Source organism: Bifidobacterium merycicum DSM 6492 (assembly GCF_900129045.1).
Classification (GTDB): domain Bacteria; phylum Actinomycetota; class Actinomycetes; order Actinomycetales; family Bifidobacteriaceae; genus Bifidobacterium; species Bifidobacterium merycicum.
In genome coordinates, this window is the sequence record NZ_FQTX01000008.1 from 1 (window position 1) to 41,105 (window position 41,105).

Genomic DNA, 41,105 nt, shown 5'->3' on the forward strand with positions numbered 1-41,105 from the left:
GGAAGATCAGCACGCCGGTGGTGGCCACGTTGGCGATGGCGTACAGCAGGTAGGACAGCGCCACCCAGAGCAGCTGGTCGTTCTGGAACAGGGCCTTGAACGCCTGCAGCGGGCCACCGTTCTTCTGGGCCTTGGAGCGCAGGGCGCTTTCGCTTTCCTTGGTGCCGAACGCGACGGACCATGCGGTCAGGATGCCGAGCAGCGCCACGATGATGCCGAAGGAGGTCCAGCCGCTCTGGCTTTCGGTGTGGGAGCCGGTGAACACCCAGCTGAAGTAGGTGACGATCGGGATCACGACGACGGTGATGCCGTTGTAACCGATGGAGCCGGTGAAGGAGCCGAGGGCGGTGTAGGTGGAACGCTCATGCGAGTCGGAGGATAGCGCCGGAATCATGCCCCAGTAGGAGATGTCGCGCAGGGAGTAGAACACGTCGAGCACGATGAAGCAGATGACGAACAGCACGATGAAGCAGGTGGTGTTCACGTTGACCAGACCGAACATGCCGGTGTAGATCAGGATGAGCAGCAGGGACGAGACCAGGCCGCCGAGGAACTGCCATGGGCGGAAGCGGCCCCACTTGGTGCTGGTGTTGTCGACGATGTTGCCCAGCAGCGGGTCGATGAAGATCTCCGCGATGCGGATGATCACGACGAGGCTGGTGATGATGCCGATCAGCTTGGCCGCGACGCCTTTTTCGACGCCGGAGAACAGGCAGCTGGTCACATACACGATGAAGTAGGTGCTCAACGCATTGTAGAAGGCGGATTGGCCGAGGTTGCCGAACGCGTAGGCCACGCGCTGGCCGATTTTGCCGCGCTTGCCGCCGTTGGCGATGGAGGTTTCGTTACCCATTGCTTCTTCTCCTTAGAAGATCTCCAAGATCATCCGTTGATCTTGCACCTCAGCTTACATCTTTTATTCCCTAAAGTAAATTTGTTTACTAAATTAAGGGCGCGATGCAATCCCACATAACGTTCAAGAAATGCCCACATTCAGGTAATGCCTATCATCTACGACCAAACGTCAGACGGCCATCAGCATCGTTCCACAGCCTAACCGAACCGCCTCGGTCAGGCCCCTCAGTCTCAGCGCCCCCTGCGCCGACAACCCTCAGCGCTGCGGCGTGAAACTATCCCGCACCACCAAAGGCGAGGAGATGAACGTGTGCTGCCTGACGGCACGCTTGCTGACCAGCGACTCGGCGAGCATCAGCACGGCCGCGCAGGTCAGTTCCTCCTTGTCGATGTCGTACGACGACAGCGCGGGCGACGTGTATTTCGCGACTTCCTGATTATTGATGCTGATCACCTTGATATCGCGCGGCACCAGCACGCCCTTGGCAGCGAACGCCTGCAACATGCCCACGGCGAGCGTATCCGCCGCCACGATCACCGCATCCGGCAGGTCGTCCGCATGGTCGGCGACCATCCGTTCGCCCTGTTCACGCCCGTTGTCGACGGTGAATGGGCCGTCCGCATACACCAAACCCTCGGTATCCAAACCAAGCCTCGCGCTCCAATTGCCGAACGCGAAACGACGGATATCCTCGGGGTACGAGTGCTCCCCCATCATGGTTCCCGCACCGCCGATGAATCCGATCCTCCGGCATCCGCTGGCCTTGAGCGCGTCAAGCGCATCAAGCACGATCTGCTCGAGATCGGGCTGTACGGAGTCGAACAGGTTCGGCGCGGGATTGATGTCGATGAACACGCCGTAGGGCAGAGCCTCGTGGAGTTCACGCAGCTTGTCAGGCGGGAGCACCACCGGTCCCATCGAAATGAAGCCGGCATAGTCGCGGCCGTGCGCGATGAGGTCGTCGATGTCGTCGTGGATCGTCGCGTTCATGCGCTGCTTCTTGGCCTGGGCGGTCAGCACGTCGCGCAATTCGTCGAAATACGCATCCTGCAGGCCCTTGTCGGGGATGACGTTGTTCAGGATCGCGATGTCGCGCGGAATGATGATGCGCTGGTACTGCGAGGCGTTCTCGTACCCGAGTTCGAGGCTGGCGTTCAACACCTTCTGCCGGGTGGATTCCTTGACGGAGAACGAGGGATCGTCGTTGAGGATCCTCGACACGGTGGCCTGCGAGAACCCCGTGTGCTTCGCGATCTCCTTAATCGTGGCCATCGGCGCCTCGCCTCCCAAACCGTCACGCCCAATCGCGTTTACTACGCTAAATGAATTTACCTGCAACCATAGCATGTCATGAACGGCAGGCCACTCCCCCGCCCACCGCAGCGCACCACCACACCACAACACAACACAACACCACAACACAAAACAGCAAAAGGCCGGAACCCCGAGAAGGGATTCCGGCCAACGCGGCAGGTCGTGTACGGGAAAAGGGAGACCGTCCACGGACACCGCGCCATCATCACCGGGCGAGTTCTAGGCAATGGGACCGTTGCCCGGTGGGGTTGGAACCCGGTCCACAAGGCTATTGCGCCGGGTTCCGTGATCGATATCAGCGCGTCGATGCATCACCTGCAACCGCGCCGGCGTCACCAGCAGCGGCCGGAGCATCCGAGGCGGCGCCATTGGCGGACAGCGCATCCTTGTCCCAGGTCTTCTCCAGTTCGGCGACGATCTGCGCGTGCTTCTCTTCAGTCAGCTTCACACGGGTGAAGAAGATGATCAGGCCGATGATGATGAGCACGAACGGTGCCACGAACACAATGAGCTTGAAGTTCATTTCACCCTGTGCACTGACGTGGTTCTCGGAACCGGCGGTCATGCCTGCGGCGACGGCGGCGAAGCCGATGACCCAGTTGGACACGGCGCCACCGAACTTGTCGAGCAGCGGGCGGACGGACAGGGTCAGGGCCTCATCGCGGTGGCCGAGCTTGAGCTGGCCGTATTCGACGCAATCGGTGATGGTCATGAGGACCACGAGGAACACCAGCGGCTGCGGGATGAAGAAGAGTTCGGCGGCGACCAGCACGAGGGCCAGGGACTTGCCTGCGAAGAAGAACAGGACGATGCCGACGAGCATGATGGCGACGCAGCCGAAGAACACGTTGCGGCGGTTGAACTGCTGAGCGAGCTTCGGGAACAGCGAGACGGACACCAGACCGACGAGGGTGTTGATGGTGGCCAAGATGGAGAACTTGCTGGCGTCGCCGAGGATGTACTGGAAGTAGTACAGTTCGGAGGCGTTCAGGATGTTCACGCCGGTGGTGTAGGCGAGGTAGGACAGGGCGATGGCCATGAGCTGATCGTTCTTGAGCAGCATGCGGAACACGTCCTTGAAGCCCGTCTTGGTCTTGTTCTGGCGCAGCGTGGAGTCGACCTCGTGGGTGCCGAGGGCGACGCAGATCACGGAGATGATGCCGATGAGGGCCACGATGAAGGCGAACCAGAACCAGCCGTTCTTATCGCCGGAGCCGGACTTGGTGACGGAGAAGAAGAGGACGATCGGCATGATCACGACGCCGACGATGTTACCGCCGATGGTGGAGCCGACACGGGCGAAGGTTGCGGTCTTCTCACGCTCTTCGGAGCTGAAGGTCAGGGCCGGGACCATGGACCAGAAGCTGATGTCCTTGAAGGAGTAGAAGATGTCCATCACGATGTACAGCACGGCGAAGATGAACAGGTAGAGCATGGGGTTGGACTCGTTCATTCCGCCCATGTCGGTGAACAGCACCATCAGGGTAACGGAGCTGACGACACCACCGCCGACGACCCACGGCTTGAACTTACCCCACTTGGTGGTGGTGTTGTCGACCATGTTGCCGATGAACGGATCGATGAACAGCTCGACGATGCGCAGCACGGCGATGATCGTGGTGACATACAGGATCATGCGGTTGTTGTGCGCGGTGTCCGACGAGTTGAACAGGTGCGAGGTGAGGAACATGATCAGGTACGTCGACAGCGTGGCGTAGAAGATGTCGTGTCCGAACGCGCCGGTCGCATACGCGATGCGCGAGGTCATCACCTTGCTTCTGGATTGGGTTGACGAGCTCTCAGTGCTCATGGGAAGCCTCCTTGCTCCTTCATGTTGTTCCGTGTAGCACTATAGCTCGGTTTCACTTAAGCGAAATCTTTTTACTAAATTTCTTTCACGCGCGGCAATCCGTACCGCATCGCTTACATTCCGCCATTTTCATAAGAAAAATCGGGGTTTGCGCCACCACAAGCACAAACCCCGACTTTTATTTTTACTAAAATTCACGGTTTGATGACGAACGTGAATTCGTGATCCTGTTGGGCATCGATATGGAAGTCGGGCCTCACGTCGGAACCCCAACTGTCGATGCCACCCACGCCGCGCACCGCGCCGCACACCGTCAGCACGGTACGGCGGACCGGAGGCAGCTCGTTGTGATGAGTGGCGTTCTCGATCTCCTCCGGCGTGTACGGCAGGCAGGAGAACGCGAACGGCTCGGCACCCTCCGCCTGGGCGAACGTCAGCGAGAATTCGTCGCGCTCGTCGCGCCGCGAATTGTCAAGCACGGCATCGCGCGTCACCATGACCCGCTTGGTGCGCATATGCATACCGCAATCCTGCGGCACCAGATACGGCGTGACCGGCATGCCCTCGACCGTGTATTCGCCCGGCTCGCCGCCGGCCATGCGGTCGGGATAGGTTTCGCCGGAAAGACCCTCATAGGTGAAGCCCTTGGCCGGGGTCGGCATGATGAAACGCAGACCGAACGCCGGCAGTTCAGGCAGGCCTTCCTTACCTTCGTAATGCACCGTGACACCGATCGCACCGTCCGGAGTGACGGTGTAAGCCACGGTCACGGTCGTCGCGGGCACGACGGGCAGCGTGTACGTGTAGGTCATGGTCATGGTTTCGGCCTGCACCGGGCCACCGTACGCATTGTTGTCCGGGGAGAGCGGCTTGGCGACCGTCTCGCCGTCGACGCTCAACTCGGTCTTGCTGCAGGCGGCGAACATGTCCGCGCCGAGCCACATCGCCGACTTGATCGGGAAGCCATTGCCACGATCGTTGTCGGTGGTGGCGCGCCACACCGCCGGCCGGGGCGCGCGGTACAGCCATTCGCGACCGTCCACCTTGAACGAGACGGGGCCGCCCGCCTGCCACGAGAACAGATATTCGAAGTCGTCGCCGTGGACGCCCGTCACCACGTCACCGAATATGATTTCCATCTGCGTACCTTCCGTAGTAATACTTGACTTCCTGCATGGCAGGCTTCTCCGTGCGGTCGGCGAACAGCAGGCCGTCGCCGGAGAATTCATAATCGGAGCAGCGATCGTCGAAATCGCCGCCGTAGCACAGCGTCTTCTCGCCCGTCAGCGGGTCGGGCGCGTATAGCTGCTGGTCGATGTAATCCCAGATGAAACCGCCGAGGAATCCCTCGAAATCGTCGAACAGGTCCATGTAGTCGCCGAACCCGCCCAGCGAATTGCCCATATCGTGCATGAACTCGCACAGGATGTACGGCTTCTTCGGATTACTGGACATGTATGCACGTGCACCCTCCGGCGGATCGTACATCCTGCTTTCCAGGTCGGAGATGACGTCCTCGAACGCGCGGTTGTGGACCACGCCCTCGTAGTGCGTCAGGCGCCCGTCGTCCTTGCTCTTGTAGTAGGCGTCCATGGCCGCGATGGCGGTGCCCGCATACGATTCGTTGCCCATGGACCAGAACAGGATGGAGGGGTGGTTCTTCAGCGTCTCGTACTGCGTGACGGCACGGTCGACCACGACCTTCTCCCACACGCTGCTGTTGCCGGGAACATTGTACGAGGGCTCCACCGCGCCCATCTTCTGCCAGGTGCCGTGGGATTCGAGATTGGTTTCGGCCATCACGTAGATGCCGTTCCTGTCGCACAGGCGGTACCATTCCAGGCGATCCGGATAGTGGCAGGTGCGCACGGCGTTGATGTTGTTGCGCAACATCACGTCGATGTCGTGCTTCATGTCGTCCACGGTGATGGAACGGCCGGAGTCGGCGTTCCACTCGTGACGGTTGACGCCGAGGATGTACAGCCTGTGACCGTTGAGCGAGACCTTCACGCCGTCGCGCACGAGCTTCCTGAAGCCGGTATCCACCTGGGCCACTTCGCATACGTCGCCGGAGGCGTCGATCAGACGCACGTCGACGCGGTACAGGTTCGGGCTGCCGTTGTCCCACAGCTGCGGATCGGCGATGCCGGTGAACGCGAGGGTGGCGTCGCCGTCCTGTTCCGGCGAACTGGTCTGCGAGGCGATGCGGTTGCCTTGCGGGTCAATCACGCTCACTTCGGCGGTGGCGCCGGCAAGGCAGGACGCTTCCTTGGCGCTCAGACGCATGTCCACGGTGATCGCGCCGGTGCGCAGATCGTCGTCGAGCAGGGAGCGTACCGAAATGTCCTCGACATGGAGCTTGGGCAGCGCCACGAGCTTCACCGGGCGGAAGATACCGAAGAAGCGGAAGAAGTCCTGGTCCTCGATCCACGCCGCGGTGGAGCGCTTGAACACCTCGCATGCGATGGTGTTGGTTCCGGTCTCGTTGATGTACGGCGTCAGATCGAATTCCGAGGGGGTGAAGCTGTCTTCCGCATAACCCACGAAGTGGCCGTTGAGCCACAGGTAGAACGCCTGCTCCACGCCTTCGAACACCACATGGATACGCTCGCCCTGCATGTGTTCGGGCAGGGTGAACGTGCGCATGTAGGAGCCGACCGGGTTGTCGGCGGCGTCGGAGAACGCGCCGACGCCCGGATCTCCTTCGGTCAGGCCGGCGGGACGACGGTACACATGGCCCTCCCACGGGTACATGGTGTTGATGTACTGGTTCGCGTCGTATCCCGCGATCTCGATATGCCCGGGCACTTCGATGTCGTCGAAGTCGGCGGGGGCTTCGGCCTGTCGGTAGAAGCCGGCGGGCCTTGCCTGCGGGTTCGGTGAATACTTGAATTTCCAAGTGCCGTCGAGCGGCATGATCAGACCGCTGCTGTCGCGTTCCGCCTCACCCTGCGTGGCATAGCACCGGTGATCGCTGTGCGCGTCCAAGCGGTTCACGCGGAACACGTCTGGCCTGTCAAGCCAGCTCAGGTCCGCGCTCTGCATCGAGCTTGCGCCATCCATGGGAGCCTCCTTGCTCTGGGAACTATCTTCGTAAATTAGTTTACCTTGAATTTAGCAATCATTACTTTGTTTACTAAACAAACGGGGCCTCCCCGAAGGAAGGCCCCGTGCGGCGGTTGCGCCGCAATCACTTACGATCGTCGTACCCGTTCGGGTGGGTGGAATGCCATGCCCAAGCGGTTTCGATGATCTTCTCGATGTTGTCGAACTGCGGCTTCCAGCCGAGCACGGTGCGCGCCTTGTCGGAGGCGGCGATCAGGGTATCCGGGTCGCCGGGGCGACGCGGGGCCATCTCGGCGGGGATCTCCTTGCCGGTCACCTTGCGTGCGGCCTCAAGAATCTGCAGGTTCGAGAAGCCGGTGGAGGAGCCGAGGTTGAAGGCGTTGGACTCGTTGCCCTGACGCAGGTAGTCGACGGCAAGGATGTGCGCGTCGGCCAGGTCGAAGGGGTGCACGTAGTCGCGCACGTTGGTGCCGTCGGGGGTGTTGTAGTCGTCGCCGAAGATCATCAGCTTGTCACGCTTGCCCTGGGCGACCTGCAGCACGATCGGCAGCAGGTGGGTTTCGGGGCCGTGATCCTCACCGATGGATCCGTCCGGCTTGGCGCCGGCGACGTTGAAGTAGCGCAGGGCCACGAACTTGATGCCGTAGGCCTGATCGCACCAGCGCATGATCTTCTCCATCATGAGCTTGCTCTCGCCGTACGGGTTGATCGGCTTCTGCGGATCATCCTCACGGATCGGCATCTTCTCCGGAATGCCGTAGGTGGCGGCGGTGGAGGAGAAGACGATCTTCTTGACGCCGAATTCCTTCATCACCTCAAGCAGCTTGACCATGCCGGCGGTGTTGTTGTCGAAGTACTTCAGCGGTTCCTTCATGGATTCCGCGACCAGCGAGAACGCTGCGAAGTGGATCACGGCGTCGATGTCCGGGTTCTCACGGAACACGCCGCGCATGAAGTCCTGATCCGCCAGATCGCCCTGGTAGAACTTCGCGGCCGGGTTCACCGCGGCGCGGTGGCCGGTCACCAGGCTGTCCACGACGACGACCTTCTCCTTGCCGGCTGCGACCAGTCGGTCAACCATATGGGAACCGATGTAGCCGGCTCCGCCGAGGACCATAACTGTCATTGTTTACTTCTCCTTTGTTCCAAGGGTTTGAACAAACTTCATGAACGCGGCCTTGCCTTCGGGGGTGCGCTTGTACACACCCGCATCCTCCAGCACGCGGCTGAAGACCTTGCCCACGGCATCCTGGACGATGCCGGTGACGTTGCCCTCCGTCGCTTCGGGATGGGACCGCTTGATTTCATCCGCCCATGCACGATGATACTCGGCGATGTCGTTGTCGCGTCCGAGCACGTACTTCTCGACTTCCGCAAGCTCCTTCTGCAGGCGCGGGGGAAGGATGGCCAGACCCATGACCTCGATCAGGCCGATGTTCTCCTTCTTGATGTGCTGCACGTCCGGATGCGGATGGTAGATGCCGTCGGGGTATTCCTCGGAGGTCTGATTGTCGCGCAGCACCAGGTCGAGCTCGTACTCGTCGCCCTTCCTGCGTGCGATCGGCGTGATGGTGTGGTGCGGTTCGCCATCGGATTCGGCGAGCACGTTCGCGTCCGGATCGGAGTAGGAGCGCCATGCGTCGAGGATCTTGAAGGCGAGACGGACCATTTTGTCACGGTCCTTGCCGGCCAGGCGGATCACGGACATCGGCCACTTGACAATGCCGGCTCTCACGCCTTCGAAGCCGTCGAAGGCGAATTCGGTTTCGACCGGGGCCTTTTCCATGGCGAAGGTGTGACGGCCGCCCTGGTAATGCTCATGGGCGAGGATGGAGCCGCCGACGATCGGCAGGTCGGCATTCGATCCGGCGAAGTAGCCGGGGAACTGTTCGACGATGCCGAGCAGGCGGTGGAAGGTCTGTTCGCTGATCTTCATCGGCTCATGCTTGCCATAGAAGAAGATGCAGTGCTCGTTGAAGTAAGCGTACGGGGAGTACTGGAACCCCCAGCCTTCGCCGTCCATGTCGAAGCGCACCACGCGGTGGTTCGCACGCGCCGGGTGGTTGATGCGGCCCTGATAGCCCTCGTTTTCGATGCACAGCTGGCACTTTGGGTAGCTGGAGGTCTTCGCGTTCTTCGCGGCGGCGATGGCCTTCGGGTCCTTCTCAGGCTTGGACAGGTTGATGGTGATTTCGATGTCGCCGTATTCGGTGGGCACCGGGAAGTAGATGTTCTTGGCGATGGCCTTCGTCTTGACGTAGTCGTTGCGCTTGCTCATCGCGTAGAAGTCGGCGATGGCCTTGGCCGGGTCCTCGTCGTAGGTGTTCCAGAAGCGGCGGTTCACCACGCTGGGCGCGGGGGTGATGAAGTCCATCAGCTGGGCGCCGACGGTGTCCTTCTCGGCCGCGGTGTCACCGACCTTGCCGTTGCGTGCGGCGAGGTCCGCGAGTTCTTCCTTCAGTTCGACGATGTCGTTGGCATCGGCGGTGGCGGGCGCATCGGCTCCGTCCTCGCCGACGATCGCCATGACGCGATTCGTGAGGTATACACGATCGACTTCTTCGTAATCGCTGTTCGCGATCACCTGGCTGACGAATTCGTCCACCAAACCTTGTGCCATGTCAGGCCTTCCTTCTGTATTCCTTTGGTACGTTTTCCGTCGTCCGCCGTAACCGTGCGGATGTGCCGCGCGACGGGCGGGACCGCTTGCGATTCGCGAGTCGCGACTCGCGTTTCACGATCCCGCCCCACCGTGCGGATGCCGTGTCAGTTGTTGCGGGAGAGCACGCGGGAGCCGCTGGCGATTTCCGCGATGTAGAAGGCCGGGGCGTAGTCGACGACCTCTTCGTACTTGGCGCCGACGGCCTTGGTGAAGGCGCCGACCTTGTCCTTGTTCACGATGGCGATGGCGCAGCCGCCGAAGCCGGCACCGGTCATACGTGCACCGATCACGCCGTCCTGCTCCCAAGCGGTGTGCACCAGGGTGTCGAGCTCAAGGCCGGTGACCTCGTAATCATGCTCCAACGAAACGTGCGAGGCGTTCATCAGACGGCCGAAGCGGTCGAGATCGCCGGATTCCAGCGCCTTGCGGGCCTGCAGCGTGCGCTGGTTCTCCAGCACGGCGTGGCGGGCGCGACGGACGCGGGCGTCATCCTTGATGAGGTAGGCGTACTCGTCGAAGCTTGCCGCATCCAGCTCGCCCAGCGTCTTGATATCAAGCTTGGCGTTGAGCTCCTCGACGGCCTTCTCGCATTCGGCGCGACGCTCGTTGTACTTGGAATCGGCCAGTTCGCGGCGCTTGTTGGTGTTCATGATGACAATGACGTTATCGCCCAGATCCAGCGGCACGAGATCGTAGACCAGGGTGTTGGTGTCCAGATAGATGGCCTTGTTCTCGGCACCCATGCCGATGGCGAACTGATCCATGATGCCGGAGTTGACGCCGATGAACTCGTTTTCGGTGCGCTTGCCGATCTTGACCAGGTCGATGCGTTCCAGCTTCAGGTCGAACAGTTCCTGGGCGATGATGCCGATGAGCAGTTCCAGCGATGCGGAGGAGCTCAGGCCGGAACCGTTCGGGATGTTGCCGTAGACGAAGACGTCCATGCCACTGGTGATGGCGTGGCCTTCCTCGCCGAGGAACTTCAGCACACCCTTGGCGTAGTTGGTCCAGTTGTCTTCCTTCTTGTAGACCAGCTCGTCGAGGCGGGTTTCGATGATGCCCACCTCCTCGAAGTTGGCGGAGTAGAAGCGCAGCTTGTTGTCATCACGCTTCCTGGCCGCACCGTAGGTGCCCAGGGTGATCGCCGCGGGGAACACGTGGCCGCCATTGTAGTCGGTGTGCTCGCCGATCAGGTTGATGCGACCGGGGGAGAAGAACGTGGCGTCGGGCTGGGCGCCGAAGACTTCCTGGAACTTGACGGTCAGTTCGGCAGTATCCATGAGAAACTCCTTCGTTTGTAACTGCTGCTGTTGCTTGTAATTTTACCCAGTTTTACGTTTTCTCAAAATTTTTTACTTAACAAACTCGTTTGGCTTATTTCCAGTCGTTTTCAGGCAGAAGACACGCCACGCGTTCATGGATTCACCATTTCTACACAATAGGATTTTAGTAAATAAATACGGTTGTTAACCAACGCATGGCGATAGGGGACGGATTCGCTTGAGGCCGCGGAAAGCATACCGCGCACCGATGGGGGGAAGAGGAAAAATCGATACGCGGATCTGTGGTTGTGTGGGACGGCCTCTTTGACGTCCTATGTCGATAGGATACCCGATGGGGACGGGGAACCCGTATGTTTACTAAAATTCTGTGCCATAATGGGCACAGTCTCCCCGATCTCGCGCAACACGGAAGGAGTCACGATGACGGCCGACAAGCAGAAAGCCAAAGCCCCCACGATCAAAGACATCGCAGCCATCGTCGGGGTTTCCATCGCCACCGTCTCACGCGTGCTCAATCAGGACGAGACCATGTCGGTGAACGACAACACCCGACGTAAGATCTTCGCCACCGCCGAACAGCTCGGCTACAAGAAGCATCGCAGAGCCAACGGCAAATCCAAGAAGCAGCGCCGCGTCGTCATCGTGCAGTGGTACACCGAGCGCCAGGAACTGCAGGACCTGTATTACTACTCCATCCGCACCGGCATCGAACGCCGCCTCGAGGAACTCGGCTACGCCATCACACGCGTGTTCAACGATTCATCCAACGCCGACATCGAAGGCGCCGACGGCATCATCGCAGTAGGCAAGTTCAGTTCCGAACAGGTGCGCACCCTGGGCAAGTTCAACAAACACACCGTGTTCGTCGACAGCGATACCCTGAGCGCCGGATTCACCTGCGTCATGCCCGATTTCATCAATTCCGTCACCGGCGTCATCGACCATTTCCTGCACCACAAGCAGACCAATATCGGCATGATCGCCGGCGAGGAGTACAACGCCGACAAATCCGCCAAACTCGCGGACCGCCGCTACTACACGTTCCGCAACTATCTGACCGAGTGGAAACTGTACAACCCGAAGAACATGTACATCGGCAGCTTCACCACCAGCGACGGCTACCGGCTGATGAAGCAGGCCATCAAGGACCACCCGCGCGACCTTCCGCAGGCGTTCTTCGCCGCCAACGATTCACTGGCCATCGGCGCGCTCAGGGCATTGCAGGAGGCCGGCATCAAGGTGCCCGAACAGGTGAGCCTGATCTCGTTCAACGACACCGCCATCGCCAAGCAGGTGTTCCCGCAACTCAGCGCGGTCACGGTGTTCACCGAACAGATGGGCAGCACCGCCGCCGAAATCATGGACAGGGAGCTCAACGGCCGGCAGGTATCCCCCGTCCCGTTCATGATGAAATTCGCCACCAAGCTCACGCTGCGCGGCACCAGCATCAACTGACGCTCCGGTTCGTCGACTGGCCGCCGACCGACCGCCGATTCGGCGATTCGGCAGACCGGTAGAAACGTGTAGCAGCACCGCGTTTCCCGCACGAATCACAGGCGGATTGCATGCGGATCACGCAGCCTCAACGTTTTCTCAGGGATCTCTCAGGCTTCATCGAGTCTCATACCAGCATCGGGCGAGATAACCTTCAACAAATCCGGCTTAGTGTCTTATGTTGGAACTACCCGTAGTACAGCTTCGAGAGAACTGGAGAAAGTATCACATGTTCGTTCTCACCAACGCCTGGCACGCCCTCGGCAGGCACCGGGCGTATTCGATTCTGACCGTCATACTGGCGCTCGTCATGTCATTCGACGCCATCGTATCCTCCGCGGTATCGGCCAAGAGCACCGCAGCCCACGGCACCGAATACCAATCGCAGCAGCCCACCGCGGTGATCAGGCCGGGCGCGAAACTGCAGTCGCAGCTCAAAGGCGATGACGCCAAGGCCACGACCGAGCACTATCTGACCTTCACCGACTACTCCCCCATCGCAGTGAACGCGCAGAGCAAGTCCATCTCCTTCACCTACTCCTTCGCCGAAACCGTGCCCGTGCGCCAAAGCGATTCGCTCAAGGCCATCCCCGGCAGCGCCGACGAATCCGCCGACAAAACCGGCGGCGAGCTGCTCATGCGCAGCTTCTACGATGCCAAGGCCGTGAAAACCAATGACTTCGGCGCATTCAAACTGGTCAAGGGCAAGAACCTGAAGTACACCGACACCAAGTTCACCGGCGCGCTGATCTCCAAGGAACTGGCGGAGAAGAACAATCTGTCGGTCGGCTCCAAGTTCACCGTGGCCAATCCGACCGACGCCTCGAAGAAATACACCTACACCGTGCAGGGCATCTACGAATACACCGATCCCGCAACCGGCACGACCTACAAGCTCGCCAAGCAGAACCCCAACAACGTGATCTACACGGCCTACGCCACCGCGTACACCAACGGCCTCGACCCGGAGAAGTCGCCGAAGGGCACGTGGGCCATGCCGAACCTCGACATCACGTTCATGTTCGACAGCCCGGACGCGTACGACTCCTTCGCCAAGATCGCCAAGAAGAACATGCCCAAGGGCTGTGAGCTTTCCTCGCCGTCGCTCGAAGCCTACAACAAGAAGCTCGAACCGCTCGACGGCACCGCATCGTGGATGCGCATCGCCCTGATCGTGATGCTGGCGGTCGGCGGCGTACTGCTGGTGATCATCACGATCATGCGCACTTGGGTCACCCGCCGTGATGAGATCGGCATGGCGCTGGTCACCGGTGTCACCAAGCCGCGTCTCGCCTGGCAGTTCATTCTGGAAACGCTGATGCTGACCGTGGTGCCGGTGGCACTCGGACTGCTGATCGGAGGCTTCACGGCGAAGCCGATCGGCAATGCGCTGTGCGGATTCGAAACGCCGATGAGCGGATCGATCGTGGGTTCCATGATCTGGGATTCGCTGGGAGCCATCGTGGTGCTCGCCATCGTCGCCATGTTCGGCCCGGTGGTGTTCCGTAACCGCAACCTGTTCAAGCCCGCTACCGTCGGATCGGAGGAAAAGGCATGAGTGACAATATCGATAAGATCGACAGCAAGGACGAAGCGGTGACCGCCGCCACGGATGAGTCGAACGGCGCCGGCGAACCGGCCACCGGATCGAACGAGACCGCCACCGAATCGAACGGCGGTGCCGACGTGGAATCCATCGAATTCAGCGTCGAATACGACGATGCCGACGATACGGATGCCGAAGCGACCATTGCCGAGGCCGCAGCCGAAGCCGTCGCCGGCGCCGAAGCGAGCGCCACCGCGGAACCCGCGAGCGCCACCGGTGAGACCGGAAAGGCGAACGAAGCGGATGAGACGGATGCCAACACCGCGGCGACCGCGGCCAATGCGGATCATGTCGAGCAGACCCTGAAACTCTCGAAGGTCGACAGCGAATCCGGCAAGACGAAAACCGCCGCCGACCGCGCCTACGCCAAGACGAACCATCGTCTCGACAAGCAGGTGCGCGACCGCGTGCTGCTCAAGTCCTACCCCACGTTCTCGCTGAACCATGTCACCACGACCGCGCGCAAAACCGGCAGGCATGTGCTCGACAACCTGTCCCTGGCCTTCTACGCGGGCACCTTGTATGCGGTCAAGGTGCTGAGCGATGAGGATGATCCCGAGCAGCGTGCGACGCTGATGGCGGTGATGGGCGCATTCGAACCGCCGACTTCCGGCGAAGTGATGTCGAAGAGCTCGAATTTCACCGAATTGGAGCTTGGCGAGCTGCGTGGGCATCGTCTTGGCCTGGTTCCGCAGCGCTACGCGGTGCGCGGCGATCTTGACGCCGAAGGCAATCTGCTGTATGCCATGAACGGTTCCGGGCGAGGATTCCTCAAACCCAAGCCGGCGATCGCCCGCGATGTGCTGAACAGTGTCGGATTCAGTGAAGCCACCAGGGGTAAGAAGGTGCGCGAGCTGTCTCTGCTGGATCAGCGCCGCGTGTCCATCGCACGCGCCTTGTGCTGCGATGCGGAGACCGTGATTCTCGACGAGCCGACCAAGGGACTGGATGAGGCGGAGAGCGCCGAACTGCTCGAACTGCTGCAGCGCATTGCACGCGGCCGCGATCCCAAGCGTGCGGTGATCATCATCACCAGCGATGATGCCGTGGCCGAAGCCGCGCAGAAGGTTTACGATCTTACCGACTGAAGTCGTCCGATCTGATCCCCAAAACAACATATGGCTGTGTCCCTCCCCCTATCGGGAGGGGCACAGCCATATGCGCATTCAGGCTTATGCCAAGTTTATGCGGCGACCGTCAACGCTTGAGCACCATGCCATATTCGGCGGCCATCGGTTCCACGTCCACAACGCCGTACTGGTCCAGCAGATCCAGCCAACGGCGCTTGTTCTCCTCGCCGAACCGCGCGGCTCGCACGGTGTATGCGTCGGCAGTGAGGAATTTCGGCGGTAACGATTTGCTGTTGTACTTGTCCGCCACCATCACGAGTTCCTGTTCGAGATTCACCGGCTTGTAATCGTCCGGCGGCAGCGGCAATCCTTGACGGATCACGTCTTCCTTGGTGAGTCCGACACCGGTGTGGTTCCGCGCGAACTGCGCGATCTCCTCGGCGACTCCCTGTTCGATCAGGTACTCGTAGCCGAGCAAACCGTGCTTGATGTATTCGGGGCCGTTGAACTGCAACGGTTCACCGTCGGTGCCGTCGTGCTTCAGCACACGGTACGTGCCGATATCGTGCAGCAGACCGCCGATCACCACCAGATGCTCGTCGATGAGCCGTGGCGGCACCTTGCCGCCGATTACGCCATCCGAAGGTGGCAGGGCGTCTTCCATCTGCATAGTGTCGGTAGGCAACGAGCAACGACGGGTGAACAGCGCGTTCTGCCGGCGGGCGAGCGCTCGGGCGATGCGTGCCACGATGACGCAATGTCGGTGGATGAGGTCGTATGCCGCGTCGCTTGGCGCGATACGATGATGCAGTTCGTCGACCTGTTCGAGGGTCGGAATATAGCCAGTCATACGCACCATCTTAGGCCTGTATACGTTGGCATACGGCCAATGCCTTGAACCCGCGGGCAGCGGTCAGATGCTGCGGATGCTCCACTGGCCGGTACGGTTCGATGCGACGATCATCTGATCGTTGCCGAGATCCTTCCAGCCGTCCGCTTCGAACTGGTCGAAACCGGACGAGGCCACCACGATGCCAGCCGCGTTGTTCTGGTCGTCGGCGAGCGGGCGGTACCGCATGACACGGTAATCCAGCGCCTTCTCCCCTTCGCCGTATTCCTCGTAGATTTCAACAATGCGCGATGACGTGCGTTCACGTCCGGCAGCGTTGAGGGCGATAAGTGTGTCCTGCGATTGGATCATGCAGTTGTAGCTCGACTTCGGGTAGGTCTGGCGCAGCTGGCGCACGGTCTGCGCCACGGCTTCGGCCAGCTCGTATCCGGATGCCACGTATTCGAGGATGATCGAGAAGAAAATCGCGGAATCGGAACGTCCGCCGGTGCCGAGGAACGTGCTGTGGTTCACCGGGTACTGCTTGTTCTCCACGATGTTGCGACCGTGGGAGTCGGAAATGTCGCCGTTGTGGACGAAACTCAGCCCGTTGCTGAAGAACGGCTGCTGGTTTTCCAGGATCAGCGGAATGCCGGAGGATGCGAGACGTAGATGGAACAGGCCACCGCGGGCACCCTCACGCGCAAGTTCGGGGAACAGCGGATCGTATTTCGCTGCAACGGTGGACTTGTACAGTTTGGTGCCGGTTTCAGGCGATGGCGCGCCGCCGTCCAACGTTCCCGGCACTTCGGGCGGGTCGTACAGCGACGCGCAGCCCCAACCGTCGTTGTGGATGCGGCTCAGTTCGCGGAACTCCTCAACCGTGGGGATGCCTAGGATATCGTTGAGGCTCAGATTGGCGCCAGCCGTTGCGTATCCCAGTAATCTGCACATAGTAGGGCTACTGTACCGCGCGTGCGTTTCGACGCGCGGGCAGCGCTATAACCATTGCCTATATCCGACTCCGTTCCCCGGTTCCGCCATCACGTTCCGCTGTCGCGTTCCATCACCGATTCCCGGAGCCGTGCGACTCATTCGGAGGTGCGCTTGAGCTTCGGCGGCCTGTTCGTAGGCACGAACAGCGGCTGCACTTCGATGAGCGGATTGTAGGGCGCGAGGCCGAACCATTTCACCGCGGAACCGGCCATATGCCTGATCGCATATTTGACGGACAGCGACAACGCGCCCCTTCTCGACACCTTGGATTCGGGCATGAGCGCCTTGTGGATCAGCACGTATTTGATGGTGCCGATGCCCGGATCGGCGTCGACCTTCGGGTAGATGGACTTCTGCTGCGGCAGTTCGCCGGTGTGCTCCAGGTCATGCATGATCTGATGCAGATACGCGGGAATCGACTGCGACACCTTGAATCCCAGCCGCATTTTAATGCGGAACAGGTAGTCGGTGCCGAAGCTTTCCACACTGTATTCACGCGTGAACGGCTGGTCGGTGGTTTCCACGCTCAACGCCCACCAGGCGCGTGCGCGCTTGGGGTGATCGGCGAAGATGGAGAAGAAGATGTCGGTATCAAGGCGCTTCATCTCACTATCGGAAGTGAGGTAGACGATGTTGTCGGCAAAGAACGGGATGTGGTTGTCGCCGTGCAGCTTGTCGAGCGTGGGCAGGAAGTCCTTCGGCCTCATGTGGCGGCGTTGTGCGCGTTCGATCTTGGTGCCGTCGTTCCACGTGACCATGATGAACAGGATCGCCAGCGTCAGCAGCATGGTGAACCAGCCGCCGTGCAGGAACTTCGCCATCGACGCCACGAAGAACATGGTCTGTATCGCGAGGAACACCACCAGGAACACCATCGACCAGACTTTGCTCACCTTATGCCAGATGTAAACGGCCAACAGCACGGTCGTGGTAATCATGGTGACCGTCAATGCCAGTCCGTATGCGGCGGATATGTGTTCCGAATCCCGGAACAGCGCCAAGACCGCAAGGGTCGCCACGCACAGCACGGCGTTGACGACCGGAATGTACAGCTGGCCGCGCGTACGCGCCGGATAACGGACCTGCAGGTGGGGCATCCAGTCAAGTCGGGTCGCTTCAGACACCATGGTGAACGCGCCAGTGATCAGGGCCTGCGAGGCGATCACGCCCGCCGTGACGGAAAGCACGACCGCGATGCAACGCACGGACGGCGTCATCATCTCGAAGAAGGGGTTCAAGCCGTGCAGATGGTCGTAGGCTTTGTCATCCCAATGGTTGAGCATCCACGCGCCCTGGCCGAAATAGCATAGTACGAGCGCGACCTTGATGAATGGCCAGGTGAAGTAGATGTTGCCACGGCCCACATGCCCCATATCGGAGTACAGGGCTTCGGCACCGGTGGTGGAAAGGAACACGGTGCCCATCACGGCGATGCCGGCCGCGTTATGCGGGCTGAACAGGAATTTCACGCCATACACGGGGTTCAGCGCCGCGAACACGCTCCAATCCTGGCTCAGGTTCACCAACCCGGCCACGGCGAGGAACGTGAACCACACCATCACCACGGAACCGAACACTTTGCCGATGCTTTCGGTGCCGTGCGATTGCACGCAGAACAATCCGACGATGATCACCACGGTGATCATGAGTGTCAGCTCCTTGTTTTGCGTGAACAGGTTCTCCAAGGCGGGCAAGGTTTCCAAACCTTCGACGGCGGAACTGATGGACACGGCCGGTGTGAGCACCGAGTCGGCCAGGAACGCCGCACCGCCCAGCATGGCCGGGAACACGAGCCACCTACCATACCTGCGAATCAGGGAGTACAGGGCGAAAATGCCACCCTCGCCGTGATTGTCGATGCGCATGGCGATGAACACGTATTTAACGGTGGTGATCAAGGTAATGGACCAGAACACCAGTGATAGCACGCCAAGCACCGCTTCGCGATTGGCGTTGGCGAGACCTCCCTGCCCATTCAGGAAGGTCTGCATGGTGTACAGCGGTGATGTGCCGATATCGCCGTAGACCACGCCGAGTGCCACGATGGCCATGCCCAGGCTGATCTTGTTCGGCCCTGATTGCAGTCGAGCCCACCAGCGTCCAACCGGACCGCGCTCATGCGCACTGGCGAGTTTTTCGGCCTCGCGGCTTTCCGCCTCGGCCTGTTTGACGAGTTCTGCGCGTTCCTCTTTCGTCAGCGAACTATGCGACACCTTGGGAACGTTGGTGAACCGGTCGGCTCTGAGCAGCGCCGCGTCATCCGCGCCGTCGGTGTTACCGCCCTGTTTTCGTTTTCGCACGTTCCGCCCGTTCGTGTCCTTCATCATGATCCTCCCTTGGGTTCTCAAGTCCCGTTCTCTGATATCGCAGAGACATGGTAGTTCACCCTTGGTATACCCACAACTCGGTAATCATTCGATGCCGTAGACCTTCCGCGTGGTTTCGCGGGTTCCGCAGGCCACTTCAGCTATCGACATATCGAGCGTGTCGGCCATGGCTTGGAGGGTATAGGGGATCATATAGGGCGCGTTCGTGCGGCCGCGGTATGGCATGGGCGTCAGGTAGGGAGCGTCGGTTTCGACCATGGCGTGGTCAAGGCCTACGATGCGCAACGATTCGCGGATGCCGTCATTGCCCTTGTAGCTGCAGGTGCCGGAGAAGCTGAGATACCAGCCGTGGTCACGGGCGATTTCGGCCATTTCCACGTCGCCGGAGTAGCTGTGGAATACGGTGCGTTCGGGGGCGCCGTCGGCGAGCAGGGTTTCGATGACCTCCTTGTGAGAGTCGCGGTCGTGAATCTGCATGGGCAGGCCGAGTTCCTTGGCGAGCGCGATATGCGCACGGAACGCTTCACGCTGCAGTTCCTTGGCTTGTTCGCCGGTGCGGAACAGGTCCATGCCGGTTTCGCCGATGGCCACCACCTGCTTGGGGTAAGTGACGGCGAGCCGATGCACTTCGGCGAGCGCATCCTCGAAGCTGACATCATGCCACGGCTGGTATTTCACCGGCAATCCGTCCGGCCCCGGTGCGGCGCGATGGCCATGGTGCACGGCCTCATTGGGGTGGATGGCGAGCGCGGCATGCACGTGGTCGTGCTCGCGTGCCATGTCGACGGCGGTCATGAGGTTCGGCAGTTCGCACCCGCAGTCGATGATGCCGGTCACGCCGACGGATGCCGCCTGCTGCAGCAATTCGTCCACGCTGTACACGGGCACTTCCGGTTGGCCTTTTTCCATGGCTTCATGGCTCATGGCGCGTGCAAACGGCACTACGGAGGCCACGTGGGTGTGGTTGTCCACCACCTGGGTGTCGGCCGGCAGCGCTTCCGGTGCCGGGGCCCAGCTGCGATCGCGATGCTTCTTTTTGCTCATACGCGCCATAGTGGACTCTCCCCGTGACGAACCGGAAACCCGCACATACGCGAACATCCCGCATACGGGACCGTTACCGTCCGACGATTACCGGACATAACGGCTGTATGCGGGATGCTTGTCTGTTTGCTTCGGGTGTAAAGACCCGTATGCTCACTGTTCCGCGGACTGTTCCGCGGAAGTGGTTTCGGCGCTCTTCTTCTTGCCGAACTTGGCTTTGAGCAGACCGACGATGGTGGGCACGAGCGACACGGCGAGGATCAGGATGATGATGAGTTCGAAATGCTGCTGCACCGCGGGGATGCCGCCGAAGAAGTAGCCCATGAAGGTGAACAGGGACGACCAGCACAGGCCGCCCAGCACGGAGAACGGCGTGAAACGGCTCCAGCGCATGCCGGAGATGCCGGAGATGAACGGCATGAACGTGCGGATGAACGGGAAGAAACGACCGAGGAACACGGCGAGCGGTCCCCACTTCTCGATCATTTTCTCGGTTTTCTCGATGCGTTCCGGGGTCATGGCCTTGACCTTGCCGGATTCGAGAATGCGACGGCCGAAGAAGTGACCGATCCAATAGTTGCACTGGTCACCGATGATCGGCGCGAGCCAGACGACCGGCAGCAGGGCCAGCAGCGGCAACGCGGCCTGGCCGGTGGCACTATCGGGCGCGGCGAACACGCCTGCGGCGAACAGCAGCGAATCGCCTGGGAGGAACGGGAAGAACACGACGCCCGTTTCCACGAAGATGATGATGAAGATGAAGCCCAACGTGGGGGCCACGCCCATCGCGATCCAGCTGGCGATGGCCGCGCGCGGGTCCTTCAACAATTCCACAAAGAAGTTAATGACGCTCATACGATTCCCAAATACTCGTTCATCTGTTGGTTTCGGCCGACGGGCATGAACAATCGCCCGCAAACCGTCAACAACCCTATCAACAGATGGCGTGATATGGTCATGCGCATATCGCTACCTGTCCAAATCTGCACATTCCCGCAACCTGGCGGATACGTAACCTTGCGCACATGCGGAATTCCCCCGGCGGCGTTTCGAGCCGTCGGGGAATCCCTATAAATCCACACTCCCCCACTCCGCTGATCGCGGTATGCGGCGAATGGCGTTTGAGCGCACCCGTCAGCGTGCGAGACGCTGGCGGACAAAACCGTCCAGTGCGGCGGCGTCGATGCCCTCATAGCCGTCGATGGAGGCGAACTGCGGGCCGGACGAAGTGTCCGTGCGGATGGCGCAGGTCTGCGCAATGGTCGTAGCACCGGATGCGGCACCGGCTTCGAGTCCGACGAAAGTGTCTTCCAGCACGACGCATTTCGCCATATCCTCAGGGGCGATGCCGAGCTTCTTCGCGGCGAGCAGGTACGGCGCGGGATCGGGCTTGTGGGCGCAATCGTCGTCGCCGCATACGTAATCGAGGAACAGACCATCGGCCTGCTGCATGATGTTCTCGGCCATGGGCCTGGGAGATGTGGTGACCAGCATCACCGGAACGCCCGCCTCACGCAGGGAGCTCAGGGTTTCCTTCACGCCGTCGATCCATGGCAGGCGCTCCTGCTCGGCCTTGAACACGTAGGCTTTGAGCTGCACGTCGATCTCCTCGATGCTCAGCGTGCAGCCACGTTCGATCATATGCTCAGCCACTTCGGGAACCGGCTTGCCGGAGCATTCCCAGCCGAGATCCTCATCCCAGTAGCCGCCGTTCTTCGTGGCAAGTTCGATTTCGCCATCATGCCACAGAGGCTCGGAATCAATGGTGGTGCCGTCAAGATCGCAGAATACGGCTTTCAACAGCATGTTTGCTCCTTGCTGTGGAAGAACGAAAATTACGCCTCCAGTACACCAAAGCAACTCGACAGCATCAGCGCTCGGCGTATACGATTCGGCGCGCATTCGGCGCGGAATTCAAAGTGTGCTCAGCGGTATCCCCACAGAATCATCGATTTGGACCCGGACGCCGAATCGGGATCATAGCCGCTCGTGCCGGACGGCAGTTCGCGCACCGTGGCGTGGATGTCGCGACGCCACCTGCGCGCACTGGTGGAACGCTGCATTTCGACGATGTCGCCGTCACGACCGGCCGCGAACACGCTGCCATCGTTTTCCGCATGCATGCGCCTGATCTGACGGCGCAATTGGCGGGTTTCCTCCTGCAGTTCGAGGATGCGCGTGATGCCGGCCAGATTGATGCCCTCATCCTGGCTGAGTTTCTGCGCCTGCACCAACCGGTCAATATCACGCAGACTGTACCTGCGAGCGCCGCCCGAGGTGCGCTGCGGCACGACCAGTCCGACGCGATCGTACTGGCGTAGAGTCTGGGGGTGGATGTTGGCGATTTCGCCGACCTGCCCAACGGTGAAGATGGGCAAAGCGATGTCGAATCCCGCATTATCCGCGCCGTCAAGGTCGGCTCGGCCCAGAACGATCGCCGTCGCGCATAGCGCGTACAACTGGCGCACCTGCTGTGCCGTCTTCGCCATCATTCACCTTCTTTCGCGTATTCCGTCGTAGTCGTCGTGATTAGTCACGTGATCAATCACAAGTCGCAAATCACAGATCGCGGACGCCGTACCGCCCCGCTCCCCCACCTCGTCGGCGTGGCAAACGGGACGGCACAACGCGGTCAGCGCTGCAGGTATGCGCCCGCCTCTTCATCGAATTTCTTGGCCGTGCGCTTGAGCCCCAAACCGGGTTTCGCCGGCACGTGGATCTGCACTCGTCCGATCAGATCGCCCGTCTGGTTGCCGGATGCCACACCGTGGCCACCGACCTTCACTTCCGTTCCGCTGGAGGTTCCCGCGGGGATCTTGAAGGTCACGGCATTGCCGTCGAGATCCGTGGCTTCGACCTTGCCACCGGCGACGGCCTCGCCCACGGTGACGGGAAGATCCATCACCAGATCGTGGCCGCGCATGGTGAACTTCGGGTCCTCCTGCACGGTGATCTGCAGGTACATGTCACCGGCCGCGCCACCGTTGCGGCCGGGCTTGCCTTTGCCGCTGAGACGGATCTTCTGCCTGTCCTTGACGCCGGCCGGAATATGCGTCTTGAACTTCTTGCCATCCGCGGAGAGCGAGACCGTCACGCCTTTGGCCGCCTGGCGGAAGGTGAGCGTGATCTTCGAATTGCGGTCATCACCGCGTTCGGGCTGCGCGGGCTCCCCGTATCCGGCGCCGTATCCGCCACCGTAGGGTGCGCCGCCGTACTGTGCACTGGCCTGCGGGCCGGCTCCCCCGCCGAACATCGAGAAGATGTCGTTGAGATTCGGCTGTCCACCGCCAGACGTCTGGAAGCGAACACGTCCGCCGCCCGGTGCGCCACCGCCGAACATGGATCCGAAGATGTCGGAGAATCCGCTGGCGTCGAAGCCGCTTGCGCCGGAACCGCCGGCGAATCTGGCTCCGCCCATGCCGAACTGGCGGATTGCATCGTACTTCTGGCGCTCGTTCTTGTTGCTCAGCACGTCGTACGCTTCGGAGATGTCCTTGAATTTCTCCTCGGCTTCCTTGGTCTTGTTGACATCAGGATGGTATTTGCGCGCAAGCTTGCGGTAGGCTTTCTTGATTTCGTCGGTGGTGGCATCTTTGGAGACACCGAGGACCTTATAGAAATCCTTGTTCAACCATTCATTCTCAGCCATCACTGCCTCCTTTCAGGAGCTGCTTTGATAATGAAGTCTTTCCCTATCCTTCCACGTTCCGCGTGGAAGGGTCGTTGTACCTTCCCGTTCGGGAAGAATGTGCGCAACGGGCTGCCTGTCTTTCCGAAAAACGGGAACACAGGCAGCCCGGAGTCATGGCATTGCCGGATTGTCCGGAATGCTCAGGCCTGCGGCGAGGCGACCACCACACGGGCCGCGCGGATCACGCGGTCGCCGATGCGGTAACCGGCCTCCACCACAGTGTCGACGGTTTCCTTTTCGGCGTTCGGATCCGGCTTGTGCAGGATCGCGTCATGTTTGGTCGGATCGAAGTCCTCGCCTTTTTCGCCGAACTTCTCAACGCCGAACTTCTCGAAGGCCTTGTCGATCTTCGCGGCGACGGCCTTGAAGGAATCGTCCATCTCGCTGTGCTCGCGGATGCGGTCGATGTCGTCGAGGGCGGGGAGCAGCGCGGTCAGCACGTCGATGATGCCGTGCTGGCGGAAGCGGTCCTGTTCCTTCTTGGCGCGGTTGCGGTAGTTGATGAACTCCGCGCGTTCGCGCTGCAGCGCCTCGAGGTAGTCGGCGGCTTCCTTCTTCGCCTTGCCCAGCGGGGTCAGCGTGTCTTCGGCGGCCTTGTCGTCACCTTCCGTGTCGGCTTTCGCATCGTCAGGCTTGGCGGCTTCGGGCTTCGTGTCGTCGGCCGGTTCCTTGGCCTTCGGGGCGGACTGATCGGACGCCTGGTTTTCGGCAGGCTTCGCCTCATCCGCGGCGGGGGCGGCCTGCCCGGCCAGTTCGTCGGCGTCGGGCAGGTCGTTCAGGTACTCGTCCTTGTTGAAGTCGGACATGATTACTTGTTGTCCTTGTCGTCGTCATCCACGACTTCGGCGTCGACCACGTCGTCGTCGGAGCCTGCGGACGCACCGGCGGCACCAGCGGCACCGGCACCGGCAGCGCCAGCGGCGCCTTCGGCACCCTGCTGCGCGTACAGCACCTGGCCGATCTTCTGAGCGGAGGTCATCAGCTCGCTCTGAGCGGTCTTCACGGCCTCGATGTCCTCGCCCTTCAGGGCTTCCTTCAGCGCGTTGACCTTTTCGGTGACTTCCTTGGCCACGTCGTCGGAGAGCTTGTCCTTGTTGTCGTTGACGAGCTTCTCGGTCTGGTAGGCGAAGGCTTCGGCCTGGTTGCGGGTCTCGGCTTCCTCCTTGCGCTTCTTGTCCTCGGCCTCGTGGGCTTCGGCTTCCTTGACCATGCGGTCGATCTCGTCCTTCGGCAGGCCGGAACCACCGGTGATGGTCATGGACTGCTCCTTGCCGGTGCCCTTGTCCTTGGCGGACACGTGCACGATGCCGTTGGCGTCGATGTCGAAGGTGACTTCGATCTGCGGGACGCCACGCGGAGCCGGAGCGATGCCGGTCAGCTCGAAGGTACCCAGCGGCTTGTTGTCGCGAGCGAACTCACGTTCACCCTGGTAGACCTGGATCAGCACGGACGGCTGGTTGTCTTCGGCGGTGGAGAAGACCTCGGAACGCTTGGTCGGGATGGCGGTGTTGCGCTCGATGAGCTTGGTCATGATGCCACCCTTGGTTTCGATGCCGAGGGACAGCGGAGTCACGTCGATGAGCAGGACGTCCTTGCGGTCGCCCTTGATGACGCCGGACTGGACGGCTGCGCCGACGGCCACGACCTCATCCGGGTTCACGGACTGGTTGGCTTCCTTACCGCCGGTGAGCTCCTTGACGAGCTCCTTGACGGCGGGCATACGGGTGGAGCCACCGACGAGCACGACGTGGTCGATGTCGGAGACGCTGATACCCGCATCGGCCAGCACGTTGTTGAACGGCGTGCGGCAACGGCCCAGCAGGTCGGAGGTCATTTCCTCGAAGTGGGCACGGGTCAGGGTCTCGTCCAGATGCACCGGGGTGCCGTCGGGGGTCATGGCCAGGTACTGCATGGAGATGGAGGTGCTGGTGGAGCTGGACAGTTCCTTCTTGGCCTGCTCGGCGGCTTCCTTCAGACGCTGCAGGGCGATCTTGTCCTTGCTCAGGTCGACGCCGTACTTGTTGCGGACTTCGCCGACCAGCCAGTCGATGATCTTCTGATCCCAGTCGTCGCCGCCCAGACGGTTGTCGCCGTTCGTGGCCTGCACCTGAATGGTGGAGAAGCCGTCGTCGTCCTTGCCGATTTCCAGCAGGGAGACATCGAAGGTGCCGCCACCCAGATCGAAGACCAGGATGCGCTCATCTTCCTTGCCCTTTTCCAGACCGTAGGCCAGTGCGGCGGCGGTCGGCTCGTTGATGATACGCAGCACGTTCAGGCCGGCGATCTTACCGGCATCCTTGGTGGCCTGACGCTGGGCGTCGTTGAAGTAGGCCGGGCAGGTGATCACCGCGTCGGTGACCGGCTCGCCCAGATATGCTTCGGCGTCGCGCTTGAGCTTCATCAGGATCTGCGCGGAAATCTCCTGCGGGGTCCACTTCTTGCCGTCGATCTCGACGGTCCAGTCGGTGCCCATGTGGCGCTTGACCGAGCTGATGGTGCGGTCGACGTTGGTGACGGCCTGACGCTTGGCGACTTCGCCGACCAGGATTTCGCCGGACTTGGAGAATGCGACCACGGACGGGGTGGTGCGCATGCCTTCGGCGTTCACGATGACGGTGGGTTCGCCGCCTTCAAGCGTTGCGATGCAGGAATTCGTGGTGCCAAGATCGATACCAACTGCACGTCCCATAACTATGACTCCTTATGTATGTGTTCCGTCGGCTGCGGCGGAACTTTGTTCTCGTTCTACGGTTTTCCCGCTCACGTTTCTTTTCGGGCCTCACGACCCGTTCCAAAACTTGAGCCTACATCACTCAACTTCCCAATGTCAACTTTTATTCCCAATTTCCTCAAAAACTTGAGTCGATATCTGTCAAGTTTGCGGAAACGGTTCGGAAGACAGCGGTTCCCGCCATAGGAAAGACAACGAATTCACAGGGGGAAACGCTATGGAGAGGACACGTGCAGACTTCTTTTTGCAATCGTTGTCAAAATAAGCTATCTTGTATGTCATAAGAGAAATCAGCAAACCACCTGGGGGATCAACGCAGAATTCTATAGGGACGTTTGCAGAGTCACTCGAAGAGGAGCTATCCATCATGACTAATGCCACACAGCGCGAAGAAAGTGCCGAACGTCTCGCACGCCCACTCATCCAGCTTGCCAAGGCAAGCGGCTTGTCCACCTCCTTCTTCGACCAGCTGGGAACCTACACCGAAATCAGCGACGAAGCACTGGTCGCAGTGCTCGCGGCCCTCGGCATCGACGCATCCACCGACGAGGCGATCGCCCACTCCCTCGAACTGCATGAGGAGAAGCAACGCAACCAGCTGATCCCGCCGACCATCGTCGCCACCACCGGCAGAACCACCACGGTCGAGATCAATTGCAGCGCGGAGTGCGACATCACCGCCTCCATCACCTTGGAAGACGGCACCACATTCGACGAGGACATCGACGCGCTCCCGGATCTCGATTCCGCGCATCCGACCATTGCCATCCCCGGCTCCCTGCCGATGGGCTACCACACCCTGCACGTGTCCACTGAAGACCGCGACGCCGATGCAACCATCATCAACGCCCCCGCACATATCGCGGTGCCCGAAGCGGTGGCCGACCACCATCGTTGGGGCTGGATGACCCAGATGTACTCCGTGCGCTCCCACGAATCCTGGGGCGTCGGTGATTACGGTGACCTGAAGCGCCTACTGGCCGACGCCGCCACCAAATCCGGCGCCGACTTCATGCTGATCAACCCGATTCACGCCAGCGCCCCGCTCACGCCGCTCGAACCCTCCCCCTATCTGCCGGAATCACGTCGATTCCTCAACGTCACCTACATCCGTCCGCAGGACATCCCCGAGTACGCCGAGCTCGATGCCGAAGCTCGCGCAAAGGTCGATGCGCTGCACGATAGCGTCGCCGCCAACAACGAGGATTCCGGCCCCATGGATATCAACGCGGCGTGGGACGCCAAGCGTCCGGCGCTGCGCATTATCTTCGACGCGGGGCGTTCCGCGCAGCGCGAGGCCGAGTTCGAGGCGTTCAAGAAGAGCGCCGGCCCCGATCTGGATTCCTTCGCGGCTTGGAGCCTGTGCTTCGAGGCCTGGGGTGCGCCGTGGGGCGACAACCCGTGGTTCAAGGAGACGACCGTCACCAGCGACTCCGTGAAGCAGCTCATCGCAGACAACGCCGACCTGTTCGAGTTCAACCGCTGGCTGCAGTGGATCGCGGCCGAGCAGGTCAACGCCGCGCAGCGCACGGCCCTCGACTCCGGCATGGCTCTGGGCGTGATCCAGGACATGGCCGTCGGCGTGCACGGTTTGGGCGCGGACGCATGGGCGAATCCGGAACGATTCGCGGCAAGCGGCGTCACCGTGGGCTGCCCGCCGGACTTCTACAACCAGCAGGGTCAGGACTGGGGTCAGCCCCCATTCAACCCGAACTATCTGGAGGCCACCGGCTATCAGGTGTACCGCGAGATGGTGCATTTCATGTACGAGCACGCGGGTGCCGTGCGCATCGACCATGTGCTTGGCCTGTTCCGCCTGTGGTGGATTCCGCAGGGTCTGGGCGCACGTAACGGCGCCTACGTGAACTACAACTACGAGGCTATGCTGGGCGTGCTCGCCATCGAGGCGACCCGCGTGGGCGGCATGGTGATCGGCGAGGATCTGGGTACGGTACCCGATTACGTGCGTCGGGTGCTCGGTGAGCATGGCGTACTCGGCACCGAGGTCGAATGGTTCGCGCGCGTGGATTACTCCCCGAACGCCGGCGACCCGTACATGCCTCCGGAGGATTACCGCCGTCAGGCGTTCGCGTCCGTGACTACGCACGATCTGCCGCCGACCGCCGGCTATCTCAACTACGAGCATGTCGATCTGCGCAAGAAGCTTCATCTGGTCGACGACCCGGAGGCGTTCCGCAAGTCCGCCGAAGCCGAACAGCATGCCATGCTCGACCGTTTGATCGACAGCGGTTACATCACGCCCGAAGTCGCAGCCGATGTGCCGGCGCATGAACAGCAGATCGTCGAAGCGATGCATGCCATGCTTTGCGACACCCCGTCCCTGCTGTTGCAAGCCGCATTGGTCGATGGCGTGGGCGAGCACCGCAGCCAGAACCAGCCCGGAACGTCCAGCGAATACTCGAATTGGCGGGTTCCGCTGGCGGATGCCGACCAGAACGTCGTGCTGACGCCCGATGTCTTCGATTCGCCGCGCGTGCAGTCCCTGTCCAAGGTCATGCGTGACGGCGTCGCTAAGTAAACCATTCGCATCATTCATCTATCCGCTCCACGTGCGATGACGCGCCTTTGAACGCTCAAAGGCGCGTCATCGCACGTGATATCGTTTTCATAGATTTTCACCATATTGTCAGGAGGATTGGTGGCACAAGCAAGTATTCAGGCGGTCGCCCGCGAGGCGGGAGTTTCCGTATCCACGGTGTCACGTACCTTCGCTAAGCCCGACCTTGTATTGCCGGAAACCCGCGAACGCGTGATGACCGCTGCGGAGAAACTGAACTACCGCATCTCACGTTCCGCCGCGGCGCTGAAGTCGGGGCAATCGTTCCGCATCGCGCTGCTGTTCAGCGAATCCATCATCACCTGGTTCAATTCGCGCATCTACGCCGGACTCGACTCCGTGTTCCATCCCGCCGGCTATGACATCTCCGTATTCTCGATGACCTCCGCCGACGAGCGTAGGAAGTTCTTCACCGATCTGCCGGTACTGCGCAACGCGGACGCCGTCGTGGTGAGCTCCTTCAACATCGAACCCGATGAGGCCAGGAAGCTCAAGGCCATGAACGTGCCGATCGTCGGCATCAACATCCCATCGAACGACGGATTCGACGCAGGCGTGAGCATCGACGACCATGCCGCCGAACACATCGCCGTGGACCATCTGGTCGCTTTGGGGCATCAGCGCATCGCCTACATCGGCTATGACGAGATGGACGATCGCTCCGCGCTGCGCTACTCGGCCAGCGCACGTCTGCAGGGCTTCATGGACGACTGCAACTCCTACCCGGGCGTCACGCCCATGCCGTTGTCCCTCGATCACGCCGGCGACCCGGCCAACGCAGTGCTCAACTGCATCATCTCCGCCTCGCCTGCGCCTTCCGCGGTATGCCTGTGCGATGATGAGCTCGCCATCCCGGCATTGTTCCGTCTGCGCCAATACGGCCGTCGCATCCCGCAGGATCTTTCCCTGATCGGCTTCGACGACAACCTGTACGCCTCCAGCCTGGGCCTGACCACATTGCATCAGGACCCGTACGCCATGGGCGCCAAGGCCGCGCAGAAAACCCTCGCCCTGATCGCATCCGATGGCAAGCACCCCAGCGCCGCCGCAGAGCCGCGATTCGAAACGCCGCAGGTGCAACTCATGCTGCGCGAGACCACCGCGCCGTACATCGATCCCAACGCCTGATCGCGCTTTGCACGCGCTCTTGCGCTCCTATGAATGATGCCGACCCACAATTGGGTCGGCATCATTCATATATCGCCACATGCGCACTGATTCGGGCCGTTTGGGACTGCGTCTCACAGGGGAAGCCGCACAATCCCCACAGGCTCTCAAAGGCCTGTTCCTTGGCTTCTATTCGCCTTTCGCGCCACCATCCGCATCCGACTTCAGATACTTGGCGAAACCACGTTCAAGCAGCGGAATATGGCACAAAATCATCGTGCCGTAGCCCATGACCACCAATAGGAACAGACCCTGCGGGAAGTAGAACCAGCAGGCTGCCAGCAGGCCAAGCCACACCACGTCGATGACGATCATGCCCAAGGTCAGCAGGATGCGGCTCACACCGAACACAAACGCGTTCGCCAACGTGCGCCCGACCGAATTCTCGAACCGCGCCTGCAGGGCGAACACCCATTCGAAGCCAATCATCCATACGATGGTCAAACCGAATTTCGGAATCAGCAGCGGTGTGATCTGCAACACCACCCACGCGTACGCCAGCGCGGCGCCGGTAATGCCGAACACCGCCCACAACGCGGTCGATTTGACGAAGTTCGCGCGGAACGCCTTGAAATAGTTCGCGGTCACACCACCGGCCTCCCCCTGCAAGGCGCGCCTGGAGGCGTCATGCGCGGCCGTGATCGCGGCGCCGATGGTGATGACAGGAATGGACGTGACGATCATCAGGATGTTGATCCAGATGGCATCCGTGAGATTCCGCAGCTCCTGCATGAACTTCGAATCGGGGGACAGGAAATTCACGTTGCACGCTCCCTTCGTCACGATGACGGCATTCACCGGCATTCACCAGACGCATACGCCCGACGCCGATGAACCGGCACGTCATCGTTCTTCACTTCATGATTCCTTGTACAGGATAGTCTTCCGGCCGAATCGGCATTCGGCCATAAACGCGAGGCGGGGGCGGGCGGTTCGTTGAGAACCGCCCGCCCCCGCGTATCGCTTTCGGACGTTTGTCGGTCAGCCCTTGACGGCTCCAGCCATTACGCCCTTGACGATGTACTTCTGGCAGACCAGGTAGAACACGATAATCGGGATGATCGCGAGGACCAGGCAGGCCATCATGGCACCCATATCGACGGAACCATAACCACCCTTGAGGTACTGCACGGCCACCGAGATGGTCTTGTACTTGCCCAAGTCGAGCGTCAGGTACGGCAGCAGGTAGTCGTTCCAAATCCACATGGCTTCGAGGATTGCCACGGAGACGATGCTCGGCTTCATGATCGGAACCACGATCTGGAAGAAGATGCGCGGCACGTTCGCGCCGTCGATCATCGCGGATTCCTCAAGCTCCTGCGGGATGCCCTTGATCACGCCGGTGAAGATGAACACCGCCAGACCGGCGCCGAAGCCGAGGTACACGATGCACAGACCCCACGGGGTGTTGAGCTTGAGCATGTCGGCCAGCTTGGACAGGGTGAACATCACCATCTGGAACGGCACGATCATGTTGAACAGGAACAACGTGTACAGGAGCTTGGCAGCCCAGTTGTTCACGCGGACGATCCACCATGCGCACATCGAAGTGCACAGCAGGATCAGGATGACCGAGCCGACCGTGATCAACAGGGTCCAGCCGAAGCTGGCGAAGAAGTTCGTGGTTTCGATGCCACGCGTGTAGTTTTCCAGGCCGACGAACGCCTTGCCCGAGGGGATGGAGAACGCGTTCGCGGAAATGTACGCCTTCTGCTTGAAGGAGTTGATGATGACCAGCACGATCGGGAAGATCCATGCCAGCGAGACGATGCCGAATAGAGTGGTCCAAAGCGCCGGATGCTTGACCTTGTTGTTGTCGGTCATCAGGCCGCCACCTCCTTGCTAGTCGTGAGCTTGTTCTGGAGCAGTGCGATCACCGCAACCAGGATGAAGAACAGCACTGCCTTGGCCTGTCCGACACCTTCCCAGCCCATGCGGCCGTAGAACGTACGGGTGATGTTCATTGCCAAACCTTCAGACATGTTGCTCGGAGCGCCGTTGGTCAAGGCGAGGTTCTGATCGTACAGCTTGAAGCCGTTGGTCACGGTCAGGAAGGAGCACACGGTGATGGACGGCATCATGAGCGGAATGATGATCTTGAACATAGTTTGGGTGCCGTTCGCACCGTCGACCTGGGCGGCTTCGAGCACGTCGGTCGGCAGCGACTGCATGCCGGCGATGTAGATAATCATCATGTAGCCGATCTGCTGCCAGCACACCAGAATGACCAAGCCCCAGAAGCCGTAAGTCGCGGAATAGGTCAACGCCTTACCCCAGTGGGCGAGAATGCCGTTGAGCAGCAGCAGCCAGATGTAGCCCAGGATGATGCCGCCGATGAGGTTCGGCATGAAGAACACGGAACGGAACAGGTTCGAACCCTTGATCGCCTTGGTCAGCATGTAGGCGATGGCGAACGCGACCACGTTGATCACGATGGTCGTCACGATGGTGAAGGCCGTCGAGAATCCGAGGGCGTGCAGGAATTCCTTATCCTGCAGTGCCTTGCCGTAGTTCTTGAGCCCGACCCATTCGCCGTCGGTGACGGTTGTGAATTCACAGAAGCTCAGGTACACGCCCATGATGAAAGGCACCACGAACCCGATGATGAATGCTGCGAAGGTAGGCAGCGCGAACAGCGCCCACCACCGCCGTATTGCTTTTCCAACCATACTAATCATGAAACACCACTTCCTCCTCCTTGAGTCCGTCACACTGCGTCGTGCACGGAATTCAATCCTTGCTGCGCTTGGCGCGCCGCTTGCACGGTTCGATATGCTGTACACACCCTCATGCAAGACGTATTAGCATGATACGTGCCGCGGAAACGTATGTCAAACGTTGTCATTTCCGGCGTTTCCCCTTCATGACGGTCAAAAAAACTTTGACGCCGATGCCTTGAAAACATTATATTCCCACTGCACCGGCGTTGCCGAACAGTAAAATGCAAACGTTTGTAAAACGTTTACCATCCCCCCCTCTACTAGCGGTAGCGTCAAAGTGTAAGCTGGACTTCAAGAAAGTAAATTTGCGCAAGGCGGGTTCCATGACTAGCAGCATTCAAGATGTAGCCAAGGCAGCGGGTGTATCTATTTCCACGGTTTCCCGCTCATTCACACGCCCGGATCTGGTTTCCGCAAAGACACGCAAACGCGTGCTGGATATTGCCAACGAACTCAATTTCTCACTGTCCCGCTCCGCTGCGGCGCTGAAATCCGGCAAGTCCCTACGCATCGCAGTCCTGATGAGCGGCCGTATCAGTCTCTGGTTCACCGCGCAGGTCATCGAAGGCCTCAACGAGGTACTGCACGCCGAGGGGTACGATATTTCGATCTTCCAGGTTTCCAGCATCGAGGATCGCAGGGAGTTCTTCGACACGCTTCCGGTGCGCCGCAACGCCGACGCCGTCATCGTCGTTTCCTTCGATATCGACGCACAGGAAAGCGCACAACTCGCCTCCGTGGGCGTGCCGATCATCGGCATCAACGCCGTCAAGCCCGAGGAACGCGGATTCTCCGCCGCCGTCAACATCAACGATGAGCAGGGCTCGACGCTCGCCGCCCGTCATCTCATCGCGCTCGGCCATCGCAATATCGCCTACATCAGCACCGACCGCGGCATCTCGCTGTCATTCTCTGTCAAGAGCCGTTTCGACGTGTTCTGCGAATGCTGCCGCAAGGAGGGTGTTGAACCGTGCATCGTGACCTGCCAAGTCGACCATGACGGCCACTACCAAATCAGTGACGTGGTCACGCAATTGATGAGCCTGCCGGAAATGCCAACTGCCATCGCCTGTCAGGAAGACGGCATCGCCGTACCGCTGATGTTCCAGCTGGAACGCAACGGTTTCTCCGTACCCAGCGACATTTCGCTGATCGGCTACGACGACAGCATCTACACCAACGACATCGGCCTGACCACCATCCGCCAGAATCCTGCGGAAATGGCACGCACCGCGGCGCGTATGACACTCGACCTCATCCAAGGCCACGACCCCTCCCCCGCGTTCGTGGAGATCCCGGCACAGCTGGTCGTACGGTCCAGCACCTCCGGCGTCCACCGCTGACGGCGTTCGCGCCCGTTACGTCACCTTGAGGCCTGCCCCCCATAAAGGGGGAGCAGGCCTTGTCGCATTCGGTCGCACACGAGCCGATTGCGAGGCGTGCGACATCATGTGCATCTCACCGTAGGGAGCGTCCTGCAGTCCCGCCCAGACGAAGTTCCCCAAATGCAATGATGGCCGCCGACCCATAAGGATCGACGGCCATCAGCCATTGGAGAAGTTACATGAAGAAGCTTTGACAGAGAGGATGAGGCGACGGTCGGGGAGAAGGAACCGACCGTCGCCGGTATTCAATTATTGTTCAGTTATTGAGGAGATCAGGCTCAGTGGGAGGCCTTGTACTCGGCAGCCCAGTTGTCCACGAACGCGGTCTTCACGGCGTTCCAGTCGCCGGTGCCCTGAGCGTACTCAAGCAGAGCGTTGCCCAGCTTGTTCTTCCACTCTTCGGACGGCATCATGGTGAAGTTCCAGGAGACCTGGGTCTTGCCGGACTTCTGATCGTCCTGAGCGGCCTGGACCAGCGGGTTGTCGGACTTGACGTCGGAGAAGGACTTGAACGGGGTGGTGAAGCCCATATCCTGGCTCAGGGACTTCTTGCCTGTCTTGGAGGTGATGACCCACTTCAGGAAGTCCTTGGTGGCCTGCTTATCGGCGTCGGAAGCCTTGTCGTTGATGCACCAGTAGTTCTCGGAACCGGTGGCCAGACCCTGCTTCTCCTCACCCTTGACACCAGTGTAAATCGGCATCATGCTGATGGAGTCGGCCTTCATGCCGGCCTTCTGCAGGTCGGTCCAAGCCCAAGTGCCGTTCTGATAGAAGGCGGCCTGACCGAGGGCGAACTCGGAGTTGGCATCGTCACCGGTCTTGGAGCTCAGCTGCGTGCGATCGGTGGTGGAGTCGGTGATGTACAGGTCGAAGATGTTCTTGTACTCCGGCAGGTAGGTGCCCTTGATGGTCTCCGGCTGCTCGGTGATGTTGTCCTTGGTGAACTCGTAGTACAGCGGCAGGTTGGCCAGATGGGTCTTGAAGCGCCAGTCGGAGCTGGAATCGAAACCGGCGGAGGTGAAGGCACCCTTGATGCCAAGCTGGTCCTTCTTGGCCTGCATGTCGTCGGCGACGGCCTTCAGGGTGTCGAAGTTGTCGATCTCGTCGACGCTCTTGATCTTGGCGCCATCGGTGGCGATGTACTTGTTCAGGATGCCCTTGTTGTAAATCAGGCCGTAGGTTTCCATCACGTACGGCACGCCGACGACCTTATCGCCGTCCTTCAGAGCCACATCCTTGTTGATGAGCTGGTTGTACGGCTCAGTATCCTTCATGTCGGCAGTGTAACGCTTCCAGTTCTGGTAGCCGACGGGGCCGTTGACCTGGAACAGGGTCGGGGCTTCAGTCTTGGCGATTTCAGACTTCAGGGTCTGCTCGTAGGTGCCGGAGGCTGCGGTCTGGACCTTGACCTCGACACCGGTTTCCTTGGTGTATTCCTTAGCCAGGGCGGTCCACTGGTCGGCCGATTCAGGCTTGAAGTTCAGGTAGTAGACCTTGCCCTTGCTGGAGCCGGAGCTGGAGTTGGATCCGCATGCGGCAAGAGTGCCCAAAGACATGGCAGTAATGGCAACCAGACTGACCGCTGCTTTCACGTTACGATTCATCATCGAACCTTTCTCTTCCTTTTTTTGTTTCTCCGTCCGGACAGACTGTGTCCGTTGTTAAGGTGTCGGCTTCAGCACCTTCGAAGATTTCAACAGTGCCTATTATGGCGCATCTTTAGCATTCTTGCAAACGATGGCAAATTTTGGCGTGCCGTGATCACGCGGCACCCCTTGACCCCCAGCCTCCGGTACGCGTTTCACCACGTGTCATCGCACGGAGGAATGGAGCGACCGGACCATGAAACAGGCAAAGACTCCTTTCTGTTGTCAACAGTTCCAACGCTCGATAACACGATCCCCCTTGTACAGGCTCAGCACCGAATAGTGCGCCGTATCCAAACGAAGCAGGCGTCCGAAGCCCGGATCAAGACCGATCCACTGCGAGGTCAGAATGCGCAGAATATGCGCATGCGCGACCAACAGCACATCCTTCCCCGATTCGACAAACGGCACCACCTTCCCGATCACGTCACAGGCGCGGGCCGCGGCATCATTAAGGCTTTCACCGGCACCGGCATGCACCTGCACACGTTCGCCGCCCGGAAGCGTCTCCTGCCAATCCGCATTCATGAATTCCGGCAGAGACGTCGGCCCATCACGCCACACATCCCAATCGAAACCGGCCATATCACTCACCGTTTGACGGGTGCGCCCCTCAGCACGGCCATAATCCCATTCCGCAATGTCATCAAGCGTGGCAACCTGATCGAAACCAGCCAGACGCGCCGTCTGCTGCGCCCGCTTCAACGGGCTGGCGAACACACAACCCTCACCGAACCCTTCAGGGAACGCGGCCCGAAGCCGCTCACCGGCAGCCAAAGCCTGCTGTTCACCAACCGACGTCAACGGAATATTCGTACGTCCGGTATGCTGCCCCGATTCACTCCACACGGTCTGCCCGTGGCGAAGCAAAACCAGACGCCCGGTTTGTGCAGCGGCCACGTTGCCACCCAGTTCATTTTCACTCATAGTCACACTTTACCCCGTACACGGCGGCGACCCATCGGCACGCCGTTTCCCGCGAGCCTGAACCGCATGGCCGTATATGCCGTATACGCTGCGCTTCGATGGCTGGCACGCAATCGACCGGCGGTAGACTGGTGCGTATGAGCGACGAAACCTACACCGCATCCGAATCGACGGCTGACCGCGCGGTCGAAGCCCTGCACCGCATCGATGGCAAGGTCGCCGAGTTACGCAAGCAGCGACTGGAGGATCCGGATTCCGCCACCGACAAACTGGCCATGGCTGTCATCCCCACCGTCACGAGCATGATTGCGGGCAAACTCTTCCAGCTGGCTTGGGACAAGGCATGGAAGCGCCACGGCAGGAACACGGAGGGTACCGGCAAAAGTCTTGCGATGACCCTCGCATTCACCGCGGCCTCGGCCGCGTTCGGAGCCGCCGTATCCATGTTGTCCGAACGGGGTTCGCAGGCGATGATCGACCGCCGCCACCGCAGGAGCGGCAAGCGAAGTCACTGATTCACGGTAACGGCGAGTGCAGCGAGCACGGTAGTTACTTCCCCTCATCGGGAATTTCACGAAAACCATGCGAGAATCCTTGGACATCCCGATTGCGCGGGTCATGCAACCGCGTGAGAATAGCGGTATGACCGAACTCATTCATAACGACACCATCGACACGCTTCTGAAGCGTCGCTCCATCCGCAAATTCAAGAACGAGGAGCTGGGTGACGACGTCATCGCCACACTGGAAACCGCCGCGCAACACGCACCGTCCAGCCAGTTCCTCAACGATTGGTCCGCGATTCGCGTCACCGACACCGCCATCAAGGAACAGCTCGCACGCATCGGCAGGCAGCCGTATATCGCGCAGGCACCCCTCCTGTACGTGTTCGTGCTCGACGAGTACCGCAACGCCGCAATCGCCCGTTCCAAGGGCGTGGAAACCGGCGACGACACGTTCACGCTGAATTCCAGCTACCGTTACACGCAGGCCCAGAACGACGCCGTGTTGGCACTGCATGCCATGGAAACCGCCGCGTACTCCCTCGGATTGGGATGCGTGGTGCTCGGTTCCATTCTGAACGACGCCGCGGCGCTTGTGGACCTGCTGGACCTGCCGGAATACACGTACCCCGTTCTAGGTCTGGCGATTGGCAAGCCCGACCAGGAGCCGATGCTCAAGCCGCGCATGCCGCGTTCCATGCAGTTCTTCGAAAACGCCTACCCGTCCAGCGACGAGCGCCTGCTGGCCGGCCTGGATGAATTCGACGATGAAGTGCACCAGTATTACGATCTACGCAACACGGAACGTCCCGTCGACGCTTTCAGCAAGCAGATCGCGGAGAACGCCGTAGACGATGGCGTGCTGTCCAGGCCGGTGCTGCCGTTGTCCGAGCGTCAGGGATTCCGTCTGGACCGCTAATCCGGATCGTCGCGCGATTCATCATTCCACATACGAAAAAGGCTGTCCGAAACCATATGAACGGTTTCGGACAGCCTTTTTCGTTTTTCTGCGACTATCGTCGGCGTGGCTTGTACCCTTTCTTACGCGATCGGGGCTTCATCTGCCGATCCGATGGCATGGACCTGTAGCTCGACTGCGGATCATGATGCGTCAGATGCCAAGTTCCGCAGAATTCGCACCGGTAGACCCACAATTCCGCCTCACGTTCACGCCAGCTTTGATCGGCGGCCCGCTGGGCCGTTGCCTTGTCGTGGTACATGATCTTATTCGACTCGGCGCAACGCTTAGGTACGAAGTAATGCATAGTGCCACATTAGTGTAGTCGCTGAAGAAGACCGTCACCGCTTGGCCGCGAAGGCCCTGAAATTGGCTAGGCAGGCACCTGCCACGGCCAAAGCCAGCACGATGAAGCCCCAGTGCGCACCACGTTGCGTAGCCGCGACGAACGAGGCGGAACCCACTTGGCCGTGCCCCGACTGAGCGATGCCCCGGCACACCGACATCACGGTCGTGTCGACCGCACCGGACAGTTGTTGGAAAGTGTTGAACAGCGCATTGCCGTCGGCCTTGAACTCCGGGTGCACGGGAGCTATGCCGCACGTCATCGTATTCGCGAAGCACATCGAGAATCCGACCATATACACGAAATAGCACACACCGATCATAATGACATTCGATCCCGGACCGATCAGCATGGCCATCAATACCGTACCGAGCAGCGCAGCGGCCATGGCGACGGGCATGGGGCGGACCGGCCCGAATTTGTCCAGCAGAGAGCCAGCAACGGGACCCATGATGGCACCGAGCAGCGCACCGGGCAGCACAATGGTGCCGGCGGCAAGCACGGAGGCTCCGAAGCCCAGCCGCGAGGCGTTCGGAATCATGTAACCGTAGCCGATGGTGACGAACTGCAGCAGCACATAGGCCAGCAGATGCCAACGGAATTTCACGCTGTGCAGCACGCCGAGACGCACCAGTGGGGAGAACGCCCTTCTCGACAGCACCACGAACAGCGCCAGCAACACAACAGCCCCGCACAGCAGCACAACCGCTATGGCACAAGCGCCGGCGGCACCCTGATCACCGGCGCTGATCGCGGTGATGGCAGCACCGCCACGGTCAAGCGCGAATACGAAGCTCACGAATCCGGCGGCAAGCAGCAGCACGTGCAGCGGGTTGATATGCGCGTCTTCAAACGGAGCCATCTGACGAATGTTCTTCAATCCCAGCAGAAGCGAAACAAGCAGGAACGGCAGCATGATGGCGAAGATCCAACGCCAGGGCATGAACGTGCCGACTAGTCCGCCGACGGTCGGGCCCAATGCCGGAGCGACCGCCACGATCATGCCACCGATGCCCATGAACATGCCCATACAGGTTCTGGGGGACTGTTCGAGAATGATGTTGAACATCAACGGCAGCGCGATGCCGGTACCCGCGCCTTGCAGTAGTCGGGCGACCATCAGCATCGGGAAGTTCAACGTGCATGCTGCTATTAGGCAGCCGGCGATGCACAGCAGAATCGCGGTAAGGAAGATGTTTTTCAGCGGATATTTACGCTTCAGATATGAGGATAGCGGGGTGACCAGGGAAACCATCAGCGGGTATCCGGTGGTCAACCATTGGATGGTGGACGTGTCGACGTGGAATTCGGCCATGAGTTCAGGGAACAGCACGTTGGTCAGGGTTTCGGTCAGGATGCCGATGAATGCCATGATGCCCATCGCGACGATGGAGAGCACCAGGGTTGGTTGGATGCGGTCGTCGCTGTTTACCAGGCGATCGTTCCTGCTGCCAGGGGACATTGTGGCGGTCGTATTCGATGCAGATTGCATGGGATGCCGCAAATCGTCCTGGGAGTTCTTCTGATTGGAGATGTTATGCGCAGTGGATTGTGACATGCGTTGAATGCCGTTTCCGGCAATACCTTTCACGGCCCGGCGGAATGGAATCGGATAACACGGGTATGCCGAGCAATTCCCCGGTATCCTTCTGTGATCGCTTCGCCGCGTCGGTGCCGTCCGTATCATTCGGGCCGACCCCCGGATATACGAAAAGGACCCCGGGAACCCCCGCAGGGGCTCGACCGGGATCCGATCCAACAGTGTAAGCGGCGACGTGCTACTCTCCCACACCCTCTCAGGTGCAGTACCATCGCCGTGCAAGGCCTTAGCTTCCGGGTTCGGAATGGGACCGGGCGTCTCACCTTGGCTATGGTCGCCGCAAATCTTCAACCTATCACCACCCCGCCGGGGGGACGGTGGCATATGGCGGTTCGGGAACCGGACAATGGACGCGAATTCGTTCCGTGGACCAAACGGATGCTCCCTGCCGGGGGAACAAGCCGAAGGACGCAATACGGGCAACACCAAAAACAACATGGCGTGTTGTGTGATTGCCTTTCCCCCGTTAGTACCGGTCAGCTCCACCCCTTGCGGG

33 protein-coding genes and 1 rRNA gene are annotated in these 41,105 nt (G+C 60.4%); 8 read left to right on the plus strand and 26 right to left on the minus strand.

All coding sequences use genetic code 11. The features are described 5' to 3' along the window. The 8 genes from BUB29_RS09030 to BUB29_RS09065 form a co-directional block, all read right to left on the minus strand. Positions 1-853, minus strand: an 853-nt coding sequence (locus BUB29_RS09030) for a glycoside-pentoside-hexuronide (GPH):cation symporter (RefSeq protein ID WP_200784153.1), incomplete at its 3' end; no start/stop codon positions are given. 258 nt (positions 854-1,111) lie between these two features. Continuing rightward, positions 1,112-2,128, minus strand: coding sequence for a LacI family DNA-binding transcriptional regulator (locus BUB29_RS09035; RefSeq protein ID WP_033523713.1), 1,017 nt, complete (start codon positions 2,126-2,128; stop codon positions 1,112-1,114). 337 nt (positions 2,129-2,465) lie between these two features. Next, entirely contained in the window at positions 2,466-3,980 is a 1,515-nt protein-coding gene (locus BUB29_RS09040; protein ID WP_234356135.1) for a glycoside-pentoside-hexuronide (GPH):cation symporter, read from the minus strand. 194 nt (positions 3,981-4,174) lie between these two features. Beyond that, the gene (locus BUB29_RS09045) at positions 4,175-5,119 is read right to left on the minus strand and encodes a beta-galactosidase small subunit (RefSeq protein ID WP_033523712.1); all 945 of its coding nucleotides are present in this window, start codon (positions 5,117-5,119) and stop codon (positions 4,175-4,177) included. Further along, positions 5,100-7,043 carry a glycoside hydrolase family 2 TIM barrel-domain containing protein gene (locus tag BUB29_RS09050; protein WP_081888433.1) on the minus strand — a complete coding sequence of 648 codons (1,944 nt, stop codon included), beginning with the start codon at positions 7,041-7,043 and terminating at the stop codon, positions 5,100-5,102. Before BUB29_RS09050 ends, BUB29_RS09045 begins: the two co-directional genes overlap by 20 nt. A 127-nt stretch (positions 7,044-7,170) precedes the next feature. After that, entirely contained in the window at positions 7,171-8,172 is a 1,002-nt protein-coding gene (gene galE / locus BUB29_RS09055) for a UDP-glucose 4-epimerase GalE (RefSeq protein ID WP_033523711.1), read from the minus strand. 3 nt (positions 8,173-8,175) lie between these two features. Next, complete coding sequence (galT, locus tag BUB29_RS09060) at positions 8,176-9,666, minus strand: UDP-glucose--hexose-1-phosphate uridylyltransferase (RefSeq protein WP_033523710.1); 1,491 nt, start codon at positions 9,664-9,666, stop codon at positions 8,176-8,178. 146 nt (positions 9,667-9,812) lie between these two features. Further along, positions 9,813-10,988, minus strand: coding sequence for a galactokinase (locus BUB29_RS09065; protein ID WP_033523709.1), 1,176 nt, complete (start codon positions 10,986-10,988; stop codon positions 9,813-9,815). Between the two features lie 423 nt (positions 10,989-11,411). Between BUB29_RS09065 and BUB29_RS09070 the strand changes: the two genes are divergently transcribed. The 3 genes from BUB29_RS09070 (at position 11,412) to BUB29_RS09080 (ending at position 15,179) form a co-directional block, all read left to right on the plus strand. Then, a complete protein-coding gene (locus BUB29_RS09070; protein ID WP_033523708.1) occupies positions 11,412-12,446 on the plus strand; it encodes a LacI family DNA-binding transcriptional regulator in 1,035 nt (344 codons plus the stop codon). A gap of 268 nt (positions 12,447-12,714) precedes the next feature. Next, positions 12,715-14,043, plus strand: coding sequence for an ABC transporter permease (locus BUB29_RS09075; RefSeq protein ID WP_051915147.1), 1,329 nt, complete (start codon positions 12,715-12,717; stop codon positions 14,041-14,043). Then, the gene (locus tag BUB29_RS09080) at positions 14,040-15,179 is read left to right on the plus strand and encodes an ATP-binding cassette domain-containing protein (RefSeq protein ID WP_033523707.1); all 1,140 of its coding nucleotides are present in this window, start codon (positions 14,040-14,042) and stop codon (positions 15,177-15,179) included. Before BUB29_RS09075 ends, BUB29_RS09080 begins: the two co-directional genes overlap by 4 nt. 109 nt (positions 15,180-15,288) lie before the next feature. On the opposite strand, the gene BUB29_RS09085 is transcribed toward BUB29_RS09080, so the two are convergent. The 10 genes from BUB29_RS09085 to dnaK form a co-directional block, all read right to left on the minus strand. Then, the gene (locus BUB29_RS09085) at positions 15,289-16,011 is read right to left on the minus strand and encodes an HD domain-containing protein (protein ID WP_033523718.1); all 723 of its coding nucleotides are present in this window, start codon (positions 16,009-16,011) and stop codon (positions 15,289-15,291) included. A gap of 63 nt (positions 16,012-16,074) precedes the next feature. Beyond that, the gene (locus BUB29_RS09090) at positions 16,075-16,944 is read right to left on the minus strand and encodes a class II glutamine amidotransferase (protein WP_033523706.1); all 870 of its coding nucleotides are present in this window, start codon (positions 16,942-16,944) and stop codon (positions 16,075-16,077) included. Positions 16,945-17,081: 137 nt separating this feature from the next. Further along, on the minus strand, positions 17,082-19,310 hold the full coding sequence (locus tag BUB29_RS09095; protein WP_234945726.1) for a KUP/HAK/KT family potassium transporter: 2,229 nt from the start codon (positions 19,308-19,310) through the stop codon (positions 17,082-17,084). Positions 19,311-19,397: 87 nt separating this feature from the next. Continuing rightward, the gene (locus BUB29_RS09100; protein WP_033523705.1) at positions 19,398-20,357 is read right to left on the minus strand and encodes a TatD family hydrolase; all 960 of its coding nucleotides are present in this window, start codon (positions 20,355-20,357) and stop codon (positions 19,398-19,400) included. 153 nt (positions 20,358-20,510) lie between these two features. Next, positions 20,511-21,212, minus strand: coding sequence for a DedA family protein (locus BUB29_RS09105; protein ID WP_033523704.1), 702 nt, complete (start codon positions 21,210-21,212; stop codon positions 20,511-20,513). A 279-nt stretch (positions 21,213-21,491) separates the two neighbouring features. Beyond that, positions 21,492-22,163, minus strand: coding sequence for an HAD family hydrolase (locus BUB29_RS09110; RefSeq protein WP_033523703.1), 672 nt, complete (start codon positions 22,161-22,163; stop codon positions 21,492-21,494). Positions 22,164-22,282: 119 nt separating this feature from the next. After that, complete coding sequence (locus BUB29_RS09115) at positions 22,283-22,846, minus strand: heat shock protein transcriptional repressor HspR (RefSeq protein WP_033523716.1); 564 nt, start codon at positions 22,844-22,846, stop codon at positions 22,283-22,285. 143 nt (positions 22,847-22,989) lie between these two features. Then, positions 22,990-24,006 carry a DnaJ C-terminal domain-containing protein gene (locus BUB29_RS09120; protein WP_033523702.1) on the minus strand — a complete coding sequence of 339 codons (1,017 nt, stop codon included), beginning with the start codon at positions 24,004-24,006 and terminating at the stop codon, positions 22,990-22,992. Positions 24,007-24,188: 182 nt separating this feature from the next. Beyond that, on the minus strand, positions 24,189-24,854 hold the full coding sequence (gene grpE / locus BUB29_RS09125) for a nucleotide exchange factor GrpE (protein ID WP_033523701.1): 666 nt from the start codon (positions 24,852-24,854) through the stop codon (positions 24,189-24,191). A gap of 2 nt (positions 24,855-24,856) precedes the next feature. Next, the gene (gene dnaK / locus BUB29_RS09130; protein WP_033523700.1) at positions 24,857-26,737 is read right to left on the minus strand and encodes a molecular chaperone DnaK; all 1,881 of its coding nucleotides are present in this window, start codon (positions 26,735-26,737) and stop codon (positions 24,857-24,859) included. Positions 26,738-27,146: 409 nt separating this feature from the next. Here dnaK and malQ point away from each other — a divergent pair, with 409 nt between their 5' ends. Next, positions 27,147-29,318 (plus strand): 4-alpha-glucanotransferase, encoded by a 2,172-nt coding sequence (gene malQ, locus BUB29_RS09135; RefSeq protein WP_033523699.1) that lies wholly within the window; start codon positions 27,147-27,149, stop codon positions 29,316-29,318. Between the two features lie 120 nt (positions 29,319-29,438). After that, positions 29,439-30,485 (plus strand): LacI family DNA-binding transcriptional regulator, encoded by a 1,047-nt coding sequence (locus tag BUB29_RS09140; RefSeq protein WP_033523698.1) that lies wholly within the window; start codon positions 29,439-29,441, stop codon positions 30,483-30,485. Between the two features lie 168 nt (positions 30,486-30,653). Here the strand turns inward: BUB29_RS09140 and BUB29_RS09145 are convergent, their stop codons facing one another. The 3 genes from BUB29_RS09145 to BUB29_RS09155 form a co-directional block, all read right to left on the minus strand. Continuing rightward, entirely contained in the window at positions 30,654-31,286 is a 633-nt protein-coding gene (locus tag BUB29_RS09145) for a YesL family protein (protein ID WP_033523715.1), read from the minus strand. A 219-nt stretch (positions 31,287-31,505) separates the two neighbouring features. Next, positions 31,506-32,348, minus strand: a complete 843-nt coding sequence (locus BUB29_RS09150; RefSeq protein WP_033523695.1) for a carbohydrate ABC transporter permease — start codon at positions 32,346-32,348, stop codon at positions 31,506-31,508. Continuing rightward, the gene (locus tag BUB29_RS09155; protein ID WP_033523694.1) at positions 32,348-33,202 is read right to left on the minus strand and encodes a carbohydrate ABC transporter permease; all 855 of its coding nucleotides are present in this window, start codon (positions 33,200-33,202) and stop codon (positions 32,348-32,350) included. The genes BUB29_RS09150 and BUB29_RS09155 overlap by 1 nt, the downstream gene beginning before the upstream one ends. Positions 33,203-33,567: 365 nt before the next feature. On the opposite strand from BUB29_RS09155, the gene BUB29_RS09160 reads away from it, so the two are divergent. Continuing rightward, positions 33,568-34,587, plus strand: a complete 1,020-nt coding sequence (locus BUB29_RS09160; RefSeq protein ID WP_033523697.1) for a LacI family DNA-binding transcriptional regulator — start codon at positions 33,568-33,570, stop codon at positions 34,585-34,587. 320 nt (positions 34,588-34,907) lie between these two features. Here BUB29_RS09160 and BUB29_RS09165 read toward each other — a convergent pair whose 3' ends face one another. Next, positions 34,908-36,236, minus strand: a complete 1,329-nt coding sequence (locus BUB29_RS09165) for an ABC transporter substrate-binding protein (RefSeq protein ID WP_033523693.1) — start codon at positions 36,234-36,236, stop codon at positions 34,908-34,910. A gap of 264 nt (positions 36,237-36,500) precedes the next feature. After that, entirely contained in the window at positions 36,501-37,202 is a 702-nt protein-coding gene (locus BUB29_RS09170) for a histidine phosphatase family protein (protein ID WP_033523692.1), read from the minus strand. A gap of 137 nt (positions 37,203-37,339) precedes the next feature. Between BUB29_RS09170 and BUB29_RS09175 the strand changes: the two genes are divergently transcribed. Both BUB29_RS09175 and BUB29_RS09180 read left to right on the plus strand, forming a co-directional pair. Next, entirely contained in the window at positions 37,340-37,717 is a 378-nt protein-coding gene (locus tag BUB29_RS09175; RefSeq protein ID WP_033523691.1) for a DUF4235 domain-containing protein, read from the plus strand. 127 nt (positions 37,718-37,844) lie between these two features. Next, complete coding sequence (locus tag BUB29_RS09180) at positions 37,845-38,624, plus strand: nitroreductase family protein (protein ID WP_033523689.1); 780 nt, start codon at positions 37,845-37,847, stop codon at positions 38,622-38,624. A 94-nt stretch (positions 38,625-38,718) separates the two neighbouring features. On the opposite strand, the gene BUB29_RS10190 is transcribed toward BUB29_RS09180, so the two are convergent. The 3 genes from BUB29_RS10190 to rrf all read right to left on the minus strand — a co-directional run bounded on the left by BUB29_RS10190 (position 38,719) and on the right by rrf (position 40,891). Beyond that, positions 38,719-38,970, minus strand: a complete 252-nt coding sequence (locus tag BUB29_RS10190) for a hypothetical protein (RefSeq protein ID WP_033523688.1) — start codon at positions 38,968-38,970, stop codon at positions 38,719-38,721. A 34-nt stretch (positions 38,971-39,004) separates the two neighbouring features. Then, complete coding sequence (locus BUB29_RS09190) at positions 39,005-40,567, minus strand: MFS transporter (RefSeq protein WP_081888431.1); 1,563 nt, start codon at positions 40,565-40,567, stop codon at positions 39,005-39,007. A 207-nt stretch (positions 40,568-40,774) separates the two neighbouring features. Then, positions 40,775-40,891, minus strand: a 5S ribosomal RNA gene (gene rrf, locus BUB29_RS09195). Positions 40,892-41,105: the final 214 nt, after the last annotated feature.

What these genes read in the sequence shown, in the direction of transcription:
- BUB29_RS09035 (WP_033523713.1), bottom strand. Translation starts at nt 2,128, where the DNA reads ATGGCCACGATTAAGGAGATCGCGAAGCACACGGGGTTCTCGCAGGCC.
- BUB29_RS09040 (WP_234356135.1), bottom strand. Translation starts at nt 3,980, where the DNA reads ATGAGCACTGAGAGCTCGTCAACCCAATCCAGAAGCAAGGTGATGACC.
- BUB29_RS09045 (WP_033523712.1), bottom strand. Translation starts at nt 5,119, where the DNA reads ATGGAAATCATATTCGGTGACGTGGTGACGGGCGTCCACGGCGACGAC.
- BUB29_RS09050 (WP_081888433.1), bottom strand. Translation starts at nt 7,043, where the DNA reads ATGGATGGCGCAAGCTCGATGCAGAGCGCGGACCTGAGCTGGCTTGAC.
- galE (WP_033523711.1), bottom strand. Translation starts at nt 8,172, where the DNA reads ATGACAGTTATGGTCCTCGGCGGAGCCGGCTACATCGGTTCCCATATG.
- galT (WP_033523710.1), bottom strand. Translation starts at nt 9,666, where the DNA reads ATGGCACAAGGTTTGGTGGACGAATTCGTCAGCCAGGTGATCGCGAAC.
- BUB29_RS09065 (WP_033523709.1), bottom strand. Translation starts at nt 10,988, where the DNA reads ATGGATACTGCCGAACTGACCGTCAAGTTCCAGGAAGTCTTCGGCGCC.
- BUB29_RS09070 (WP_033523708.1), top strand. Translation starts at nt 11,412, where the DNA reads ATGACGGCCGACAAGCAGAAAGCCAAAGCCCCCACGATCAAAGACATC.
- BUB29_RS09075 (WP_051915147.1), top strand. Translation starts at nt 12,715, where the DNA reads ATGTTCGTTCTCACCAACGCCTGGCACGCCCTCGGCAGGCACCGGGCG.
- BUB29_RS09080 (WP_033523707.1), top strand. Translation starts at nt 14,040, where the DNA reads ATGAGTGACAATATCGATAAGATCGACAGCAAGGACGAAGCGGTGACC.
- BUB29_RS09085 (WP_033523718.1), bottom strand. Translation starts at nt 16,011, where the DNA reads ATGACTGGCTATATTCCGACCCTCGAACAGGTCGACGAACTGCATCAT.
- BUB29_RS09090 (WP_033523706.1), bottom strand. Translation starts at nt 16,944, where the DNA reads ATGTGCAGATTACTGGGATACGCAACGGCTGGCGCCAATCTGAGCCTC.
- BUB29_RS09095 (WP_234945726.1), bottom strand. Translation starts at nt 19,310, where the DNA reads ATGAAGGACACGAACGGGCGGAACGTGCGAAAACGAAAACAGGGCGGT.
- BUB29_RS09100 (WP_033523705.1), bottom strand. Translation starts at nt 20,357, where the DNA reads ATGAGCAAAAAGAAGCATCGCGATCGCAGCTGGGCCCCGGCACCGGAA.
- BUB29_RS09105 (WP_033523704.1), bottom strand. Translation starts at nt 21,212, where the DNA reads ATGAGCGTCATTAACTTCTTTGTGGAATTGTTGAAGGACCCGCGCGCG.
- BUB29_RS09110 (WP_033523703.1), bottom strand. Translation starts at nt 22,163, where the DNA reads ATGCTGTTGAAAGCCGTATTCTGCGATCTTGACGGCACCACCATTGAT.
- BUB29_RS09115 (WP_033523716.1), bottom strand. Translation starts at nt 22,846, where the DNA reads ATGGCGAAGACGGCACAGCAGGTGCGCCAGTTGTACGCGCTATGCGCG.
- BUB29_RS09120 (WP_033523702.1), bottom strand. Translation starts at nt 24,006, where the DNA reads ATGGCTGAGAATGAATGGTTGAACAAGGATTTCTATAAGGTCCTCGGT.
- grpE (WP_033523701.1), bottom strand. Translation starts at nt 24,854, where the DNA reads ATGTCCGACTTCAACAAGGACGAGTACCTGAACGACCTGCCCGACGCC.
- dnaK (WP_033523700.1), bottom strand. Translation starts at nt 26,737, where the DNA reads ATGGGACGTGCAGTTGGTATCGATCTTGGCACCACGAATTCCTGCATC.
- malQ (WP_033523699.1), top strand. Translation starts at nt 27,147, where the DNA reads ATGACTAATGCCACACAGCGCGAAGAAAGTGCCGAACGTCTCGCACGC.
- BUB29_RS09150 (WP_033523695.1), bottom strand. Translation starts at nt 32,348, where the DNA reads ATGACCGACAACAACAAGGTCAAGCATCCGGCGCTTTGGACCACTCTA.
- BUB29_RS09155 (WP_033523694.1), bottom strand. Translation starts at nt 33,202, where the DNA reads ATGATTAGTATGGTTGGAAAAGCAATACGGCGGTGGTGGGCGCTGTTC.
- BUB29_RS09160 (WP_033523697.1), top strand. Translation starts at nt 33,568, where the DNA reads ATGACTAGCAGCATTCAAGATGTAGCCAAGGCAGCGGGTGTATCTATT.
- BUB29_RS09165 (WP_033523693.1), bottom strand. Translation starts at nt 36,236, where the DNA reads ATGATGAATCGTAACGTGAAAGCAGCGGTCAGTCTGGTTGCCATTACT.
- BUB29_RS09170 (WP_033523692.1), bottom strand. Translation starts at nt 37,202, where the DNA reads ATGAGTGAAAATGAACTGGGTGGCAACGTGGCCGCTGCACAAACCGGG.
- BUB29_RS09175 (WP_033523691.1), top strand. Translation starts at nt 37,340, where the DNA reads ATGAGCGACGAAACCTACACCGCATCCGAATCGACGGCTGACCGCGCG.
- BUB29_RS09180 (WP_033523689.1), top strand. Translation starts at nt 37,845, where the DNA reads ATGACCGAACTCATTCATAACGACACCATCGACACGCTTCTGAAGCGT.
- BUB29_RS10190 (WP_033523688.1), bottom strand. Translation starts at nt 38,970, where the DNA reads ATGCATTACTTCGTACCTAAGCGTTGCGCCGAGTCGAATAAGATCATG.
- BUB29_RS09190 (WP_081888431.1), bottom strand. Translation starts at nt 40,567, where the DNA reads ATGTCACAATCCACTGCGCATAACATCTCCAATCAGAAGAACTCCCAG.